Genomic DNA, 54,816 nt, shown 5'->3' on the forward strand with positions numbered 1-54,816 from the left:
GATTTTCCAGCAGGATGCCCAGCGACAGGAGCACCTGATGGCGTCGGGGCGCCAGGGCGCCGCTGGCGGCTTCCAGGCTGGCGGCCACCCGCAGCAGCTGTCCGGCCTTGAGGCAGACGCCCTTGGGGGTGCCGGTGGTGCCGGAGGTGTAGGTGAGCTTGGCGGTGCCCGCCGGCAACGGAGCGCGGGCCGAGGCCGGCCGCTGCCACCCGCTGGCGCCCGCGGTGAAGCCTGCCGCAGCCCATTCCTCGGTACGCTCGGGGCGCCCCAGCAGGAGATCGGCGCCGCAGTCGAGCAGGACATGGGCGCGCTGCGCGGGACTGAAGAAGTCCGGCAGGATCACGCAGGGCAGTCCGGCGCGCAGGGCGGCCAGGTCCCAGGCCAGCAGTTCGGGACCGTTGGGCAGGTCCAGCGCCAGGCGCCGGATCTCGTGCTCGCGCAGCCAGGCGGCGCGGGCGGTAACCTCCTGCAGCAGCCGGGCATAGCTCCAGGTCTCGTGACTGCCGGTCAGCGCCGGCCGGTCGCCGTGCCAGGCGTGGCGCTCCAGGGTGGTGAAGAAGTCGACGACAGGGCAGGTTTCAAGCGACATGGCAGTCTTCCTCGCCAAGGGTGGTGAGGCCCAGGCGGGCGAAGATGCCGGCCTGCAGCAACTGTTGATAGCCCTGGCGGATGTCACCGGCGCAGACCTGGGGAGCGTTGGCGTAGTAGGAGCCCCAGCTCTCGCGCTCGGCGCCCAGACAGGCCGGATCGGCGAGGCCCAGCACCTGGGGCGCCAGGCCGAGGCGATGAAAGCTGTTGATCAGGCGGGTGGCGCCGGTAAAGGTCACCCAGCGCCGGCCGCTGCGGGCCAGCAGCCAAGTGGTGACGATGATCAGCAGGCGCGCCTGGCCCGGACCCAGCGCCGCCAGATTGCCGACCTCCACCACCTCCGCGCGCTCGATCGGCCGACCGAGCGCCACCGCCACCTGGGTCTCCACCGGCTGGGGCAGATAACGTTCGAGAAACAGCGACTGGTCCAGCGCGGAGCGGATCCCCACCGCCGCCTGCAGCACACCCTCGGCATCGCGCAGGGCGAGCAGCAGCGGCAGGAAGTGGCTGATGCGGGCGCCGTGCTCCAGGGCGAAACGCGCGCCGATGAAGGCTTCGGTCGCCTGCCGGCCGGGTGTCTCGCGCGGCTCCAGGCGGGCCAGCAGCGAACCGCTGCGGTCGGCCAGGGTAAAGCTGTGCGGGGACTGCCAAGTCACGTCGAGCATCGCGACCTCTCCGGGGGAATACGAGGCGCAGTCTTGGCGGTCAAGCTGAAGGCAATCTGAAGCGCCGCTTCATCGCAGCTTCAGGTTGCCGGGCTAGGGTCGCCTTCCATATCCCCTGGTGGAGCCCTGCCATGTCCGAAGAAGAGCCCCTTGCTGCCGCTCCCGAGGAAGCCGCCGACAGCCACTGGCCGCTGGTGCGGATCCTGGCGGGCATCCTTGCCAGCGCCCTGATCGGTGGCGTCGGCCTGCCTCTGCTGGATGCCACCCGCGGGCCCTGGGATGCGGCGACCCTGCTGGTGACCGGAGTGCTCGGCTGGGGCTTTGCCCTGCTGGTGACGCTCTGCGTGCGTTAGCCGGCTGACTCCGGCGCCGCCGGCAGCCGCAGGGCAAAGACCGCGCCCTCGGCGCCGTTGCGGGCGGCCAGGCTGCCACCCTGGGCCTGGACGATGGCCGAGGACACCGCCAGGCCCAGTCCCAGGCCTTCGCCGACCGGCTTGGTGGTAAAGAAGGGATCGAACACCTGGTCCAGGTGCTCGGCGGCGATGCCGCCGCCGTTGTCGGCCACCTCCAGCAACCAGCTGTCCCCCTCCCGCGCGAGGCTGACCCGGACCTGCGGCCGGGGTCGCTCCGCCACGGCGTCGAGGGCGTTGCGCAGCAGATTGACCAGTACCTGCTCCAGGCGGATGGGATCGCCCAGCAACCAGGCCGGGCGCGGCAACTCCAGGATCAGCTCCACGGCCAGCTCGGCGCGGCGGGCCTCCAGCAACTCCAGCGCCTGATCCACCACCCGCGCCAGATCGACCCGCTCGCGCAGGCCGGCGGGGGTCTTGCGCGCATAGGTCTTGAGGTGGGCGGTGAGGCCGCTCATGCGGGTCAGCAGGCCGTCGAGGCGCTCCAGGGCGGCGCGGGCCTCGTCCAGCCGCCCGTGATCCAGCAGCAGGCGCAGACTCGCCAGGTGCATGCGCTGGGCGGTGAGCGGCTGGTTGAGTTCGTGCACCAGGGCCGCCGACATCTGCCCCAGGGCGGCCAGCTTGGCGGCCTGCACCAGGCCGTCCTGGGCGGTGCGCAATTCGGCGGTGCGGGCCTCCACCAGCTGCTCCAGTTCCAGGCGGCTGCGCTGGCGCAGGCGTTGCAGCCGGCGCCGTTGCGCCCAGAGGAGACCGGCGCAGACCAGCAGCAGCCAGACGCAGACGGCGGCCAGTGCCGCACCCGGACCACCGCCCTGCAGGTCCCGGGTGGGCCGGAGCAGGTGCAGGGTCCAACCTTCGCTGGGCAGCGGCAGGCTGTCCCAGAGGTAGTCGGCGCTGCCTTCGGGGGCCTGGATGTGGGCCACCTGGCGCTGCTCGCCGAGCACCCGCTCCTGGCGATAGGGCAGGGGTTGCAGGGTGCGCCGGTCGTACTGGCGGGTGGTGGCCAGTTCCGCGCGATCGGCCGGGGTCAGCTCGCGCAGCAGGCGATAGCGCCAGGCCGGGCGATTGGCGGCAAAGACCACGCCGCGGGCATCGCTGACCAGCAGTACCTCGGGGTGCTCGCCCCAGCGCGCCTCGATGGCGGGGAATTCCAGCTTGACCACCACCGCGCCGAGAAAGCGCCCCTGGGCGTCCAGCACGGCGTGGGAGAGGAAATAGCCGGGGATGCCGGTGGTGACCCCCACGGCATAGAAGCGGCCGCTGCCGCCGGCGAGGGTCTCGCGGAAATAGGGTCGGAAGCCATAGTTGTGGCCGACATAGCTGGTGGGCAGCCGCCAGTTGCTGGCGCCGATGGCCAGCCCCGTGCGATCCAGCTGTTCCAGGGTCGAGGACTGGGCGGCCGTGTTCAGGCGCTCCAGCTTGAGATTGAGACGCTCGGTGGCGGCGGCGTCGGGCGGGGTGGTGAGGACGGCGATCAGCTCGGGGTCCTGGGCCAGCACCGCCGGCAGGGCGCGAAAGCGGTCGATCAGGGTCTGCAGGCCGCTGGCGTGGAGGCGCAACTGCTCCTGGCCGAGCAGGCTGGCCTCGGCCAGGCTCGCCTGCTCGGCGCGGTGCCAGGCCTGGCTGCCCAGCAACAGACAGCCGATCAGGGCGAGCAGCAGGACCGGCAGCAGGCGCAGGGCTGGGGGCATGGCAGGAGACCGTGGCAGGGATGGCCGGACGATAGCACGGCGGGGAGGGGACGGCTCAGGCCGAGGCGGCGGTGCGCTGGGCGATCTGTTCGGGCTGGAAATCGCAGGTGAAGCAGCTGCCCTCGCCAGGCACGCTGTGGATGTCCAGGCCGCCGCGATGACGGATCAGCACGTGCTTGACGATGGCCAGGCCCAGGCCGGTGCCGCCGGTGCTGGAGGCGCGGCTGGCGTCGAGGCGATAGAAGCGTTCGGTCAGGCGCGGCAGGTGGCGGGCGTCGATACCGGGACCATTGTCCTGCACCGCGACATGGGCGCCTGCGGCGTCCTGCCAGGCACGCACCCGCACCTCGCCGCCTTCGGGGCTGTACTTGACCGCGTTGAACACCAGGTTGGAAAAGCAGCTGCGCAATTCGGTCTCGCTGCCCAGCAGGGCCAGACCCGGCTCGCATTCCAGGCTCAGGCGATGGCCCACGGCGCCGGACAGGGCACGACCGTCCTGCAGGATGGAGGCGAGCAGCGGCTCCAGGGCGACCGGGCGGTTGTCGGCGGGATAATCGGTGGCTTCCAGGCGGGCCAGCAGCAGCAGGTCGTCGATGGTGTGCTGCATGCGTCCGGCCTGCTGCTGCATCTGCCCCAGCGCCCGCCGCCAGCGCGGAGTGGCGTGGTCGGCGTTGTCCAGCAGGGTCTCCAGGTAGCCGGTGATCACCGTCAGCGGGGTGCGCAATTCGTGGGAGACGTTGGCGACGAAATCCTTGCGCATCTGTTCCAGCTGATGGACGCGGGTCACGTCGCGCACCAGCAGCAGCCGGTCGCCTTCGCCGAAGCGGGTCACCAGGATGTGCAGGTACTGGTCGTCGTTGAGCGGCGAGGCCAGCTCCAGCGGCTCGCCATAGTCGCCGCCGAGAAAGTAGTCGGAAAAGCGCGGATGGCGCACCAGGTTGGTGATGGGCTGACCGAGGTCCTGGGGCTGGCGCAGGCCCAGCAGGGTTTCCGCGGCGCGGTTCCACCATTCCAGGTTGCCATGGCGATCCACCAGGATGATGGCGTCGCGCAGGGCCTCGGTGGAGGCCTGGGCGCGACCGATCACGGCGAGCAATTCCTCGCGCTGGCGCTGTTCGTGGCGCTGGCGCCGATAGAGCCGGTCGAATACCTCGCCCCACAGGCCCTCGGCTTCCGGCGGCGCGCCCGGGGCCTCGCTCAGCAGCCAGGCCTGCAGGCGCAACAGGTGCCTCAGGGTGACCGCCAGATAGACCGCCAGTCCCAGGGCCACCGCCAGGCCGACATGGCCGAAGGGCCAGCCGGCCAGGGCGCAGCCGGCGACCACGGTCGACAGCTGGGTGGCCAGGCGGGAGCGCCAGTTGATGTTCACGGCGGCGGTGATCCCGCGTCAGAGTTTGGTGGAAAAGCGATACCCGGTGCCGCGCACCGTCTGTACCAGGTTCTCGTAGGTCTCGCCGAGGGCCTTGCGCAGGCGGCGGATGTGCACGTCCACGGTACGTTCCTCGACATAGACGTTGCCACCCCAGACCTGATCCAGCAGCTGGCCGCGGGTATAGGCACGCTCCTGGTGGGTCATGAAGAACTGCAGCAGACGGTATTCGGTGGGACCCATCTCGGCGGGCGCGCCGTCGATGGTCACCCGGTGGCTGATCGGATCGAGGATCAGGCCGTTGACCTCCAGCGGACCGTCGTTCTCCAGGTGCCCGGTGCGGCGCAGCACGGCCTTCAGGCGCGCCACCAGCTCGCGGGGCGAGAAGGGCTTGGTGATGTAGTCGTCGGCACCGGTCTCCAGGCCCTGGACCTTGTTGTCCTCGTCACCCTTGGCCGTGAGCATGATGATGGGGATGGCGTCGGTCAGCTCGTCGCGCTTGAGGCGGCGGGCCAGTTCCAGGCCGGAGGTGCCGGGCAGCATCCAGTCGAGCAGGATGAGATCGGGCTTGCGATCGACGATCAGGGCGTGGGCGTCCTTGCTGTTGTCCGCCTCCAGGCATTCATAGCCCGCCATTTCCAGGGCCACGGCGATCATCTCGCGAATGGGCGCCTCATCGTCGACGATCAGGATGGATTTACCCGTCATGGAGCGCTCTGCCTCTCGAGTCCTTGCAATGTGCCGTGCATTAGATAGCGCCAATATTGCAGCTATGTGACAAGGCTGTCATATCTAACTTATATCCCAACATATGGGATGACGTATCACATATTGAGATTTGCCGAAGAGGCTTCTAGAGTGAAGGCCATGAACGACAACAATTCCAACAAGGGCGAAGCGCCCAGCGGGGCCCAGGCCCTGTTCCGCGGCCTGGCCGTGCTCGAAGCCGTGGCCGCCGGGGCTGACAGCCTGGCCCAGGTCGGTGCCGCCATCGGCTGCACCCGCAGCACCACCCATCGGCTGGTTGCTGCCCTGACCCAGGCGGGTTATCTGCGCAGCGATGGCGGGCGGCTGATCCTCGGCAGCCATCTCATCGCCCTCGGCTACCAAGCCCGCGAGCAGCTGCCGCTGACCGGTGTGGCCCGGCCCCACCTACAACGCCTGGCCCAGCACTGTGGCGACACCGTGCACCTGGGCGTGCGCGAGGGCGGCGATGTCCTCTATCTCGACAAGCTGCCCGGCAGCCGTGGCCTGGAGATGAGATCCCGGGTCGGGCTGCGCATGCCGTTGGCGCTGACCGGGGTCGGCAAGGCGCTGATGCTGGATCTCGCCGAGGGCGAGTGGGAAGCCCTCTATGGCGAAGGTGTGGCCCGGCGCACCGGCCAGCCCGGGCTGCGCGAGGATTTCCTGCCCTGGGCGGACTACCGTGCGCGGCTGCGGCGCCACGCCGCCGAGGGCTATGCCCTGGATCTGGAAGAAAACGAACTGGGCATCCGCTGCGTGGCCGCGCCCATCCGCGGCGCCGACGGCGCCATCGTCGCGGCCCTCAGCGTGGCCAGTGCCATCCCCTACATGCCCGAGGCGCGGCTGCACGAGTTGCAGCCCGAGGTCACTGCCTGCGCCCGGGCCATTTCCCGCGAACTCGGCTGGAGCCCTGCATGACCGCCACCCCGCACCTCATCGGCCTCGACTGGGGCACCTCGTCCCTGCGGGCTCAGCTGTTCGACGCCCAGGGTGCCGTGCTGGAAACCCGCAGCCGGCCCTGGGGCATCATGCATGTGCCCGACGGCGACTTCGCCGCGGCCTATCGCGCCCTGGTGGGCGACTGGCGCGAGGCCCAGCCGGACCTGCCCGCCATCGCCTGCGGCATGGTCGGCAGTCGCGGCGGCTGGCGCGAGGTGCCCTATGCCGACTGCCCGGCCGATGTCCACAGCCTGGCCGCCGGCCTGCTGCGCCTGGACACGGGCTGCGGCGACCTCCACCTGGTTCCCGGAGTGATGCAGCGCGGCGCCTTGCCCAACGTCCTGCGTGGCGAGGAAACCCAGGTGTTCGGCGCCCTCGAACTGGAGCCGGACCTGGCCGCCGAAGCCCTGCTGGTCCTGCCCGGCACCCACAGCAAGTGGGTACGGGTGCGCGACGGTCGTCTCACCGACTTCGCCACCTACATGACCGGCGAGTTGTTCGCCGTCTTGCGCGAACACTCCATCCTGGGTCGTCCGGCCAGCGAAGCCGGTCCCGAGGCCAGTGCCGAGGCCTTCCGCCTGGGTCTCACCACCGCCCGCGACGCCGGCGCCGAGGGCCTGTTCGGCCGCCTCTTCACCGCCCGCAGCCGGGTCCTGGCCGGCGAACTGGGCGCGGCGCACAGCCTCGACTACCTCTCCGGCCTGCTGATCGGCGAAGAGTTGCGCAGCCAGGTCGCCGCCCTCGCGGGCGCCACCTGTCCACCCCTGGTGCTGATCGGCGACGCGGCGCTCTGCCAGCGCTATCGCGACGCCCTGGCGCTATTCGACATCCACCAGGTCCGCCTGCTGGAGCAGGCCACCCGGGCCGGGCTCTGGCGCCTGGCCCAGGCCGCCGACCTGCTCCCAACCTCTGGAGGCTCCCATGCTTGATACCTATCTCAAGGACCTGCCGCTGATCGCCATCCTGCGCGGCGTCACCCCGGACGAGATCGTCGCGGTCGGGCGCGCCCTGCATGACGCCGGCTTTCGCGTCATCGAGATCCCGCTCAATTCGCCGCAGCCCTACGAGAGCATCCGCCGGCTCACCGCCGAGCTGGGCGAGAGCTGCCTGATCGGCGCCGGCACGGTGCTCACCGAAGCCCAGGTGGCCGAGGTGGACGCTGCCGGCGGCCGCCTGATCGTCTCGCCCAACGCCAACCTGGCGGTGATCCGCGCCAGCAAGGCCGCCGGCCTGGTCAGCGCCCCGGGCGTAGCCACGCCCTCGGAGGGCTTCGCCGCCCTCGACGCCGGTGCCGACAGCCTCAAGCTGTTTCCCGCCGAGCAACTCGGCCCGGCGGTGGTCAAGGCCTGGCGCGCGGTCTTTCCCAAGGAGCTGGCGCTGCTGCCGGTGGGCGGCATCACCCCGGACAACATGGGCCCCTACGTGGCCGCCGGTGCCAACGGCTTCGGCCTCGGCTCGGCGCTGTACAAGCCGGGCCTGAGCGCGGCGCAGGTGAGCGCCAACGCCCAGGCGTTTGCGGCTGGGTGGCGCGCTCTTTCCTGATCTGATCGCGGTCATGGACCGCTCCTACTGTAGGAGCGGTCCATGACCGCGATCCCTCGATCCAACAATTAAAATCGAGACTCCACACCATGAAGATCACCAAACTCACCACCTATGTCGTCCCGCCGCGCTGGTGCTTTCTCAAGATCGAGACCGACGAAGGTATCCACGGCTGGGGCGAACCCGTGCTGGAAGGCCGCGCCCATAGCGTGGCGGCGGCGGTCGAGGAACTGGCCGACTACCTGATCGGCAAGGACCCGCGCAACATCGAAGACCACTGGACGGTGCTCTACCGCGGCGGCTTCTATCGCGGTGGTGGCATCCACATGAGCGCCTTGGCCGGCATCGACCAGGCGCTGTGGGACATCAAGGGCAAGGCCCTGGGCGTGCCGGTGCACGAGCTGCTCGGCGGCCAGGTGCGCGACAGCATCCGCGTCTATTCCTGGATCGGCGGCGACCGCCCGGCGGAGACCGCGGCCCAGGCGCTGGAGCGCCAGGCCAAGGGCTTCACCGCGATCAAGATGAACGCCAGCGAAGAGATGCAGTTCGTCGACACCTACGACAAGGTCGACCAGGTGATCGCCAACGTCGCCGCCATCCGCGACGCCTGCGGTCCGCACTTCGGCATCGGCGTGGACTTCCATGGCCGGGTGCACAAGCCCATGGCCAAGGTGCTGGTCAAGGAACTGGAACAGTTCCGCCTGATGTTCATCGAGGAGCCGGTGCTCAGCGAGCACCACGAGGCGCTCAAGGAGATCGCCCTGATGAGCAACACGCCCATCGCCCTGGGCGAGCGGCTGTACTCGCGCTGGGACTTCAAGCGCATCCTCCAGGAAGGCTACGTCGACATCCTGCAGCCCGATCCCTCCCATGCCGGCGGCATCACCGAGACGCGCAAGATCGCCAACATGGCCGAGGCCTACGACGTCGCCATCGCCCTGCATTGCCCGCTCGGTCCCATCGCCCTGGCGGTCAACCTGCAGCTGGACGCCAACTGCTACAACGCCTTCATCCAGGAGCAGAGCCTGGGCATCCACTACAACCAGGGCAACGACCTGCTGGACTACATCAAGAATCCCGAGGTGTTCGACTACGGCGACGGCCACGTGAAGATCCCCCAGGGACCAGGGCTGGGCGTGGAGGTCAACGAGGAATTCGTCAAGGAACGCGCGGCCATCGGCCATCGCTGGCGCAACCCGGTGTGGCGGCACAAGGATGGCAGTTTCGCCGAGTGGTGAGAGACGCCCTCACCCCAACCCTCTCCCCAAGGGAGAGGGGGCAAGAGCAGGAGCGCGGAGTTTCGCTCTCGTTCGGACCGTCCCCTCTCCCTCTGGGAGAGGGCCAGGGTGAGGGAAAGCCGGACCACCGCCGCTGACCCCTCACCCCAATCCTCTCCCAAAGAGAGAGGGAGCAAGAACAGGAGCGCGGGGCTCGACCTCCGTACCGACCATCCCCTCTCCCTCTGGGAGAGGGCCAGGGTGAGGGCCGCCCCAGCAGCCTGACCCCAGACATCGACAACGCTCGCCACAACGTCAATTACAGGACCCGAGCCATGCCCACTCCCACCCACGCCTCCCCGGCGGCGGCCGCGGCCGCGCCGACCCTGGCCAAGCCCAGTCGGGCCCGCTTCTTCATCATGATGCTGCTGTTCGTCACCGTGGTGATCAACTACCTCGACCGCAGCAACCTTTCCATCGCCGCGCCGCACCTGGCCCAGGACCTGGGCATCGAGCCGGTGCACATGGGGCTGATCCTCTCGGCCTTCGGCTGGACCTACGCCGCCATGCAGATCCCCGGTGGCTGGCTGGTGGACAAGGTCGCCCCGCGCATCCTCTATCCGGTGGCCATCGCGCTCTGGTCGCTGGCCACCATCGGCCTGGGCTTCGTCGGCAGCTTCATCGGCCTGATCATCCTGCGCCTTGCCGTGGGGGCCCTTGAGGCGCCGGCCTATCCGATCAACAACCGGGTGGTCACCACCTGGTTTCCCGAGCGCGAGCGGGCCACCGCCATCGGCTTCTACACCTCCGGCCAATTCGTCGGCCTGGCCTTTCTCACCCCGGTGCTGATCTACCTGCAGCAGACCTTCGGCTGGCACATGGTCTTTGTCGTCACCGGTGGCGTCGGCATCCTCTGGGCGGCCATCTGGTACCTGGTCTATCGCGAACCCAAGGACTTCCGCGGCGCCAATGCCGCCGAGGTCGCGCTGATCCAGGAGGGCGGTGGCCTGGTCGACCTGGAACAGAAGAACCGCAGCCGCGCCGCCTTCCAGTGGCGTGACCTCTGGAGCGTGCTCAACAAGCGCAAGCTCTGGGGCATCTACATCGGCCAGTTCTGCCTCAATTCCACCCTCTGGTTCTTCCTGACCTGGTTCCCCACCTACCTGGTGAAATACCGCGGCATGGACTTCATCAAGGCCGGCTTCCTCGCCTCGCTGCCGTTCCTGGCCGCCTTTCTCGGGGTGATCTGCTCGGGGCTGCTGTCGGACTGGCTGATCCGCCGCGGCGCTTCCGTAGGCCTGGCGCGCAAGCTGCCGATCATCGGCGGCCTCCTGATCTCCACCAGCATCGTCGGCGCCAACTTCGTCGACTCGCCCGCGCTGATCATCGCCTGCCTGGCACTGGCCTTCTTTGGCAACGGCCTGGCCTCCATCACCTGGTCGATGGTCTCGGCCATGGCGCCGGAGCGGCTGATCGGCCTTACCGGCGGGATGTTCAACTTCATCGGCAACCTCTCCGCCATCTGCGTGCCCATCGTCATCGGCTTCCTGGTCAAGGACGGCAGCTTCGCTCCGGCCATCGCCTTCATCGGCGTGACCGCGCTGATCGGCGCCCTCTGCTACGGCCTGGTGGTGGGCAAGGTGGAACGTCTGCCCGAATAAGGGCGACTAAAGGAGCGCCTTCCGCTCTGGTTGCGGAGGCGCTCTGCCACCGGCCGTGCCGGACCCATAACGACAACAAAGGAGTCTCCCCATGCCACTCGCCCGTCGCACCTTTCTTGGCGTGTCCCTGGCCGCCTCGGCCGGTCTGGTCGCCAGCCGCGCCCTGGCCGACGACAAGTTCGGTCTCACCCGCAACTGGGAGGGCAAGCCGCCCATCGTCATGCCCGATCCGGCCTGGGAGATCCACGACCCGGCCTTCAAGGGACGCCTGGGTAATGCCTTCGTCGAACGCCTCTGGTCCGGCGGTCTCTGGACTGAAGGCCCGGTGTGGATGGCCGACTGGCGCTGCTTGCTGTTCAGTGACATCCCCAATGCCCGGGTGATGCGCTGGAGCGTCGACGACGGCCACGTCAGCGTCTATGACAACCAGTCCCACAACGCCAACGGCCACACCCGTGATCGCGAGGGTCGGCTGATCAGTTGCGAGCACGACAGCCGCCGCGTCACCCGCCGCGAGTTGAATGGCAGCGTCACGGTGCTGCTCGACCGCTTCGACGGCAAGCCGCTGAACGCCCCCAACGACGTGGTGGTCGGGGCCGATGGCGCCATCTGGTTCACCGATCCGGGCTACGGCATCCTCGGCGCCTACGAGGGCCACAAGGCCGACTTCGAGCTGCCCACCAACGTCTATCGCATCGATCCCCAGGGCAAGGCCACGGTGGCGGTGGGCGACTTCGGCCGCCCCAATGGCCTGGCTTTCGCGCCCGACGGCAAGCGCCTCTACATCAGCGACACCGCTGGCGGCGGCAATCCCGGCAAGCCCAATCACCTCAGGGCGTTCACCGTGAAGGACGACGGCACCCTCGGCGGTGGCGAGGTGCTGATCGACGCCAAGGAGCAGGGCGTGATCGACGGCTTCCGCGTCGACAGCGACGGCAACCTCTGGTGCAGCTGGGCCGGCTCGGCCGAGCAGAACAGCGTGCGGGTCTTCACGCCAGGCGGCCAGCCGCTGGCCACCCTGCACCTGCCGGAAACCGTCTCCAACGTCGAATTCGGCGGCCTCAAGGGCAATCGCCTGTTCATCACCGGCGGTGGTTCGCTCTATGCCACCTATGTGAACGCCCAGCCCGCGCGGCTCTGGTAGGGGCTTCTCATCAGCCGAACCAAGGGTCGTTGGACAGGTCTGTAACAAACGGATACGGAACGACCCGCGACAACAAGATCGCCCACAAGGCGAGCGAGGAGCCTCAGTCATGAGCAACACCACCACCCACGCCGACGGTCACGTCACCGAAAAGGCGCAGCCCAAGGCGATCTTCGCCTGCCTGATGGCCGCCCTGGCCGGCCTCATGTTCGGCCTCGACATCGGCGTCATTTCCGGCGCCACCAAATTCATCCAGCAGGAATTCCAGATCTCCGATCAGGTGATCGAGTGGATCGTCTCCAGCATGATGGCCGGCGCCGCCCTGGGCGCGCTGGGCGCCGGTTCGCTGTCGGCCAAGCTGGGTCGCAAGAAGTCCCTGATGCTGGGCGCCATCCTGTTCGTCATCGGCTCGATCCTCTGTGGCCTGGCCACCTCGCCGACCATGCTGATCTTCGCCCGCTTCCTGCTCGGCCTCGCCATCGGCATCGCCTCCTTCACCGCGCCGCTGTACCTGGCCGAGGTCGCCCCGGAAAACATCCGCGGCTCGATGATCTCGCTGTACCAGCTGATGATCACCGCGGGCATCCTGATCGCCTTCCTGTCCAACACCGCCTTCAGCTACTACGAGGCCTGGCGCTGGATGCTCGGCATCATCGCCATCCCCGGGGTGCTGTTCCTGATCGGCGTCTTCGCCCTGCCGGACAGTCCGCGCTGGCTGATCATGGCCGGGCGCAAGCAGGAGGCCATCAAGGTCCTGCACAAGCTGCGCGGTGACGAAAAGGTCATCCAGCAGGAAGTCGCCGAGATCGAAGAGCAGCTCAAGGTGCCGCAGAAGGGCTGGTCGCTGTTCAAGGAGAACGCCAACTTCCGCCGCTCGGTGGGCCTGGGCGTGCTCTTGCAGGTGGTGCAGCAATTCACCGGCATGAACGTGGTGATGTACTACGCGCCGCGCATCTTCGAAGGCATGGGCTACGACACCGCTGCCCAGATGTGGTTTACCGCCGCGGTCGGTCTGACCAACGTGCTGGCCACCTTCATCGCCATCTTCCTGGTCGACAAGTGGGGCCGCAAACCCATCCTCTATACCGGCTTCGTGGTCATGGCCGTGGGCCTGGGCGTGGTCGGCACCATGCTCGGCATGGGCAACCTGAGCCACGGCCAGCAGACCTTTACCGTGGTCATGCTGCTGATCTTCATCGTCGGCTTCGCCATGTCGGCCGGTCCGCTGATCTGGACCCTGTGCTCGGAAGTCCAGCCGCTCAAGGGCCGCGACTTCGGCATCGGCTGCTCCACCTTCACCAACTGGATCGCCAACATGATCGTCGGCGCCACCTTCCTGACCATGCTGGGCACCCTGGGGCAGGGCACCACCTTCTGGATCTATGCCGGTCTGAACGTGGTGTTCATCTTCCTGGTGTTCCTGCTGGTACCGGAGACCAAGGGCGTCACCCTGGAGCGCATCGAACGCAACCTGATGCAGGGCAAGCGCCTGCGCGACCTCGGTCAGTAGGCTCGAGCGCACAGGAAAACGCCCGGCATAGCCGGGCGTTTTTCATTACCGATCCCAGTGCTTGTGTCGGTGCTTGGCGTGCTTCCAGCCCTTGCCGGGGTGGTCGCGATAGCCCCGATAGCCGCGGTCGTCGCGACCGCTGTCGCCGAGGTTGTTGCCCAGGGCACCGCCGGCACCGCCCCCCAGGGCCGCGCCGACCAGACCGCCGGTGCTACCACCGACTCTATTGCCGATCACGTTGCCGCCCGCCGCGCCCAGGCCACCGCCGATGGCGGCCTCGGTCCGATTGCGCCGGTCAGCGCCCAGTACACCACCTGCTGCACCGCCGACGCCGGCACCGATGGCCGCACCGGTGCTGCCGCCGACCTGCTGGCCGACCAGGGTACCGAGTACGCCACCCACGGCGCCGCCGAGTCCGGCTTCGGTATTGCCCGCATACGCCGGGGCAACGCCCGCCAGGGCAAGCAACAAGAACAGGGCTGAAGGTTTCATGGAGTCCACTCCGTGGTAGAGACGAGCCGATCCTCGGCAAAAATCGCTGCCCTGGCAAGTACCGAACGGTCGTTTGAATGGTAAAGGTTGTCTTTACCCATTCCTTTGATTTCCTTGAACAAACCTATACGGGAATCGCCGGTCTCGGCCGTTTTCCGGGTCTGGAACGAGGCCTGCAGCCGGGCGAAGGCTGGTCTAGACTCAAGGCGATCGCGCCGCCAAGGGGACTCCATGATTCATGCTCGTCTGCTGTCCGGCTGTCTCCTGTTCCTTGTCAGCGCCAGCGCCTCGGCCTGGGAATACACCCTCATCGCCCCCGACAAGCCGGTGCAGAACTGGAGCATCAGCAGCGATCGCCTGGGCCTGCGCGATGGCCTGGCCTTTGCCGTCGGCGTGCACCGCCTGAGTGGCGGGCGCCAGGAAGGCTCGGTGCTGATCGAGATCGACACCGGCGCCCTGCAGCTCACCGTGGTGGCGACCCGCGGCATGAACGTCCTGCGCGCCCAGGCCGGCACCCTGCGACTGGGCTGGGATTCGCCGGTGCGCGAGGTGGTCAATCCGGCCTTCGTCAACCTGGAGAGCCGCAATGGCCTGGGCTGGTTGGAAGGCTTCAACGAACTGGTGGCGCGCGCCGGCTTCGAGTGGGTCGGCCACCCCGGAATGGACCGGGGGCAACTGCTGACCCTGCACGGTCGGGCCAGCTACCTGCCGGCCAGCCAGGTGGTGCTGACCATCGACGAACAGCCGCCGCACCGCATCAGCCTCAAGGGCGTGCTGCACGAGGAGGCCTTCAAGCAGGCCAACTTTCGCATCGACACCGAACTGGTCACCCACGCCGGGGCCACCGGCTTCACCCTGCACGATCGCCTGACCAACCAGGGGGCGCACGCCGCCGAGTACCAGGTGCTCTATCACAGCAATTTCGGGCCGCCGCTGCTCGGTGAAGGCGCCCGGTTCGCCGCGCCGGTGCGGGAGGTGTCACCCTTCGATGCGCGGGCGCGCCAGGAGCTGGCGGAGTGGCAGACCTATCGCGCGCCCACGCCGGGCTATGGCGAGACGGTCTACAACCTCTATCCCTGGGGCGACGATCAGGGGCGCAGCCTCGCGGTACTGCACGATCGCAGTGCCCACCAGGGCGTGGCGCTGGCCTTCAATGTGCGGGAATTGCCGGTCTTCACCCTGTGGAAGAACACCGATGCCAAGGCCCAGGGCTATGTCACCGGCCTGGAGCCGGGCACCAGCTTTTCCTACAACCGCAGCCAGCAGCGGGCCCTGGGGCTGGTGCCGCGCATCGAGGCCGGCGGCACGCGCGACTTCACTCTCGACTATCGGCTGCTGGCCACCGCCGCCGAGGTCCGGCAGGCGCTGGAGCAGGTCGAAGGCATCCGCCACGGACGGCCGACCCAGGTGCGCGAGGCGCCGCTGGCCCGGGAGCCCTAGCGGCAAGGCCGGCGGGTGCTAGCGCCGCGCGGGCAGGGGGCGGGTGCGGCCGCTGCCATCGATGGCCACGAAGACGAATACCGCCTCGGTCACCTTGCTCCACTCGCTGGACAGCGGATCGTCGCTCCAGACCTCGATGAGGATCTGGATGGAGCTGCGGCCCACCTCCAGGGTGTTGGTATAGAAGGAGAGCTGTGCGCCCACGGGCACCGGCGTCATGAAGGCCATGCGGTCGATGGCCACGGTGGCCACGCGCCCGGCGGCCAGGCGACTGGCCATGGCGCTGCCGGCCAGGTCCATCTGGGCCACCAGCCAGCCGCCGTAGATGTCGCCGAAGCCATTGGTCTCGCGGGGCAGCGCAGTGATCTGCATGGCCAGGTCGCCCTGGGGGATGGGATCTTCTTGTTCGAGCTCTTCGATCATGACAGGGCCCTCGGGAGCCCGGATAGGTAGGTAACGTTCAGCATCTGCACGCAAGAATGCTGCCAATCTCTCGGCGGAGATCGTTAGGGGGCTACAGTATAACGCCTGGGGCAGGGCGGCTCGACCGCTTTTGCACCAGGATGGAACAGCCATAGCTCGGCAGATGAGCCCTGAATGGGCACTGAATGAATAGCGGAAATTCCTTGCAGATTTGCTATCGTGGAGACCGTGCACGGCCAGGCAATCCAGAGGGCCCTGCACGTCCGATGATCAGGTAATGATCGGTAGACCTGCTGCCGCCGTGCTCCACAAGAGCGCAGGCGGCGCGGTGCAGGTCCGGCGCCCATCCGGCGACCCGCCCGATCCCTGCCAGCCGCTCCAGGCGGACGGTCACTCGGGGCCGCGTCTTGTCCGCTACACCCGGAGGGATGCCAGAGGCCGAATTTCCTTTGCGCTCCTCTCTTGTCCGGGATCCTCGATGAAACTGCAATCCGCCTCTGCGCCGCTCACGTCGCGCCCTCTGGGCCGCAACGACTACAAGACCCTCTCGCTGTCCGCCCTGGGCGGCGCGCTGGAGTTCTACGACTTCGTCATCTTCGTCTTCTTCGCCGCGGTGGTGGGGAAGCTGTTCTTTCCCGCCGACATGCCCGACTGGCTGCGACAGATGCAGACCTTCGGCATCTTCGCCGCGGGCTATCTGGCACGTCCGCTGGGCGGCATCATCATGGCCCACTTCGGCGACCTGCTCGGGCGCAAGAAGATGTTCACCCTAAGCATCTTCATGATGGCCCTGCCGACCCTGGGCATGGGCCTGATGCCCACCTACGCGCAGATCGGCGTGGCCGCGCCGATCCTGCTGCTGGTGCTGCGCATCATCCAGGGCGCGGCCATCGGCGGCGAGGTGCCCGGCGCCTGGGTGTTCGTCTCCGAACACGTCCCCGGCAAGCACGTCGGCTATGCCTGCGGCACCCTGACCGCCGGTCTCACCTTCGGCATCCTGCTCGGCTCGCTGATGGCGACCCTGATCAACACCGTCTTCACCCCGGTGGAAGTGGCCGACTACGCCTGGCGCTTTCCCTTCCTGATCGGCGGCGTCTTCGGCCTGTTCTCGGTCTACCTGCGCCGCTGGCTGCACGAGACGCCGGTGTTCGCCGAACTGGCGATCCACAAGTCGCTGGCCGAGGAAGTGCCGCTCAAGGCCGTGCTGCGCGACCACCGCAGCAGCGTGATCCTGTCCATGCTGCTGACCTGGATGCTCACCGCCGGCATCGTGGTGGTCATCCTCATGACCCCGACCCTGCTGCAGACCCAGTACGGCTTCTCCGCCGCCCTGGCGCTCAAGGCCAACAGCCTGGCCATCGTCTTCCTGACCCTGGGCTGCATCGTCTCCGGCGCCTTGTCCGATCGCTTCGGCAGCGGCCCGGTGTTCATCGGCGGCGGTCTCATCCTGGCAGTGGCCAGCTGGGCGCTCTATGCCGGTCTCAAGGTCCATCCGGAATGGCTGTTCCCGCTCTATGCCCTGGCCGGCGCGGCGGTCGGCGTCATCGGCGGCGTGCCGCGGGTGATGGTGCTGGCCTTCCCGCCCAAGGTGCGCTTCTCGGGGCTGTCGTTCTCCTACAACGTGGCCTACGCCATCTTCGGCGGCCTGACCCCCATGGTCGTCACCCTGATGCTCAAGCAGCATCCGCTGGGCCCGGCCTGGTACGTCATGGGCCTGGCCCTGCTGGGCGTGGGCATCGGCTGCTACCTGCTCAGCCGCGAGCGCCGCGCCGCCGCCCTGGCACCCGCCTGATCCCGGCCGGTCATGCCGCCCGCCGTGGCGGCGTGACCGGGTTGGCCAGGCCGACCCGCAGGGGCGACCTCGGCATCGCCAAAAACGCCATCCCCACAGACGCCGCGCTTCGCGAGGACTAGGCTCGAACCGCTAGAGCCAGTCCAACAATAACAGCGAGGTGCAACATGTCCGGTAATCGTGGCGTCGTCTATCTGGGCGCGGGCAAGGTCGAGGTGCAGACCATTCCCTACCCGAAGATGGAAACCCCGCAGGGCAAGCGTATCGACCACGGCGTCATCCTGCGCGTGGTCTCCACCAACATCTGTGGTTCAGACCAGCACATGGTGCGCGGCCGGACCACTGCCCCCGAAGGCCTGGTGCTCGGCCACGAGATCACCGGCGAGGTCATCGAAGCGGGTCGTGACGTCGAGACCCTCAAGGTCGGCGATCTGGTCTCGGTGCCCTTCAACGTCGCCTGCGGTCGCTGCCGCACCTGCAAGGAGCAGGACACCGGCGTCTGCCTGACCGTCAATCCCTCGCGCGCCGGCGGTGCCTACGGCTACGTCGACATGGGCGGCTGGGTCGGTGGCCAGGCCGAATACGTGCTGGTCCCCTATGCCGACTTCAACCTGCTCAAGCTGCCGAATCGCGACGCGGCCATGGAAAAGATCCGTGACCTGACCTGCCTGTCCGACATCCTGCCCACCGGCTACCACGGCGCCGTCACCGCCGGCGTCGGTCCGGGCACCAGCGTCTATGTCGCCGGGGCCGGCCCGGTCGGTCTGGCCGCGGCCGCCTCGGCCCGCCTGCTGGGCGCCGCCGTGGTCATCGTCGGCGACGTCAACCCGGTACGCCTGGCCCACGCCAAGGCCCAGGGCTTCGAGATCGCCGACCTGTCCCAGGACACCCCGCTGCACGAGCAGATCGCCGCGCTGCTGGGCACGCCGGAGGTGGATTGTGCGGTCGACGCCGTCGGCTTCGAAGCCCGTGGCCATGGTCACGAAGGCGCCAAGAGCGAGGCCCCGGCCACCGTGCTGAACTCACTGATGGGCATCGTGCGGGTGGCCGGCAAGATCGGCATCCCCGGCCTCTACGTCACCGACGATCCGGGTGCCGTGGACGCCGCCGCCAAGCAGGGTGCTCTGAGCATCCGCTTCGGTCTGGGCTGGGCCAAGTCCCACAGCTTCCACACCGGCCAGACCCCAGTGATGAAGTACAACCGCCAGCTGATGCAGGCGATCATGTGGGATCGCATCAAGATCGCCGACATCGTCGGTGTACAGGTGATCACCCTGGACGAGGCCCCCCGCGGCTACAGCGAATTCGATTCGGGCGTCCCGAAGAAATTCGTCATCGATCCGCACAAGCTGTTCAGCGCGGCCTAGCTATTGCACTAAGGATTTTGCCCGAGACTGCTGGCCATTTGGCATTTCTCGGGCAAGCCGTGCAGTCGTTTGGCGCACCAGGGGGTCTATCCCGCAGCGTCCACTTCGGGCGCTGTTTTTTTGGTGCCACAGACGAGGCCAGCATGACCCCGAATGTCCGTTCGACCCTTCACCGTATCCTTCCCTCCCTGCTCATGGCGGCCCTGTTGCTGCTGGGCAGCAACCCGGCCCGTGCCGAGGGCGGTGTGTCCTTTCGCTTCGCCGAAGAAGGACAGGGCTGGATGCTGCGCGGCCCGGTCGATGTGCTCAAGTGGCCCTTCGTCTACGACCGCAGTCGTGAGCGCGCGCGCAACACCCTGACGCGGCTGGACGGCGACACCCAGGTGCGGGTGATCGAGACCCGTTCCTTCCAGCGCTGGAAGCGCATCGAGGTGCAGCAGGACGGTCGTACCCTGCTGGGTTGGGTCGAGAGCTACAGCGTCCCCGAAGCCGTGCGGCTCGACTGATCGGGAGCAAAAGGCCACTGCCGCCAGTCACACCTCTGACAGTCATCAATCTCAGAGGAGCGACGCATGTCCGCGATCACCCGTCTTCAGCTCAACGACGGTCACCACATTCCGCAATTCGGCCTGGGGGTCTGGCAGACCCCGGCCGAAGAGACCGCTCAGGTGGTCAAGACAGCCCTGGACCTCGGCTATCGACACATCGACACCGCTGCCATCTACGGCAACGAAGAGGGCGTCGGCCAGGCCATCGTCCAGGCCGGTCTGCCGCGTGACGAGCTGTTCGTCACCACCAAGCTGTGGAATGCCGACCAGGGCTACGACAGCGCCCTGCGCGCCTTCGACACCAGCCTGGCCAAGCTGGGTCTGGAGCATGTCGACCTCTACCTGATCCACTGGCCGCTGCCGGAAAAGGGCCTGTTCCTCGACAGCTGGAAGGCGCTGATCGAATTGCGCAACCAGGGTCGGGTGAAGTCCATCGGCGTGTCCAACTTCCGCCAGGCCGACATCGAGATCCTGCTGACCGAGACCGGGGTGGTGCCGGTGGTCAACCAGATCGAGTGTCATCCGCTGCTGCAGCAGCAGGAGCTGCGCGACTTCAACACCTACAAGGGCATCGCTACCGAAGCCTGGAGTCCGCTGGCCCAGGGTGGCGAGCTGCTGGGCAGCCCGGTGCTGCAGCAACTGGCGGCCAAGCACGGCAAGACGCCGGCCCAGGTGGTGCTGCGCTGGCACATCCAGCTCGGCAACATCATCTTCCCCAAATCCAAGACGCCCAAGCGCATCGAAGAGAACATGCAGATCTTCGACTTCGCCCTGGACGACGAGGACATGCGGCAGATCGCCGGGCTGAACCAGGACAAGCGTCTGGGTCCGGACCCCGCGACCTTCAACGGCTGACGTTCAGGGGGCGCCGCGATGAGCGGCGCCTCTGTATGCCTGGCGCGCAAGGCGCCAGTGCCTGTATGCTGCGCGGCCCTTTCGGGACACCTCATGCCGGATCGGCATAGGGCAGGCGACAGCGGCATTAGACATACCCCGTTACCCTCTGGCAAAAGTGTGACGCCTTGGTGCTCCCAGTCCTTTTCGAGCACCGTTTCCGCAGCCTGAACGCACCCTCTCGTTGGCGTTGCATGCGCTTCGCGCATCACGACCCGACACGGTGACGTTCGTCCCGAACTCCATCCAAATAGAACAAAGGTGTCGGTACATGACCAAGCCCAAGCTCAGCCTCGCGTGGCAGATCCTTATCGGCCTCGTGCTGGGGATCGCCGTCGGCGCACTGCTCAACCACTTCAGCGCCGAGAAAGCCTGGTGGATCTCGAACGTCCTCAAGCCGGCCGGCGACATCTTCATCCGGCTGATCAAGATGATCGTGGTGCCCATCGTCATCGCCACCCTGGTGGTCGGCATCGCCGGCGTCGGCGATTCCAAGAAGCTTGGTCGCATCGGTCTCAAGACCATCCTCTACTTCGAGATCGTCACCACCCTGGCCATCGTCGTCGGCCTGTTCTTCGCCGACAGCGTGCAGCCCGGTGCCGGCATCGACATGAGCACCCTGGGCACCACCGATATCTCCCAGTACCAGAAGACCACCGCGGAAGTGCAGCATGACCACGCCTTCATCGCGACCATCCTCAACCTGATCCCGTCCAACGTCTTCGCCGCCGTCGCCCGTGGCGAGATGCTGCCGATCATCTTCTTCGCGGTGATGTTCGGCCTGGGCCTGGGCGCCCTGCCGGAAGCCACCCGCGAGCCGGTGGTGCGGGTCTTCCAGGGCATCTCCGAGGCCATGTTCAAGGTCACCCACATGATCATGAACTACGCCCCCATCGGTGTCTTCGCGCTGATCGCGGTGACCGTGGCCAACTTCGGCTTCGCCTCCCTGCTGCCGCTGGCCAAGCTGGTGGTGCTGGTCTACGTCGCCATCGGCTTCTTCGCCCTCGGCGTGCTGGGCCTGGTGGCCAAGCTGTTCGGCTTCTCGATCTTCCGCATCATCCGCATCCTCAAGGACGAGCTGATCCTGGCCTATTCCACCGCCAGTTCGGAAACCGTGCTGCCGCGCATCATCGAGAAGATGGAGGCCTATGGCGCGCCCAAGTCCATCACCAGCTTCGTGGTGCCCACCGGCTATTCCTTCAACCTGGACGGCTCCACCCTCTACCAGAGCATCGCGGCGCTGTTCATCGCCCAGCTCTATGGCATCGATCTGTCGCTGAGCCAGCAGCTGCTGCTGGTGCTGACCCTGATGGTCACCTCCAAGGGCATCGCCGGCGTGCCGGGCGTGTCCTTCGTGGTGCTCCTGGCCACCCTGGGCAGCGTCGGCATTCCGCTGGAAGGCCTGGCCTTCATCGCCGGTGTGGATCGCATCATGGACATGGCGCGCACCGCCCTGAACGTGATCGGCAACGCCCTGGCCGCGCTGGTCATCGCCAAGTGGGAAGGTCTCTATGACGCCGAGAAGGGCGCCGCCTACTGGGCAGCCCTGCCGCACCTGAAGAGCACCGCCAAGGTCGAGGAGCGTCCTCAGGCCACCCGCGGTGAAGCCCTGCGCGACTGAGTGGCTGGCTAGCGGAGAACGGAGCCCGGCCCTGTGCCGGGCTCCGTCGTTTCAGCCGGCGAGAATGGCCGCGTAGCCCTCGCGATAGCTGGGGTAGCGGGGCGTCCAGCCCAGGGCCCGGGCGCGGGCGTTGCTGCATCTCTTGCTGCCGGCGCGACGCAACTGGGCCTCGTCGGACCAGAAGGTGATGCCCAGCCGTGCCCGCAGCCAGTCGACCACCTCGTCCAGCGGCGCCGGATCGTCGTCCACGCCCAGATAGAGATCATCCAGGGCGACCCCTTCGCGATCCCGCTGCAGCAGCAGCGCCAGCAGGCCGGCGGCGTCCTCGACATGGATGCGATTGCCATACAGCGGCGGCTCGCGGGTCACCCGGGAGCCCTCGCGCACCTGGCGCAGCAGCGCCTCGCGTCCCGGGCCGTAGATGCCGGTCAGGCGGACCACGCTGGCGGGCAGGCCGCTGCCCAGCGCCAGGTCTTCCGCCTCGCGCAGGATGCGCCCGGAAAAGCGCTCGGGTTCGGCAGGAGCGGTCTCGTCGACCCAGGCGCCGTCGCCCTGGGCATAGACGCCGCTGCTGGAGACGAACAGCAGGCGCTGCGGACGCTGCTTGCAGGCCGCCAGCCAGCCCAGCAGGTGGCGCAGGCCCTCGACATAGGCGGCGCGATAGCCGGCTTCGTCATGGTGGGTCGCGGCGGTGGCATAGACCACCTGGTCGAGGGGTTCGCGCGGCCAGGCGGCCGGCGGCGTGGCCTCGGCGAGATCGCCCGCGACCGGCAGCAACTCAGCGGGGAGGGCGGCGACAGTGCGCCTGAGGCCGAAGACCCGGTGGCCCTGGGCGACCAGTTGCAGGCCGAGACGGCTGCCGACATCGCCGCAACCGGCGATCAGGATGGTGCTCATCGGTGTTTCCTTCTGCAAAGGCCGGGACAGACGGCCAGGGTAGCCTGCGCCTGGCCGTGGTCCAACCTGGGAGCGCAGGCTGCTGCCCGTCGCGCTTGGCCGTTGATAGAGACAGCCGCTAAGATTGGCCGGCACCCCATGGAATTTGACTATGACCCTGACTGAACTGCGCTATATCGTCACGCTCGCCCAGGAACAGCACTTTGGCCGAGCTGCCGAGCGTTGCCACGTCAGCCAGCCGACGCTGTCGGTCGGCGTCAAGAAGCTCGAGGACGAGCTGGGCATTCTGATCTTCGAGCGCAGCAAGAGTGCCGTGCGCCTGACCCCCACCGGCGAGGGCATCGTTGCCCAGGCGCAAAAGGTGCTGGAGCAGGCCCAGGGCATCCGCGAACTGGCCCAGGCCGGCAAGAACCAGCTCACCGCGCCGCTGAAGATCGGTGCCATCTATACCATCGGGCCCTATCTCTTTCCGCACCTCATCCCGCAGCTCAACCGGGTGGCGCCGGAGATGCCGCTGTACATCGAGGAAAATTTCACCCACCTGCTGCGCGACAAGCTGCGCACCGGTGAGCTGGATGCCGTCATCCTCGCCCTGCCGTTCAACGAGCCGGACGTCCTGACCCTGCCGCTGTACGACGAACCCTTCTACGTGATGATGCCGGCGCGGCACCCCTGGACCAAGCTCAAGGCCATTCCGCAGAACCAGCTCAGCGACAAGAGCCTGCTGCTGCTGGGCGAAGGCCACTGCTTCCGCGACCAGGTCCTGGAAGCCTGTCCGACCGTGCGCAAGCACGAGGAAAACAAGAATTCCACGGTGGAATCCTCTTCGCTGGAAACCATCCGCCACATGGTGGCCTCCGGCCTGGGCGTCTCGGTGCTGCCGTTCTCGGCGGTGGAGAGTCACCACTATGCGCCGGGGATCATCGAGGTGCGCCCCTTCGAGCGGCCGGTGCCCTATCGCACCGTGGCCATCGCCTGGCGCGCCAGCTTTCCGCGGCCCAAGGCCATTGAGGTGCTGGCCGACTCGGTCCGCCTGTGCTCGGTGGCGCGGCCTGAAGCCAAGGGCGTCGTGCAGCCGGCATGAGTGAACTGGCCGCGACGCCGGTCACCGCCCTCAAGGGGGTCGGCGCCGCCCTGCAGGAGAAACTCGCGCGGGTCGGCCTGGAAACCCTGCAGGACGTGCTCTTCCACCTGCCGCTGCGCTATCAGGATCGCACCCGCATCGTGCCCATCGGCGCCCTGCGGCCCGGTCAGGACGCCGTGGTGGAGGGCATGGTCGCCTCCGCCGAGGTGCTCATGGGCCGGCGGCGCAGCCTGCTGGTGCGCCTGCAGGACGGCAGCGGCACCCTGTCGCTGAGATTCTTCCACTTCAGCCAGGCGCAAAAGGACGGCCTCAAGCGCGGCACCCTGCTGCGCTGCTATGGCGAGGTGCGCCCCGGCGCCTCGGGCCTGGAGATCTACCATCCCGAATACCGCGCCCAGGACGAGAACGCCCCGGCGCCGGTCGAGCAGACGCTGACGCCCATCTACCCGACCACCGAAGGCCTCACCCAGCTGCGCCTGCGCCAGCTCAGCGCCCAGACGTTGGAACGACTCGGGCCCGAATCCCTGCCCGACTGGCTGCCGCCGGAGATGGCCGCGCACTATCGCTTGGGTCCCCTGGCCGATGCCCTGCGCTACCTGCATCGACCGCCGCCAGACGCGGACCTGGAAGAGCTGGCCGAGGGCCGGCACTGGGCCCAGGAGCGGCTGGTCTTCGAAGAATTGCTCACCCACCAGTTGTCCCTGCAGCGGCTGCGCGAGACCCTGCGCGCCCAGCGTGCGGTGCCCCTGCCGGCCGCCCGCCGGCTGCCACAGTTGTATCTGGACAACCTCGGCTTCACCCCCACCGGCGCCCAGCAGCGCGTCGGGCGCGAGATCGCCCATGACCTGGCCCAGCCCGAGCCCATGCTGCGGCTGGTGCAGGGCGACGTCGGCGCCGGCAAGACGGTGGTCGCGGCCCTGGCCGCCCTGCAGGCCATCGAGGCCGGCTACCAGGTGGCGCTGATGGCGCCCACTGAGATCCTCGCCGAGCAGCACTTCCTCAACTTCCAGCGCTGGTTCGCCGCTCTGGACATCGAGGTGGCCTGGCTGGCCGGCAAGCTCAAGGGCAAGGCCCGCGCCAGCTCCCTGGAGCGCATCGCCGCCGGGGCGCCCATGGTGGTGGGCACCCATGCGCTGTTCCAGGACGAGGTGCGTTTCGCCCGCCTGGCGCTGGTGGTGATCGACGAACAGCACCGCTTCGGCGTGCAGCAACGCCTGGCGCTGCGCCAGAAGGGCGTCGACGGTCGCCTGGCGCCGCACCAGCTGATCATGACCGCCACCCCCATCCCGCGCACCCTGGCCATGAGCGCCTATGCCGATCTGGACACCTCGGTGCTCGACGAACTGCCGCCGGGACGGACGCCGGTCAATACCGTGAGCGTCACCGACAGCCGCCGCGAGGAAGTCGTGGAGCGGGTGCGTGCCGCCTGCCACGAAGGGCGCCAGGCCTACTGGGTCTGCACCCTGATCGAGGAATCCGAGGAACTCACCTGCCAGGCGGCCGAGACCACCTACGAGGAATTGCAGCTGGCCCTGGCCGAATTGCACGTCGGGCTGATCCATGGACGCATGAAGCCGGCGGAAAAGGCCGCGGTGATGGCCGAGTTCAAGGCCGGCAACCTGCAATTGCTGGTGGCCACCACGGTGATCGAGGTGGGGGTGGACGTGCCCAACGCCAGTCTGATGATCATCGAGAATCCCGAGCGCCTGGGTCTGGCCCAGTTGCACCAGCTGCGCGGCCGGGTCGGGCGGGGCAGCGCCGTCAGCCACTGCGTGCTGCTGTTCCATCCGCCGCTGTCGCAGATCGGTCGTGAGCGGCTGGCTATCATGCGCGAGACCAACGACGGCTTCATCATCGCCGAGAAGGACCTGGAGTTGCGCGGCCCGGGCGAGATGCTGGGGACCCGTCAGACCGGCCTGCTGCAATTCAAGGTGGCCGATCTGATGCGCGACGCCCATTGGCTGCCGGCGGTGCGCGATGCCGCCCAGGAGTTGCTGGCCCGCTGGCCCAGTCATGCCGGTCCGCTGCTGGAGCGCTGGTTGCGCCATGGCCAGCAATACGGCCAGGTTTGACAAAGCTTATACAGACGACGCTACCTACGGAGCCGAATGGTTATACTCCAGGGCGTACGTGAGGAAGAAAATGCCATGACCGATGTAGCGCTCGCTTCGCCCCTCCCTGAGGTTCCCCCTTCGATCCAGCAGTTGCTCGCCCAGTTGAACCTGGCCTATCGGCCAATCCCGGCGACGACGCGCCTGCCGCAGGCGAATCGGGTACACACGGTGCTTCTGAGCGACAGCGTCGGCATGCTGCTGGTGCTCTTGCCCGAGGATCAGCTGCTGGACCTGCGCCGGCTGGTGGAATTCACCGGGCGGCAGCTGGCAGTGGTGGCGCCGGAGCGGCTGATGCGCACCCTGGAGCGCTACGAACTGGATGTCCTGCCGGGGCTGCCGTCGCTGACCAATTCCCCCTGCCTGTATGACGAGCGACTGCTGGAAGCGCCGCGCCTGCTGCTGGAATCCGGTGAACGCTCGCTGCTGCTGGAAGTGGAAACGTCTGACTATAGGCGCCTGCTGAGTCAGGCCACCGCGGGCAGCTTCGGCATCCCGGCAGCCGGTATCCAGCCCAATCTGCGGCAACCGGAACGCGACGAGGCGGAGATCCTGCATGCCGCCACCGCCTTTACCGCGCGGCGCATCCGCCAACGCCTGGAGGAGACGCTGGAGATCCCGCCGCTGTCCAAGACGGCGGAAAAGGTCATCAAGCTGCGGGTCGATCCCGAGGCCACGGTGGACGATCTGGCCAACGTGGTGGAGACCGATCCGGCCCTGGCGGCCCAGGTGATCAGTTGGGCCGCCTCGCCCTACTATGCCGCGCCCGGCAAGATCCGCTCGGTGGAAGACGCCATCGTGCGGGTGCTGGGTTTCGACCTGGTGATCAACCTGGCCCTCGGCCTGGCCCTGGGCAAGACCCTGAGCCTGCCCAGCGACCAGGCCCAGCAGGAAACCCCCTACTGGAAGCAGGCCATCTACACCGCCGCCCTGATCGAGGGCCTGGCGCGCTCCATGCCGCGCGCGGAGCGGCCGGAGATGGGCCTGGCCTATCTCGGCGGCCTGCTGCACAACTTCGGCTATCTGGTGCTGGCCCACGTCTTTCCGCCGCACTTCTCGCTGATCTGCCGCCACCTGGAAGCCAACCGCCAGCTCGATCACCAGGTCATCGAGCACCACCTGCTGGGCATCACCCGCGAGCAGATCGGTGCGGCCCTGATGCGCTGCTGGGAAATGCCCGAAGAGGTGGTGACGGCGCTGCGCTTCCAGGGCGATCCGGGCTACCAGGGCGAGCAGGCGGTCTATCCCAACCTGATCTTCCTGGCCGTGCAGCTGCTGCGCGCCGAGGGCATCGGCAACGGCCCGGCCCAGCCGATTCCCGACGAGCTCTATGCGCGGCTGAGCATCGATCCGGCCAAGGCGCGGGAGTGCATGCAGAAGATCCTTGGCGCAGAAGCCGCCCTGCGCGAGCTGACCGGTCAGTTCAAGTAGCGGGCCGAGCGGCCTCCGGCGCCCCGGGCGCCGGAGCTGCCGGGCCGGACGCCAGACAACAAAAAACCCGCCGAGGCGGGTTTCTTGTTCAAGGGGGCGATCAATTACTTGATCTTGCCTTCCTTGTACATGACATGCTTGCGCACGACCGGATCGAATTTCTTGATTTCGATCTTTTCGGGCTTGGTGCGCTTGTTCTTGTCAGTGGTGTAGAAGTGGCCGGTGCCGGCACTGGAAATCAAACGGATCAATTCACGCATGACGAATCCCCTTAGAATTTTTCGCCGCGGCTACGCAGCTCGGACAGTACGGTTTCGATACCGCGCTTGTCGATGATACGCATGCCCTTGGCAGAAACGCGCAGACGCACGAAGCGCTTCTCGGATTCTACCCAGAAACGGTGGTGCTGCAGATTCGGCAGGAAACGACGACGGGTTTTGTTGTTAGCGTGGGAAACGTTGTTCCCAGTAATCGGACCCTTACCGGTTACTTGGCAAACTCTCGACATGGCTCAGCCCTCATAAACCTCATGCCAAACCCGGCATGGGTTGGCCGCTTGTAACTGTATTGATTCCTGTTTTGACGGGGAGAGCCGGCAAACGCCGGGGACCTGAAGCGGCCATACCCCGAAAAAAGAGCGCTGTTTTATACCAGAAGTACTCGGGCATAACAAGGTAGGGCGACGGATGAAATGCCCGCGCACCGGGCGCTGTGCGGGCCCGGCCGGAATGCCAACCGTTCGTCGGTCGGAAGCATTGTGACGGACGGACGGGTGGTCTAGTTTAGAGCGACTGCCAAACTCAATCCACGTCCGCCAGACGACCGCCCTGTCCGCCGTTGCCAGTCATCCGTGCGCCGTCTGCCCACTTCGGCTCTACAAGGAATCGTTCTATGCGTTTCGCCGCCTTGCCACTGCTCTTCGCGCCCCTGCTGGCGCAGGCCGCCACGCTCAGTGTCTGTACCGAAGCCAGTCCGGATGGATTCGACGTGGTGCAGTACAACTCCCTGACCACCACCAACGCCTCGGCCGACGTGCTGATGAATCGCCTGGTGGAATACGATGCCAGCGAAGCCAAGCTGGTACCGAGCCTGGCGCAGAGCTGGACGATCTCCAACGACGGCCTGACCTACGACTTCGCCCTGCGTCCGGACGTGAAGTTTCACCAGACCGACTACTTCACCCCCAGCCGTACCCTGACGGCCGACGACGTGGTGTTCAGCTTCCAGCGCATGCTGGACAAGGACCATCCCTGGCACGGGGTGGCCAAGAGCGGCTATCCCCATGCCCAGTCGATGCAGTGGCCCAAGCTGATCAAGAGCGTGGAAAAGACCAGCGACCTCGGTGTGCGTATCGTGCTCAACAGCCCGGACGCCACCTTCCTGCCGACCCTGAGCATGGGCTTCGCCTCCATCTACTCGGCCGAGTACGCCGAGCAGCTGCTCAAGGCCGGCAAGACCGAGCAGCTCAACGACGAGCCCATAGGCACCGGTCCCTTCGTCTTCAAGCGCTACCAGAAGGATGCCGTGGTGCGTTACGCCGCCAATCCGGACTACTTCGGCGGCAAGCCCAAGCTGGACGGGCTGATCTATGCCATCACCCCGGATTCGGCGGTGCGCCTGCAGCGACTCAAGCGCGGCGAGTGCCAGATCGCCCTGTCGCCCAAGCCCCAGGATCTGCAGAGCGCCCATGAGGACAAGAGTCTGCAGGTGCTGCAGACGCCGGCCTTCATGACCGCCTTCGTCGGCATCAACACCAGCCATCCGCCGCTGGACAACATCAAGGTGCGCCAGGCCATCAACCTGGCGTTCGACAAGCAGAGCTATCTCAAGGCGGTGTTCCAGGACACCGCGGTGGCCGCCGACAACGTCTATCCGCCCACCACCTGGGGCTATGCCAAGGACGTGCCGGCCTATCCCTATGACCCGGCCAAGGCCAAGGCGCTACTGGCCCAGGCGGGCCTCAAGGACGGCTTCAAGACCACCATCTGGACGAGACCCAGCGGCAGCCTGCTCAATCCCAATCCGCAGCTGGGCGCGCAGATGCTGCAGGCCGACCTGAAGAAGATCGGCGTCGATGCGCAGATCCAGGTGATCGAGTGGGGTGAACTGATCCGCCGCGCCAAGACCGGCGAGCACGACCTGCTGTTCATGGGCTGGGCCGGCGACAACGGCGATCCGGACAACTACCTGACGCCGCAATTCTCCTGCGCCTCGGTGCAGTCGGGCCTGAACTTCGCCCGCTATTGCGACAAGACCCTGGATGGCGCCATCAGCAAGGGCAAGACCCTGTCCGACCAGATGGCGCGGGCCACGGTGTACCACCAGGCGCAGCGCATCATCCACGACCAGGCGCTGTGGCTGCCGCTGGCGCACCCGACGGTGACGGTGCTGGCCAAGAATGGTGTCGAGGGCTACCAGCCCAATCCCTTCGGCCGCCAGGACTTCAGCAAGGTCAGCGGCGGTCGCTAGCAGCGCGTGCGGCGCGGCCAGCCCTAACGCCAGGGTTGGCCGTCGGTGCGCTCCACCTGCTTGACCTTCTGCTGGATGGCGGCGCGCGCCAGCATATGGGCGCTGACCGGCGCGGTGATGAAGATGAACAGGGCGATCAGCAGCTCGTGCAGGCTGAGGCCCTCGCCCTGGACACTGAAGAACAGCATCGAGGCGATGATGGTGCTGCCCACGCCCAGGGTGGTGGCCTTGGTCGGACCGTGCAGGCGCATGAAGAAGTCCGGCAGCCGGTACAGGCCGATGGCGCCGATGAGGGCGAAGCTGCTGCCGATGAGCAGCAGGGCGCAGATCAGGAGTTCGAGCCAGAAGGGCATGGGATAGCGCTCCGTTAATCGATGATTTCGCCGTGCAGCATGTGCTTGCCCAGCGCCACGGTGCCGACGAAGCCGGTCACGGCAATGAGCAGCGAGGCTTCGAAGAAGACGTCGGTGGCCAGCCAGATGCCGAACAGGATGATGATCGCCAGGACGTTGATATAGAGGGTGTCCAGGGCCAGCACCCGATCCGGGATGTCCGGTCCCTTCACCAGGCGATAGACGTTGAGCACGGCGGCCACGCCCATCATCCCCATGCACAGCAGGGTCACGTAGGTGAGCATTCGAAGATCTCCTTGAGCGGGGCCTCATAGCGCGTCTTGACCTGGCGGATCACCTCGTCCTTGTCGGCGACATCGAGACCGTGCAGCAGCAGGGTCTTGCGATCGCCGCTGAGGCCGGACGACACGGTGCCGGGGGTGAGGGACACCACGCAGGCGAGCAGGGTGAGCAGGAATTCGTCCTCGATGTCGATGGGGACCTCGATGAAGGCGGGCTTAAGCGCCTCGGTCCGCCCCAGCACCAGCCGTGCGACGTGCAGGTTGGCGACGATGATGTCGTACAGCACCACCAGCATGTAGCGCAGCAGGAGCAGGGGGCGGCGCAAGCGGGGGGCGTGCAGCAGAAAATCCTGGCAGAGCAGCGGGATGCCCCAGCCGAGCAGCAGGCCCAGGAGCAACTGGCCCAGGCTCAGGCTGTTGTTGAGCAGCAGCCAGGTCAGGGTCAGCAGGACGGTGAGCAGTGGGTGCGGTAGCCAGCGCTTCATGGGCCAACTCCCCGGACGATGTCGAAGTAGGGTGCGACGTCCAGCAGTTGCCGGGCGGTCTCCAGGGCGTAGCCATGCAGCGGCGCCGCCAGCGCCATCAGCAGCGGGCTACCCAGCAGCAGGCCGAGGGTGGCGGTGAGCTGGATGGGATCGAGGCGGACGTCCAGGGCCGCGCCTCGGCCGCGCCAGAACAGCGTGGTCCCGGCGCGGGACAGGGCGATGATCATGCCCAGCCCGCCGAGCAGTACCACCGGCCAGATGATCAGCGCCGGCCAGGCGGTACCGGTGGCCTGCAGCAGCATCACCTTGCCGAGAAAGCCGGGGAAGGGTGGCAGGCCGGCGACGGAGACCGCGCCCAGAAAGAACAGCCCGCCGAGCAGCCGCGGGTGCGCCAGCGGCGGACCGCTGCCGAGCGTATCGCCCTGGGCACCGCGCTGCTGGGCGATGAGATCCGCCAGCAGGAACAGGGCGCCGGCGATCCAGGTGCTGTGCACCAGATAGAAGAGACTGGCGGCGAGTCCGGCGACGCTGCCCAGGGCCACGCCGGTCAGCAGCATCCCCACCGAGATGACCACCAGATAGCCGAGCAGGGTCTTGAGGTGATGGGCCGCCAGGGCGCCGAACACCCCGGCGGCCAGGGTGACCGCCGCCAGCGGCCAGAGCCAGGGCAGCACGTAGTGGGCGAGGGGACCGGCGGCGGCGCCGAACACCAGCAGAAAGACCCGGACGATGGCATAGAGCCCGACCTTGGTCATGATGGCGAACAGGGCGGCGACCGGCGCACTGGCCGCCGAATAGGCACTGGGCAGCCAGAAATACAGCGGCAGCAGGGCGCCCTTGAGGCCGAACACCACCAGCAGCAGGAAGCCGGCGGCGGCCAGCAGCGGCGCCTGCGCGGGATCGGCGTTGGCCACCCTCAGGCCCAGATCGGCCATGTTCAGGGTGCCGAGCAGGCCATAGAGCAGGCCGATGCCGATCAGGAACAGCGCCGAGCCCACCAGGTTGAGCACCACATAGTGCAGGCCGGCGCGCACTCGGGCCGGTCCCGCGCCGTGCACCAGCAGGGCATAGGAGGCGATCAGCAGGATCTCGAAGAAGACGAAGAGGTTGAACAGGTCGCCGGTGAGAAAGGCGCCGTTGATGCCCAGCAGCTGGAATTGGAACAGCGCATGGAAATCCGGACCGCGGTTGTCGTCGCCGCGGCAGGCGTAGAGCGCCGCGCCGGCGGCCAGTACCGCCACGGTCGCCAGCATCAGCGCGGCCAGGCGATCCAGCAGCAGGACGATGCCGAAGGGCGCCGGCCAGTCGCCCAGGGCATAGACCTCCAGCTGGCCGCCGTTGGCCCGCTGCAGGAGCAGCAGCGCCAGCGGCAACAGGGTCGCGGTGGCGAGCAGCGACAGCCCGCGCGCGGTACGGGCGGACAGCCGCGGCCGCATGAGCAGGAAGGCACCCATGAACAGCGGCACGAGGATCGGCAGGATGATCAGGTGCTTCATCGGCGCGGCTCCTCGCCATCCACGTGGTCGGTGCGCAACTCGCCCAGGGCGCGCAGCGACAAGGCGACCACGAAGGCGGTCATGGCGAAGCCGATGACGATGGCGGTGAGCACCAGCGCCTGGGGCACCGGGTCGGCCTGCTCGGCGGCCTGGCCGATCACCGCCGGCACGCCGGTGCGCAGGCGACCCATGGCGAACAGGAAGAGATTGACCGCATAGGAGAGCAGGGTGAGGCCGAGCACCACCGGATAGAGACGCGCCCGCAGCAGCAGGTAGACGCCGCTGGCGGTGAGCACCCCGAGGGCCGTGCAGAACAGGATTTCCATGCTAGAGCACCTCCTGGCTGGAGCCGTCCGTGTCCTTCTCGTCCCGGCTGACGTGGCCCAGGTTGGAGAGGATCAGCAGGGTGGCGCCGACGACGGCGAGGTAGACCCCGAGATCGAAGATCAGCGCGGTGGCCAGTTCGGTCTTGCCGATCAGGGGGATGGCGAAGTAGTCGAAGGCGGTGGTCAGGAAGGGCCGGCCGAACGCCAGCGAGCCCAGCCCGGTGAGGGCGGCGATCAGCACCCCGAGGCCGCAGAGCGCGTGGTAGCTGATCGGCAGGCGCCGCTGGGTCCAGGTCACGCCATGGGCCACGTACTGCAGGATCAGGGCGATGGCGGTGATCAGCCCGGCGATGAAGCCGCCACCGGGCAGGTTGTGGCCGCGCACGAAGATGAAGGCCGACACCAGCAGCGCCAGCGGCAAGAGCACCCTCGCCACGTTGTTGAGGATCATCGGGTGGCTGTCGCGCGACCAGGGCGTGCCCTTGGGATCGACCAGCGGATGCGGCAGGTGCAGGTGCTTGAGCAGGCCGTAGACGCCCGCCGCGGCGATGGCCAGCACGGTGATCTCGCCCAGGGTGTCGAAGCCGCGGAAGTCCACCAGGATGACGTTGACCACGTTGTAGCCGCCGCCCCCGGACACCGAATTGGCCAGGAAGAAGTCGCCGATGCCCTCATAGGGGCGGGTCAGCACGGCATAGGCCAGCAGCGCCACCAGCAGCCCCAGGCCGCCGGCCAGCAGCACATCGCGCAGGCCGCGCAGGCTGCTGGATTCGATGGGGGTGCGATCGGGCATGAAGAACAGCGCCAGCACCAGCAGGATGATGGTCACCACCTCCACCGACAGCTGGGTCAGCGCCAGGTCCGGCGCCGAATAGCGGGCGAACAGCAGGGACACGATCAGGCCCACGGTGCTCAGGGTCATCAGCGCCTTGAGGCGGTTGCGGTGGAAGAACACCGTCAGCACCGCGGTCAGCATGAGGATGCCCAGGCCCAGGGCGGTGAGCGGATCGAAGGGCGACAGGGCGACCGGGCCGTGGAGGCTGTCCAGGCCGGACAGCGCCGCCACCAGCAGCACCAGGGTGGCCGTCAGCATCAGGGCGATATAACCCTGCAGGGAGCCGCTCTCCAGGCGCCCGGTGAGGCGCTGGGCGAAGCCGATCAGCCGATTCAGGCCCTGTTCGAAGACCAGCCGCGCATCGACGTCGGGCAGGCCTTCCTGCCAGCGGAACAGCGGCTGACGGAAGGCATAGACCAGCACCCCGCCGACCATGGCCAGGATGCTCATCACCAGGGCGGTGTTGAAGCCGTGCCAGATGGCCAGGCTGTAGTCGGGTAGGCTGCCGCCGAGGGCGGCGCTGGCGCCGGCGGCCAGCAGCGGCGCCACGGTGTAGCCGGGCACCACGCCCACCAGCAGGCAGAGCAGCACCAGGATCTCCACCGGGATCTTCATGTAGCGCGGCGGTTCGTGGGGCGGATAGTGGGGCAGGTCGCGTGGCTCGCCGTTGAAGAAGACGTCATGGATGAAGCGCAGCGAATAGGCCACCGAGAAGACCCCGTAGAGCACCGCCACCGCCGGTACGATCCAGCTGAAGCTGCCGAACAGGCCGTGGTTGAGGGTCTCGTTGAAGAACATCTCCTTGCTCAGGAAGCCGTTGAGCAGGGGCACCCCGCCCATGGCCGCGGCGGCGACCATGGCCAGCACCGCGGTGTGCGGCATGTAGCGCCAGAGGCCGGCCAGGCGGCGCATGTCGCGGCTGCCGGTCTCGTGGTCGATGATGCCGGCGGCCATGAACAGCGAGGCCTTGAAGGTGGCGTGGTTGAGGATGTGAAACACCGCCGCCACGGTGGACAGCTGGGTATCGAGGCCGAACAGCAGGGTGATCAGCCCCAGGTGGCTGATGGTGGAATAGGCCAGCAGGCCTTTGAGGTCGTGCTGGAACAGCGCCAGGATGGCGCCCACCACCAGGGTGGTGAGGCCGGTGAGGGTGACGATGTAGAACCACCACTCGGAATCGGCCAGCGCCGGATAGAGTCGCGCCAGCAGGAAGACCCCGGCCTTGACCATGGTCGCCGAGTGCAGATAGGCCGAGACCGGCGTCGGCGCGGCCATGGCCTGGGGCAGCCAGAAGTGGAAGGGGAATTGCGCGGACTTGGTGAAGACGCCCAGCAGCACCAGGATCAGCGCCAGTGGATAGAGCGCATGGCCGGTGATCAGCGGGCCGGCGGCGAGGACGTCGCTCAGCTCGAAACTGCCGACGATATGGCCGAGCAACAGGATGCCGGCGAGCAGGGCCAGGCCACCGCCGCCGGTGACGGTCAGCGCCATGCGCGCACCCTGGCGGGCTTCCTTGCTGTGGCTCCAGAAGCCGATCAGCAGGAAGGACGACAGGCTGGTCAGCTCCCAGAACACCATCAGCAGCAGCAGGTTTTCCGCCAGCACCACGCCCAGCATGGCGCCCATGAACAGCAGCAGGTAGGCGAAGAAGCGCCCGACCGGCTCGTCCTTGCTCAGGTAGTAGGTGGCATAGAGGATCACCAGCAAGCCGATGACCAGGATCATCAGGGCGAACATCAGCCCCAGGCCGTCCAGACGCAGGCTGAGATTCAGCCCCAGCGCCGGCAGCCAGTCGACCCGGTGCAGCAGCACGCTGCCGTCGAGAACCGCGGGCAGTTGCGTGGCCAGCAGGGCCAGGGCCAGGGCGGGGGCCACGGCGGTGCCCAGGGCGCAGGCGCGCCGGCCGAAGCGATCGGTCGCCAGCGACAGCAGTGTTCCCAGGAAGGGCAACGCGATGATCAGCGCCAATACCATGCCTGCATCCTTTAGCTGAGCCGCCTCACGGCGGTTGGTAGATGGGGCTCCCTAGAGGCCTCGAGCGGCATTCGATCCCCGCGCCGGGACGCTTGCCGGGACGGCAAGGGGCGCGCGAAGCGATCTCTGAGTTTCGTACAAGAACCGGCGGTTTAATAACCTAAGGTGATAATAAAAGAGAGACCACAGATTCCTAGGCCTGTCTCCCTTACAAAATATTAGGAAACAGCCGCAAGGCGTCCAGCCTGGGAGGCAGACACCGGCGGGCAGAGGCCCGGACCTCTTTGAGACCTCTGCAACGGGCTTTTGCTCGCGTCGCCGGGCAGGGGGTGCCCCGCTACGGTGCCAGGGGCGTCGCAGCGGGGCGGGGGGAAGAAAAAAACCGACACGCCAAAGGAGCAGGGGAACACGCGTGCCGGGGGTAAGCGCCGGCGTCAGAGCGCCGGCGCGGGGGAAGCGTTGCCCTGGGCGAGACGCGCGGGTTGCACGTCCCAGCCGCCACCCAGGGCCTTGTAGAGGGCGACGATGCCGCGATAGAGCTCGATCTCGCCCTGGGCCTGCTGGTCTTCGGCGGCCAGGCGTTCGCGCTGGGCATCGAGCAGCACCAGGAAGTCGGTGCCGCCTTCGCGGTAGCGGATCTCGGCCTGGTCGGCGGCGGCGCGGCTGGCCACCGACTGGCGGATCAGCGCCTGCAGGCGCTCCTGGCGACGGCCGTAGTCGCTGAAGGCGTTGGCGCTCTCTTCCAGGGCGGTCAGCACCTGCTGCTCGTAGTTGGCCAGGGCTTCTTCGGAGCCGGCGCGGGCGCCGCGCAGGCGGGCACGGACGCTGCCCAGGTCGAAGGCCGGCCAGGTGATGCTCGGGCCGAGTCCCCAGGCCCGGGCGGCGCTGCTGCCGATCTGCGAACCGCGCCCGGCGGTGAAGCCGAGAAAGCCCGAGAGGCTGACCCGCGGGAAGAGATCGGCGGTGGCCACGCCCACGTCGGCGGTGGCGGCGGCCAGCCGGCGTTCGGCGGCGGCCACGTCCGGACGGCGGCGCAGCAATTCGCCGGGATCGCCGATGGGCAGGCGCTTGGCGATGGCCGGCAGGGCCTTGGGTGAGAGATCCACGCTGAGGGCATCCGGGCGCTGGCCGAGCAGGGTGGCGATGCGATTGCGCGCGCGGGTGGCCTGGGCCTGGAATTCCGGCAGGCTGGCTTCGGTGGCCGCCAGCCGCGCTTCGCTGCGCTGCACGTCCAGGTCGCTGCCCATGCCTTCGTCCCTCAGGGTCACGGTCAGGCGGCGCGCTTCGCGCTGGTTGCCGAGGTTGTCGCGGGCGATGCGTTCGCGCAGCTGGGCGCCGCGCAGATCGCCATAGGCATCCACCAGCTCGGCGATCAGGCTGACCTGCAGCGCGGCGAGATCCGACGCCGCGGCCTCGGCGCGGGCATCGCTGGCTTCCAGGGCATGGCGGACGCGCCCGAACAGGTCCAGCTCCCAGGCCATGTCCAGACCCAGGTCGTAGCGGTCGCTGTTGACCCGTTCCTCGGTGAAACCGGGTTGCTGGGCCTTGCCGAGCTGGCTGCTGGCACGGCTGGTGACCGTCGGATAGAGGTCGTTGGCGTCGTCGTCGCGCAGGGCGCGGGCGGCGCGCAGCCGGGCGAAGGCGGCGCGCAATTCGCGGTTGCCGTCCAGGCTGCTGGCCACCAGGGCGTTGAGGGTCGGGTCCTCGAACTGGCGCCACCAGAGCGCCTCGAAGCGGCCCTGGTCGTAGGCGCTGGGCTGCTGGCTGGCCTTGAGCTGGACGGGTGCCTGCTCAGGCGCCTGGTAGTGCGGGCCGACGGCGCAGGCGGAGACCGCCAGCGCCAGCAGCAGGGGAGCGAAAGCCTTCATGCCTGGGCCTCCTGGGCAACGGCGGAGCGAGCCTGGCGACGCTCCACGAAGGCGCGTACCAGCACATAGAAGAGCGGCGTGAGCAGCAGACCGAAGAAGGTCACCCCGAGCATCCCGGAAAACACCGCGACGCCCATGGCGTGGCGCATCTCGGCGCCGGCGCCGGTGGAGGTCACCAGGGGCACCACGCCCATGATGAAGGCGAAGCTGGTCATCAGGATGGGTCGCAGGCGCAGGCGGCAGGCCTCCAGCACCGCGGCGACGCGGTCCTTGCCGGTGGCCTGCTGGTCCTTGGCGAACTCGACGATGAGGATGGCGTTCTTGCACGCCAGGCCCACCAGCACGATCAGGCCGATCTGGGTGAAGATGTTGTTGTCGCTGCCGGCCAGGATCACCCCGGTGATGGCCGAGAGCAGGGTCATGGGCACGATCAGGATCACCGCCAGCGGCAGGCTCCAGCTCTCGTACTGGGCGGCCAGCACCAGGAAGGCCAGGAGCACGCAGAGCGGGAAGACCAGCAGGGCGGTATTGCCGGAGAGGATCTGCTGGTAGGTCAGCTCGGTCCATTCGAAGGTCATGCCGTTGGGCAATTCCTGCTTGAGCAGCCCCTCGATGGCCGCCTGGGCCTGGCCGGAGCTGTAGCCTGGCGCCGGCGCGCCGTTGATCTCGGCGGTGAGGAAGCCGTTGTAGTGCATCACCCGGTCGGGACCGGCGGTATCGCTCACCTTGACGAAGGTGGACAGGGGCACCATCTCGCCGCGGTCGTTGCGCACCTTGAGCTGGCCGATCTGCTCGGGTTCCAGGCGGAAGCGCTGGTCGGCCTGGACGTTGACCTGGAAGGTACGGCCGAAGCGGTTGAAGTCGTTGGCGTAGACCGAGCCCAGGTAGGCCTGCAGGGTGTCGAAGATGGCGTCGATGGGCACCCCGTGGGTCTTGGCCTTCTCGCGGTCGATGTGGGCATCGATCTGCGGCACGTTGACCTGGTAGCTAGTGAACAGCGACTCGGGCGCCAGTTCCGGCAGCTGCCGGGCCTTGGCCAGCACGCTCTGGGTCTGGGCGTAGAGTTCTTCGTAACCCAGGTTGCCGCGGTCCTCCACCTGCAGGCGGAAGCCGCCGATGCTGCCCAGTCCCTGCACCGGCGGCGGCGGGAAGATGGCGATGATGGATTCCTGGATGGCGGCGAATTCGCCGTTCAGCTGGGCGGCGATGGCACCGGCGGACAACGAGGGATCACGGCGCTCCTCGAAGGGCTTCAGGGTCACGAAGACGATGCCGCTGTTGGGGCTGTTGGTGAAGCCGTTGATGGACAGACCGGGGAAGGCCACGGTGCTTTCCACGCCCGGATGCTTGAGGGCGATGGCCGACATGCGGCGGATGACCTCTTCGCTGCGATCCAGGGTGGCGGCATCGGGCAACTGGGCGAAGGCCACCAGGTACTGCTTGTCCTGGGGCGGCACGAAGCCGGTCGGCGTCTTCACCAGGCCCAGGCCGGTCAGGCCGAGCAGCACCACATAGAGCACCAGTACGATGGAACCGCCGCGCAGCACCCGGCGCACGGCGCCGACGTAGCCGTGGCTGGCTTTCTCGAAAAAGCGGTTGAAGGGGGCGAACAGCCAGCCGCCGAACAGCCGGTCGAGCAGCCGCGAGAAACGGTCCTTGGGTGCGTCGTGGCCCTTGAGCAGCACCGCGGCCAGGGCCGGCGACAGGGTCAGGGAGTTGAAGGCCGAGATCACCGTGGAGATGGCGATGGTCAGGGCGAACTGGCGATAGAACTGCCCGGTGAGACCGGAGATGAAGGCGGTCGGCACGAACACCGCGCAGAGCACCAGGGCGGTGGCGATGATGGGCCCGGTCACCTCGCCCATGGCACGGCGGGTGGCGGCCACCGGATCGAGGCCGAGGCCGATGTTGCGCTCGACGTTTTCCACCACCACGATGGCGTCGTCCACCACGATGCCGATGGCCAGCACCAGGCCGAACAAGGACAGCGCATTGAGCGAGAAGCCGAAGGCGTGCATCACCGCGAAGGTGCCGATCAGCGACACCGGCACCGCCGCCAAGGGAATGATGGAGGCGCGCCAGGTCTGCAGGAACAGGATCACCACCAGCACCACCAGGATGATGGCTTCGAACAGGGTGTGCACCACGGCTTCGATGGAGCCGCGCACGAAGATGGTCGGGTCGTAGACGATCTCGTAGTCCATGCCCTGGGGAAAGCTCTGCTTGAGCTCGGCCATCTTGGCGCGTACCTGGTTGGACAGGTCGATGGCGTTGCTGCCGGGGCGCTGGAAGATCGGGATGGCCACCGCCGGCTGGTTGTTCAGCAGGGACCTCAGGGCGTACTGGTTGGAGCCCAGTTCGATGCGGGCGATGTCGCGCAGCCGGGTGATCTGGCCGTCGCTGCCGGCGCGCACGATGATGTTGGCGAATTCTTCCTCGTCCACCAGGCGGCCCTGGGTGTTGATGGCCAGCTGGAAGCTGGTGCTGCCCGGGGCCGGCGGCGCGCCGAGGGCACCGGCGGCGACCTGGCGATTCTGCTCGCGGATGGCGGTGACCACGTCGCTGGCAGTCAGGCCGCGCGAGGCCACCTTGTCCGGATCGAGCCAGACGCGCAGGGAATAGTCGCCCATGCCGAACAGCTGGACGTCGCCCACGCCGTCCAGTCGCGCCAGCTCGTCCTTGACGTTGATCAGGGCGTAGTTGGACAGATAGAGCATGTCGTAGCGCTGATCCGGCGAGGTCAGGTGCACCACCATCGCCAGGTCCGGCGAAGCCTTGTCGGCGGTCACGCCGAGGCGCTGCACCTCTTCCGGCAGCTTGGGCAGGGTGCGGGTGACGCGATTCTGCACCTGCACCTGGGCGGTATCCAGATTGGTCCCCAGGGCGAAGGTGATGGTCAGGGTCAGCTTGCCGTCGGCGGTGGACTGGGACGACAGGTAGAGCATGTGCTCCACGCCGTTCATGGCCTGCTCCAGGGGCGCGGCGACGGTCTCGCCGATCACCTTGGGGTTGGCGCCGGGGAAGGTGGCGCGCACCACCACGGTGGGCGGGACGACCTCGGGGTATTCGCTGATCGGCAGCTGGAACAGCGAGATGGCCCCGCCGATCAGGATGATCAGCGAGAGCACGGCGGCGAAGATCGGCCGGCGGATGAAGAACTGGGAGAAGTTCATCGGGCTTTCCTTGGGCAACAGGCGGCCGTCGCGTCCATCGCGGCCATGGGCCGCTCCTACGGTAGGAGCGGTCCATGACCGCGATAGACGCGATGCCTGGACGGTGAAAGTCTGAAATGGGAAGAAGGTTGAGCCTGGGGTCTAGCGACTACCCACCTTGAGCGGCTGGGTGGGCGCCGGCAGGCTGGCGAGGACCGCGTCGCGCTGGCGCTTGAGGGCGGCCAGGGTGGTGGCATCGGCCATGGGCACCGACTGGGCGTCGACGGTCATGCCCGGACGCACTCGCTGCAGGCCGTTGACCACGATGCGATCGCCGGCTTCCAACCCCTTGCGCACGATGCGCAGACCTTCCAGGCGTGGGCCCAGATCGACGTTGCGATAGGCGGCCTTGTTCTGGCCGTCCACCACCAGCACGAATTTCTTGCCCAGGTCGGTGCCTACGGCGGCGTCCTGGATCAGGGTGCCTTCGTAGGTGCCGCTGCCCACCAGCCGTAGCCGGGCATAGAGTCCCGGGGTGAAGCGGCCGTCGGCATTGTCGAACACGGCGCGACCGTGGATGGTGCCGGTGCGCGGATCGAGCTGGTTGTCCATGAAGTCCATGTGGCCTTCGTGGGAGAAGTCGTCTTCGTTGGACAGCGCCAGGTAGACCGGGCTGGCCGCGCCGCGCTGGCCCTGGCGGGCGAGGGCCTGCTGCTTGAGGAAGACGCGCTCGTCGGCGTCGAAATAGGCATAGACCTTGTCGGTGGAGACCAGGGTAGTGAGGCGGGTGTCTCCGGCGTTGACCAGGTTGCCGGCAGTGACCTCGGCACGGCCGACGCGCCCGTCGATGGCGGCGCGGACCTCGGTGAAGCCCAGGTTCAGGCGCGCGGCGTCCAGTTGCGCCTGGGCGGCAGCGACGCTGGCCTTGGCTTCCTGGGCGGCGCTGCGGCGGGCCTCGACGATTTCCGCAGAGATGGCGTTGCTGCTGCGCAGGCGTTCGCCACGGGCGGCTTCGTCGGCGGTGCGACTGGCGTTGGCGCGGGCCTGTTGCAGCTCAGCTTCGAGGCGCTTGACCTCGGCCTGGAAGGGGCGCGGATCGATCTGCAGCAGCAGGTCGCCGCGCTTGACCCGGGCACCCTCGTGGAAGAGCACGCGGTCGACATAGCCGGAGACGCGGGGACGTACCACCACGGACTCGGGCGCTTCCAGGCGGCCGGTCACCTCGTCCCATTCCACCACCGGCTGGCGCAGCACCTCGGCGGCGCTCACCTTGGGCACGGGCGGTGCCGCACTGGCCTGGGGATGGGAATCGCCGCAGGCGGCAAGGAACAGCGTGGAGGTCAGGGCCAGGGGGCCGAGGGTTTTCGCGAAGAGATCCATGTTCGAGTCCGCCCGAGGTGGAAAGAGGTCAGGGAGGCGAGTCTGCCGCCGGGGAAGGGCGCCGACGAATCGAAGGGCTCGAACTCATTTATCGATGACGGTGATGGTTTTGCTGTAGGTATCGCTGGCGGTGATGGCGCTGAGCGTAGAGCGGCGATCTAGAGCCCTTCAGCTCGGCGTCCGCCCTGGGCTAGAGTGGTGGGGCTGCAGACCCTGTCCTTGCCCAAGCGCGCCGCGGTGGTCGCCAGGCCCCGGTCGAGACCCCCGCTGCAGGAGGATGACGATGTCGCTATCCCGCCACCTGGTACTGATCACCGCGCTGCTGGCCAGCGCGGCAACGGCCGCCCAGCCGGTCTTGCCGACGCCCGCGCACGCCCATTCCGACTACCTGCTCCTGGCCGGCAACGGAGGAGCCGGCGGTGCGGGTGGCGCAGGCGGTAGCGGCGCGCTACCGGGCAAGGGCGGCAGCGGAGGCCAGGGCGGTGCCGCCGGGCCTGGCGGCGTTCCCGGCGCCAAGGGTGCGGACGGTACCGAGGGCGCCGTCATCCCTGAGCGTCGGACGCCTCGCGGCGATCAGGTGCCCGACGCTGGCAAGCGCTAAAGACTGTCCGGATCGCCAATGAACATCTGGATGCGCGACCTCAGCCAGCGCTCGCCGGGGTCGTGGTCCTGGGCGCCGCTCCAGGCCATGGGCAATTCATGGCTGCCGTCGCGCAGTTCTTCTGGCGGGTCCTCGTACCTCAGGCCACCGGTGCTGGCCAGCAGGCGCGCGGTGTAGTCCGGCACCATCACCAGCAGATCGGTTTCCGCCAGCAGCGACCCCAGGCCGTTGAACTGGGGTACCGCCAGCACCACCCGGCGCTGGCGGCCGAGCTTGTCGAGGAGTTCGTCGATATAGCCGGTGAGATCGCCGGCATAGGACACCAGGGCATGGGGCCGCGCGCAGTATTCGTCCAGGGTCAGGCGACCGGGTTTGCTGTCGGCGCGCAGCACCTTGAAGCCGAAGCGGCGCACCGGTCGGCGCTTGGCGTTGGCCGGCAGCTCCTCGGTATAGCCCACCGCCACGGTGATCTCGCCGGAGGCCAGCATGCCGGCGGCGGTCAGGTAGTTCATCCGGCGCACCACCAGGGTAGTGCCCGGCGCCTCGATGCGGATGCGCCTGAGCAGCGGTGGCAGCAGGGCGAATTCGACGTCGTCGGAGAGGCCGACGCGGAATACCCGGTCGGCGCTGGCCGGCTCGAAACTCTGGGTCCGGCTCACCGCGCTGGAGATCTGGTCCAGTGCCGGCGACAGCAGGGCGGCGATCTCCTGGGCCCGCGGCGTGGGCTCCATGCTGCGCCCGGTGCGGACGAACAGCGGATCGTCGAACAGGGTGCGCAGCCGTGCCAGGGCCGCGCTGATCGCCGGCTGGCCGAGAAACAGCTTTTCCGCGGCACGGGTGACGCTGCGCTCGAGCATCAGGGTCTCGAACACGATGAGCAGGTTGAGGTCGACGCGACGCAGATCGGTACGGTTCATTCAGGCCCCGGCAGGGAGTGGATCGATACCCCCGATGTCCATTATCGATGGGGATGCATAGAATCCTAAGGGAAGGCTGGTTAGAGTCCTAGTCATAGCAGTCCGCCTCGGCACACGTCCCGGGGTTGGCATCAACGCGAGGTAATGCCATGTCCCGCCTGATCCAGTTCACCGAATTCGGCCCGCCGGAGGTGCTCGCCTGCATCGACCGGCCCACGCCCATGGCGGGGCCAGGCGAGGTGCTGGTGCGGGTCCAGGCCATTGGCGTGAGCTGGTACGACGTGCTCTGGCGGCAGAATCTGGCCCCCGAGCAGGCCGTGCCGCCGGCCGGTCTCGGCTGCGAGCTGGCCGGGGTGGTCACCGCCCTGGGCGAAGGCGTGGCCGACCTGGCGGTGGGCGATCGCGTGGCCAGCTTCCTGGGTCACGACATCAATCGCTATCCGGCCTATGGTGACGAGCTGGTCTATCCGGCCACCTCCCTGGTGCGCTACCCGGACGTGCTCACCCCGGTGGAAGCCGCGGTGCACTACAACCCGCTGCTCACCGTCTATACCGCGCTGATGCACCAGGCCCGGTTGCAACCGGGCGAATGGGTGCTGATCACCGATGCCAGTCGCTGCTGCGGTCCGGCCTCCATCCAGTTGGCCAAGGCCCTGGGGGCCCGGGTCATCGCCAGCACCCATGACGCCGGCGACCGTGACTACCTGCGCGAACTGGGCGCGGAAAGGGTCATCGCCGCCGAGGAAGAGGATCTGGTCAGCCGCATCGCCAGCATCACCGACGGTGTCGGCGTGCACGTGGCCCTGGATGCCCTGGGCGGTCCGCAACTGGCGCTGCTCGGCGAGGCCATGGCGCCCCGCGGCCGGCTGCTGCTCTACGGCCTCAATGGCGGCAATCAGACCCCGCTGCCGGCCTGCGCGGCCTTCAAGAAGAAATTCAAGCTCTACATCCACTGCGTCCAGGACTTCACCGGCCAGCCGGAGATGGGGCTGGAGGCGGATTGCGCCGCGGTGCGCGAGGCCCTGCAGCACATCGACCAGTTGACTCGAGATCGCCTGCTCAAGGCGCAGATCAAGCAGGTCTTTCCCTTCGAGCAATTCGTCGAGGCCCACCGCTGCATGGAGCAGTGCCCCACCCGGGGTCGGGTCGTGCTCAGCGTCGACTGATCCGCCAGACAATGAAAAAACCCACGCCAAGGCGTGGGTTTTTTATGGCGGGTCGTCCGAGCCGGGCGCCTAGGCGGTGGCTTTCTTCTGCAGCGGCGGCGTAGCCCGATTGACCCGGGTCTTGGCGCCAAAGAAGGCCACGCTGAGGAAGTGCAGCGGACTGATCCGTTCCAGCACCAGCTTGAGCGCCACCGGCAGGAACAGGCCCATGACCATGCTGACGGTAAAGACCACCCAGACGTCGTGAACCTGCAGCTTGTTCAGCACGATGCGGGCACCGGCGGTGCCGAAGACGTGGAACAGGTAGATCTCGAAGGAGAAATAACCCAGCCAGGCCAGCGGCTTGAAGTAGAAGCGGCGGGCGATCAGCAGGCTGATGGCGGCCAGGCCCAGGGCGGTGCCGACCACGGCCATGTCGTTCTCGTCGAGATCCACCAGTTCGAACAGATACGCCTGGTCGATGATCACCAGGATCGCCAGGGCCACGGCCATGGTGGTGACGTTGCGCCGGGTGATGAGTTGCGCGCCGAAGCGGTAGAGACCCAGGCCCAGGAGGAAGAAGGGGAACAGCTGCACCGCCTTGTAGAGGCTGAACAGGTCCGGGAAGCTCTCCCAGGCGAAGGACGCCGCCAGCGCCACGGCGAACACCAGGCCGAAGTTGCGCAAGGTCAGCAGCAGGCCGGCCTTCTCCAGCAGGGCGATCACCACGAAGATGCAGAAGATCGACTGCAGGAACCAGAAGTGCGCATAGCTGAAGAAGTAGATGCTGAAGATGTCGGTCAGCTGCGGCTTGTAGTTGGTGTTGGGCACGGCCATCTGCAGGGCGAAGAACAGCGTCGACACCACCAGCAGGGGAATCCCGATGCGTTTGAACTTGCCTTGGTAGAAGCGCGACAGGTCGCTGCCGGTATTCACCGGGCGCAAGGCATAGACGTAGCCGGAGATGGCGGTGAACAGCGGCATCCGGACATAGACGAGCGAATCGTAGAGATAGCGCAGCACGGAGTCGTCGGGCACCTTCATGCCCAGGGTCGACGAACTGCCGATGACATGGCCCGCTACCATCAGAAACAGCGCCAGTCCGCGAATCGTCTCGATGCGCAGATCCTTTTCAGGCGTGGTCTTGGTCATGCTGAGTCCTCTGTACTAGCTAAGCGAGACAGCGTTTCCACAGGAGTGGGAAAGGATGTCGGCGCATCAGATCATCTGAGCCCGGTGAGCTTAGGCTAGTTCGTTAGCTTCCTTGCGGTAGCGCCGGGAAAACTCGGGCTTTTCTTGCGCTGCATCACTTTTCTGTGAAGCGATTCCTAGAAGTGTGAACTTGCAACGGCTGCGAACGGCGTTGATTAAGGTGGCATTTTGCCAGGCTTAAGGGATTCTTAAGCCAATTCGCGGTAGGGCGGAGGCGGCCGGTCAGGCCGCCCTGGAGAGCACCTAGACGAACGCCTTGCCGTCCAGAATCGCCTTGCGCCAGCGGGTGATGCGCACCTCGCCCGGCAGTCCGGCGCTGGTGAAGGGATCCCGGGCGATGAAGGCTTCGGCTTCGGCGCGGGTTTCCACATCGACGATGTAGACGCTGCCGCTGGCGGTCTCGCCGTCGTCGCTGAGCTTGGCGCCGCAGGCCAGCAGCGCGGCGGCGTTCTCGCGCAGGAAGTCCAGGTGGGCCGGGCGATGCTGCTGGCGCAGGGCCAGGCTGTCCGGCTTGTCGAAGGTCTCGATCAGAAAAGGCATGGCAGGCTCCGATAGGATCGGCGACCCCGGTGGTCGCCGCTGGCGCAGGGTGGCGCGATCCTGGGGCCAGCGTCAATCGGACCTTGGCCGACCCTCGCTGCCTGGCTGGGCATAGCCTTAGCAGAGAAACGTATTAAACATTCGGGTCTAGATCCGCCAGGCTGACCTTTCCAAATGGAATATAAGGAAGGTCGCCATGTTTCGCTCCTCTCTTCGATGCTGGCTGGCGCGGGGCGCCGTTCTGTTGCTGGCGCTCGGGATGCTCGCCCCGGTTCAGGCCGCCGACCAGGCGCTGCGCATCGGCTATCAGAAAGGCGGAGGTCTGCTGGCCGTGCTCAAGGCCCAGGGTACCCTGGAGCAGGCCCTGGGCGCCCAGGGCTACCAGGTGAGCTGGCGCGAATTCCAGGCCGGGCCGCAACTGCTGGAGGCGCTCAATGCCGGCAGCATCGACGTCGGCTATACCGGCTCGCCACCGCCGATCTTCGCCCAGGCGGCCGGGATCGACCTGGTCTACCTGGGCGCCGAACCGGCCAGCGAGGCGGTGGAGGCCATCCTAGTGCCAACCGCCTCGCCGATCCGCGACGTCGCCGGCCTCAGGGGCAGGAAGGTGGCGGTGCAGAAGGGATCGAGCGCCAACTTCCTGCTGGTCGCCGCCCTGGAAAAAGCCGGGCTGAGCTTCAAGGACATCCAGCCGGTGTATCTGCCGCCTGCGGATGCCCGCGCCGCCTTCGTCAATGGGTCGGTGGACGCCTGGGTGGTCTGGGACCCCTATCTTGCGGCCATCCAGCAGAGCCAGCCGGTGCGCGTGCTCGCCGACTACAAAGGGCTGCTGCACGCCAACAGCTTCTATGAGGGCTCCCGCCGCTTCGCCGACGCCCATCCCGAGGCGATCCGCCTGCTGCTGGCGGAACTGGCCAAGGCTGGTGCCTGGGCCAATACCCACAAGCCGGAGGTGACACGCATCCTGGCCGAGCAGATCGGACTGCCGGAAGCGGTGATCGCCACTTGGCAGGCGCGTACCGGTTATGGTGCGACGGCGCTGACGCCGGCGATCATCGCCACCCAGCAGCAGACCGCCGACATCTTCAAGGCCCAGGGGCTGATCCCCCGGGCGGTGGACGTCAGCCAGGCGGTCTGGCAGGCGCCGCGCTAGAGCGCCTAGGCGCGGCGGGGCAACAGGTAGCCCAGCAGGAACATCCCGGCGGCGGCCACCACCACCGAGGGGCCGGCCGGGGTGTCCTGGTACCAGGACAGCGTCAGCCCCAGGCACACCGCGGCCATGCCCAGCAGGCTTGCGCCACAGGCCATCTGCTCGGGGCTGCGGGCGTGGCGCTGGGCGGTGGCGGCGGGAATGATCAGCAGCGAGGTGATCAGCAGCACCCCGACGATCTTCATGGCCACGGCGATGACGATGGCCACCAGCAGCATCAGCGCCAGGCGGATCCAGGTCACCGGCAGGCCTTCGACCTGGGCCAGTTCCTCGTGCACGGTGATGGCCAGCAGCGGCCGCCACAGGCAGGCCAGGGCGACCAGCACCAGGGCGCTGCCGCCAAGGATCCAGCGCAGATCGCCGGGACCCACCGCCAGCAGATCGCCGAACAGGTAGCTCATCAGGTCGATGCGCACCTCGTGCATGAACGACAGCGCCACCAGCCCCAGCGACAGGGTGCTGTGGGCGAGGATGCCGAGCAGGGTGTCGGCGGCCAGCCCCCGACGACGCTGCAGCACCACCAGCACCACGGCCAGCGCCAGGCAGCCGACGGTGACGGTCAGGGTCGGGCTGACATCCAGCAAGAAGCCCACGGCGACCCCGAGCAGGGCGGCATGGGACAGGGTGTCGCCGAAATAGGCCATGCGCCGCCAGACCACGAAGGAGCCGAGGGGACCGGCGACAAGGGCGAGGGCGAGACCGGCGAGCAGGGCATACAGCAGAAAATCAGCCATGCTTGCAGTGGGCTCCATGGACATGCGGGGTCTTGACCACGCCGCCATGCAGGTCGTGGGCGTGATCGTGGTGGTGGTGATAGACGGCCAGGTTGCGCGCGCTCTGGCCGAACAGCGCCTGATAGGCCGGATCGCCGCTGACCTGCTCGGGATGGCCCGAGCAGCAGATGTGCCGATTCAGGCAGATCACCTGGTCGGTGGCGCCCATCACCAGGTGCAGGTCGTGGGACACCATCAGCACGCCGCAGCCATGGCGTTCGCGCAACTGGCCGATCAGCCGGTACAGCTCGCTCTGGCCGTTGATGTCGACGCCTTGCACGGGTTCGTCGAGCACCAGCAGCTCGGGCTGGCGGAGCAGGGCGCGGGCCAGCAGCACTCGCTGCAACTCGCCGCCGGAAATGCTCTGCAGAGGGCTGTCGATGACGCCTTCGGCGCCCACTTCGCCCAGGGCGGCCAGGGCACTGGCGCGATTCACGCCTGGCACCAGGCGCAGGAAGCGCAGCACCGACAGCGGCAGGGTGGCATCCACCTGCAGCTTCTGCGGCATGTAGCCGATGCGCAGCCGCGGGCGACGCCAGACGCTGCCGCGATCGGGCGTCAGCAGCCCGAGCACGCTGCGCACCAGGGTGGTCTTGCCGGCGCCATTGGGGCCGATGAGGGTGACGATGCGGCCGGGATCCAGGGTCAGGCTGACCTGCTCGAGCACCGGCTGGCCGGCAAAGGTCACGCCGACCTCCTGCAGCCGGATCAGCGCCTCGCTCATGCCTGCTTCCGGCAGGCGGCGCACTGACCGACCACTTCCACGGTCTGGCCTTCGACCTGGAAGCCCACGGCGCTGGCGCCGTCGAGGATCGCCTGGTGCACGGCCGGCTGTTCCAGCTCGATGCTCACCTGGCAGCTGCGGCAGATCAGGAACTGGCCCTGGTGGGCCTCGCCGGGATGGTTGCAACCGACGAAGGCGTTGAGGGAGGCGATGCGGTGCACCAGGCCGTTCTCGACCAGGAAATCCAGCGCCCGGTAGACGGTGGGCGGGGCAGCGCGGCGGCCGTCCTGCTCGCTGAGCACGGCCAGGATGTCGTAGGCGCCGAGCGGCTTGTGGCTTTGCCAGACCAGCTCCAGCACCCGCTTGCGCAGCTCGGTGAGGCGCACGCCGGCGCGGCTGCAGAGGGCGTCGGCCTCGGCCAGCGCGTGGGCGACGCAGCGCGAATGATCGTGAGGCCGAAAGGCCAGGGGGGCGTCGGTCATGAAACAGTACCTTGGGAGCCAGGACGTTATTATATTGCACCTCTCTTAAGAATCGGGATTTTCACGTGCCGCGCCTCCTACCCCTCGTCGCCTCCCTGCTGCTCGCCTGCACCCTGCTGCCCGCCCAGGCCGAGGTGAAGGTGCTCACCAGCATCAAACCCCTGCAACTGATCGCCGCGGCCATCCAGGACGGCGCCGGCCAGCCCGCCGTGCTGCTGCCGCCGGGTGCCTCGCCGCACCACTACGCCCTGCGGCCCTCGGACCTGCGCCAGGTGCGCGAGGCCCGGCTGGTCTACTGGATCGGCCCGGATCTGGAGGCCTTCCTGCCGGCGGTGCTCAAGGAGCGCCAGGGCCCCAGCCTGGCCGTCCAGGAGCTGCCCGGCCTGCACCTGCGCCGCTTCGGTGCCGAGCATGCGGACGCCCATGACGACGATCACGGCGACGAGCACGAGCACGAGCACGAGCACGCGCACGGCGAGGAGCAGGGCGGCGAGCCCGAATACGCCCACGACCACGATCATCGTCCGGGCAGCCTGGATGCCCATCTCTGGCTGAGTCCGGCCAACGCCCGGGTGATCGCCGCCCGCGTGGCCGCCGACCTGAGCCAGGCCGATCCGGCCAATGCCAGTCGCTACGCCAGCAACCTCAAGGCCTTCGAAAGCGGACTGGCCGCCAAGGACCAGGCCCTGCGCGCCCAGCTGGCGCCGCTGGCCGGCAAGCCCTATTTCGTCTTCCACGAAGCCTTCGACTACTTCGAGGAAGCCTATGGCCTGAGCCATCGCGGCGTCTTCGCCCTGGGCGCCGACGTTCAGCCCGGCGCGCGCCACGTAGCCGCCATGCGCGACGAACTCAAGGCCGTCGGGCCGACCTGCGTCTTCACCGAGCCGCCGCTGCAGCCAAAGATCGCCACTACCCTGAGCAGCGGCCTGCCGGTGACCCTGGTGGAACTCGATCCCCTCGGCGCCCGCATCCCGGCCAACGCCGGCGGCTATGCCCAGCTGCTGCAGAACGTGGCCGACACCCTGGGCGGCTGCCTGGGCAAGCTGCCCTGAGGCCTCGTCCGGCGGCGGATCGGCCGAGGCCACCGTCCGTCGCTCTCGGGCCACTTCGCGGCCGTTCAGCTAGCGTTCAGGACGAGTTCAGGCAGCGTTCAGGGCCATTGGCCTAATCTGCAACTGTCAGATCAGCAACGCCGAGGTCGCCCGGATATGTTCACCCTAGCGCAGCTCCCGCTACGGCAGATCGTCCGGACACTTCGACCCGACCTGGCGATGTTCATCCTTGTAACTCCACTACAGGGTCACCAAGTCAGCTCTGGTCCCCTGTAGCCGTCTCGCGACGGAGCCGTCCCCCAACGGCAGTTTCCGATCCCCATGAAGTGCTCCTTACCTCTCCAACTGGAGAGGTTTTTTTTGCCCGGAACAAAGTCAGTGATCCCAGCCATTCCCTTCCCGCTCTCGCCGCCGGCCGGCTCCAGGCGCCATAATCGGCACCAGGGCGCCGCTGCGCGAAGCACGCGACAGGCGCAGTCGCGGCCAGAGAACGTCTCGTTAGCTGTTCAGGAGTCTGCATGAAGATCCTCGTCGTCGAAGACGAAAACCTGCTGCGCCACCACCTCAAGGTGCGTCTGGGTGAAGCCGGTCATGTCGTCAATGCCGTGGCCGATGCGGAAGAAGCGCTCTACAGCGCCCGCGAATTCCATCACGATCTCGCCATCATCGACCTGGGCCTGCCCGGCATGAGCGGTCTCGATCTGATCCGCCAGCTGCGCAACCAGGGCGCCACCCTGCCGATCCTCATCCTCACCGCCCGCGGCAGCTGGCAGGACAAGGTCGAGGGGCTCGGCGCCGGGGCGGACGACTATGTGGTCAAGCCTTTCCAGTTCGAAGAGCTGGAGGCGCGCCTCAACGTGCTGTTGCGCCGTTCGGCGGGTTTCGTCCAGCCGAGCATCCGCGCCGGTTCGCTCAAGCTCGACCTGGGCCGCCAGCAGGCCTTCAACGAAGAGCAGCCGCTGCAGCTGACCGCCTACGAATACCGCCTGCTGGAATACCTGATGCGCAACCACCAGCAGGTGATCACCAAGGAGCGGCTCATGGAGCAGCTCTACGACGATGACGGCGAGCACGACAGCAACGTCATCGAGGTGCTGGTGGGCCGCCTGCGGCGCAAGCTGGAGGCCAGCTGCCAGATGCAACCCATCGAAACGGTCCGGGGCCGCGGCTACCTGTTCACCGAGCGCTGCCAGTGATCCGTTCCTTTCGCGTGCGGCTGCTGCTCAGCGCGGCCCTGCTGGTCAGCGTCTGCCTGGCGCTGATCGTGCCGGCGATCCGCAACGCCTTCGACCGCACGGTGGAAAACTTCGTCGCCGCGCGGCTGGAGGCCAACGCCAACACCCTGATCGGTGCGGCGCGCGCCATCGACGGCCGGCTGGCGATGCCGGAGATGATCGCCGAAGAGGTTTTCGACCGACCCGGCTCGCCGATCCTCGGCTATGTCTACGACCAGAACGGCCGCCTGCTGTGGCGCTCGCGCTCGGCGATCAAGGAGCGGCCCAACTACAAGCCGACCTTCGACGGCGGCGGGGTCAAGCTGGTCAAGGCCACCGACGACCAGGGGCAGGGCTTCTTCGTCTTCGATCGCGAGGTGCTGCTGGGCAATCCGCCGGTGGCGGGCTTCAGCGTGGTCACCATGCAGCCGGCCGAGGAATACGAGCGGCTGCGCGCCACCTTCCTGCACCAGGTGATTCTCTGGCTGGTGGGGGTGCTGGGCGCCCTGCTGCTGCTGCTGGCGCTGGTCATGCAGTGGAGCCTGCGTCCGCTGCGCCGCCTCAGCCAGCAACTCGATGCGGTGGAGACCGATCAGCGCGAGCTGCTCGACGAAAACAACGTGCCCAGCGAGATCAGCCGGCTGATCCGCTCGCTCAACCGCCTGCTCGATCATGAACGGCTGCAGCGCGAGCGCTATCGCGACACCCTCGGCGATCTCGCCCATAGCCTCAAGACGCCGCTGGCGGTGCTGCAGGGGGTGACCGAGGAATTGCGCCGCCGACCGCAGCTGGACCAGGAGGTCGGCACCCTGCAGACCCAGATCGAGCGCATGAACCAGCAGGTGATGTACCAGCTGCAGCGGGCCACGCGCCAGGGTGGCGCGGTGCTCAGCCGGCCGCTGGAGCTGGCGCCGCTGCTGGAGTCGCTGTTCAGTACCCTGGACAAGGTCTATGCCGAGAAACGCGTCCAGGCGGAAATGGACCTGCCGCCGAATCTGCGGGTGCAGGCCGAGGAAGCCGCCATGCTGGAGGTGTTCGGCAACCTGCTGGAAAACGCCTATCGGCTCTGCCTGACCCAGGTACGGGTCAGCGCCCGCCGGCACACCGAGCACTGGATCCTCGACATCGAGGACGACGGCCCGGGGATTCCCGCCGAGCGCCGCGAGAGCGTGCTGCGCCGCGGCATGCGCATGGACAGCCGGCACCCCGGGCAGGGCATCGGCCTGGCCGTGGTGCAGGACATCCTCGAAGGCTATCGCAGCAGCCTGACCATCGACGAATCGAGTCTGGGCGGCGCCCGCTTCCGCTTCCGCCTGCCAGCGGCCATTTCCCCGGAGCGGCCTTCCTTGGTGCACAATGGCGCCAGGACGTGACCCATGGGTCATGGCTTGCGTCTGCTCCTGATAGTGAAATTCTGTCTGTAAGGACCCCGGCATGAGCCGCGACTGCCGTCATCTCGAATCCCTGTTGCACCACGATATTCCCATCACCAAGGCCCTGGGCCTGGAAGTCCGCGACTGGAGCGAGCAGCGCCTGCAGCTGCATGCCCCGCTGGACGCCAACATCAACCACGCCAGCACCATGTTCGGCGGCAGCCTCTATTGCGTGGCCGTGCTGGCCGGCTGGGGCTGGCTGTACCTGCGCCTGCGCGAAGCCGGCATCGAGGAAGGCCATATCCTCATCCAGGAAGGCCAGATCAGCTATCCGCGACCCATCACCACCGATGCCCTGGCCTATGGCGAGCCGCCCGAGGCGCGCGCCTGGGAACGCTTCGAGACCACCTTCCGCCGCCGCGGTCGTGCGCGTATCACCCTGCAGTCGCGCATCGTCAGCGAGAGTGGCGAGGACGGGGTACGCTTTACCGGTCAGTACGTGCTGCACCGCTGAGAGCGGACGCGGCATAGAAAAAGGGCGACCCTGGGGTCGCCCTTTTTCGTTTCCGTTGCCCGCTCAACCGTGGGAATGCGGTTCGGTCTTGGCCTGCTGGGCGGTATTGGTGTCGGGCAGGTTGTCCGGCGGCACGGCCAGGGCGCGCAGGGCGCCGGACATGATCTCGCTGAAGGTCGGCGCCGAGACCAGGCCACCGAAGTAGCCTTCCTTGGTCGGGGTATCCAGCATCACCGCCAGCACCAGCTTGGGATCGGCCGCCGGCGCCATGCCGACGAACAGCGATCGATAGGCGTGCTCGGTGTAGCTGCCGGAGCCGGCCTTGCGCGCGGTCCCCGACTTGCCAGCCACGTGATAGCCGGGCACCCGGGCGCGGATCACGCCGCCTTCGTCTTCCACCACGTGGTTGAGCATGGCGCGCAGGCGCCGGGCGATGGTTGGGTCCATGGCCTGGACGCTCTGCTGCTTCTGGTCCTTGAGCAGGGTCAGGGGGGTCAGCAGGCCGTCGTTGGCGATCACCGAATAGGCCTGGGCCAATTCGGCGACGTTGACCGCCAGGCTGTAGCCAAAGGACATACTGGCCGTGGCGATCTGCGACCACTTGGTGTGGCCGGGCAGGTAGCCGGCGTTCTCGCCGGGAAAGCCCAGCGCCATGGGATTGCCGAAACCGACCCGGCTGAGCTGTTCGTAGATGGGCAGCGGGCCGATCTGCAGGGCCACCTTGCTCATGCCGATGTTGGACGAGTTGAGCAGCACCCCGGTCATGGTCAGCACGCCGCGCTTGGCCACGTCGTGGATGGTGTGACCGTCGATGGTCATCCAGCCCGGCGCTACGTCCACGGTGCTGTTCTCGTTGAACT

Annotated in this window: 51 protein-coding genes (2 of these 51 only partly in view); 25 read left to right on the top strand and 26 right to left on the bottom strand. The window is 67.5% G+C overall.

Annotation, left to right across the window (positions count from 1 at the left end):
- Both PSK12I2_RS0103870 and PSK12I2_RS0103875 read right to left on the bottom strand, forming a co-directional pair.
- A protein-coding gene (locus PSK12I2_RS0103870) for an AMP-binding protein (RefSeq protein ID WP_027597377.1) crosses the window boundary here: on the bottom strand, window positions 1–589 show its beginning. The gene continues 890 nt to the left of window position 1, outside the view; 589 of the gene's 1,479 nt are visible here — the first part of the coding sequence; the start codon lies at window positions 587–589; its stop codon lies beyond the left edge, outside the window.
- Window positions 579–1,253 (bottom strand): thermostable hemolysin, encoded by a 675-nt coding sequence (locus PSK12I2_RS0103875; RefSeq protein ID WP_027597378.1) that lies wholly within the window; start codon window positions 1,251–1,253, stop codon window positions 579–581. Before PSK12I2_RS0103875 ends, PSK12I2_RS0103870 begins: the two co-directional genes overlap by 11 nt.
- A 131-nt stretch (window positions 1,254–1,384) precedes the next feature.
- On the opposite strand from PSK12I2_RS0103875, the gene PSK12I2_RS0103880 reads away from it, so the two are divergent.
- Window positions 1,385–1,606 (top strand): hypothetical protein, encoded by a 222-nt coding sequence (locus PSK12I2_RS0103880; protein WP_027597379.1) that lies wholly within the window; start codon window positions 1,385–1,387, stop codon window positions 1,604–1,606.
- Here PSK12I2_RS0103880 and PSK12I2_RS0103885 read toward each other — a convergent pair.
- From PSK12I2_RS0103885 to phoB, 3 genes are read right to left on the bottom strand one after another with little or no spacing between them, the layout of a single operon-like run.
- A complete protein-coding gene (locus PSK12I2_RS0103885) occupies window positions 1,603–3,354 on the bottom strand; it encodes an ATP-binding protein (RefSeq protein ID WP_027597380.1) in 1,752 nt (583 codons plus the stop codon). The two genes, PSK12I2_RS0103880 and PSK12I2_RS0103885, sit on opposite strands and share 4 nt — an antisense overlap.
- A gap of 55 nt (window positions 3,355–3,409) precedes the next feature.
- Window positions 3,410–4,723 (bottom strand): phosphate regulon sensor histidine kinase PhoR, encoded by a 1,314-nt coding sequence (phoR, locus tag PSK12I2_RS0103890; RefSeq protein ID WP_027597381.1) that lies wholly within the window; start codon window positions 4,721–4,723, stop codon window positions 3,410–3,412.
- A gap of 18 nt (window positions 4,724–4,741) precedes the next feature.
- Window positions 4,742–5,431 (bottom strand): phosphate regulon transcriptional regulator PhoB, encoded by a 690-nt coding sequence (gene phoB / locus PSK12I2_RS0103895; RefSeq protein ID WP_007159925.1) that lies wholly within the window; start codon window positions 5,429–5,431, stop codon window positions 4,742–4,744.
- Between the two features lie 159 nt (window positions 5,432–5,590).
- On the opposite strand from phoB, the gene PSK12I2_RS0103900 reads away from it, so the two are divergent.
- The 7 genes from PSK12I2_RS0103900 (at window position 5,591) to PSK12I2_RS0103930 (ending at window position 13,480) form a co-directional block, all read left to right on the top strand.
- Window positions 5,591–6,385 (top strand): IclR family transcriptional regulator, encoded by a 795-nt coding sequence (locus PSK12I2_RS0103900; protein WP_027597382.1) that lies wholly within the window; start codon window positions 5,591–5,593, stop codon window positions 6,383–6,385.
- The gene (locus tag PSK12I2_RS0103905; protein ID WP_027597383.1) at window positions 6,382–7,335 is read left to right on the top strand and encodes a 2-dehydro-3-deoxygalactonokinase; all 954 of its coding nucleotides are present in this window, start codon (window positions 6,382–6,384) and stop codon (window positions 7,333–7,335) included. Before PSK12I2_RS0103900 ends, PSK12I2_RS0103905 begins: the two co-directional genes overlap by 4 nt.
- Complete coding sequence (locus tag PSK12I2_RS0103910) at window positions 7,328–7,948, top strand: 2-dehydro-3-deoxy-6-phosphogalactonate aldolase (protein WP_027597384.1); 621 nt, start codon at window positions 7,328–7,330, stop codon at window positions 7,946–7,948. Before PSK12I2_RS0103905 ends, PSK12I2_RS0103910 begins: the two co-directional genes overlap by 8 nt.
- Window positions 7,949–8,037: 89 nt before the next feature.
- Window positions 8,038–9,186 (top strand): galactonate dehydratase, encoded by a 1,149-nt coding sequence (gene dgoD / locus PSK12I2_RS0103915; protein WP_007159921.1) that lies wholly within the window; start codon window positions 8,038–8,040, stop codon window positions 9,184–9,186.
- Window positions 9,187–9,500: 314 nt separating this feature from the next.
- Entirely contained in the window at window positions 9,501–10,826 is a 1,326-nt protein-coding gene (locus tag PSK12I2_RS0103920; protein ID WP_037006612.1) for an MFS transporter, read from the top strand.
- A gap of 91 nt (window positions 10,827–10,917) precedes the next feature.
- Window positions 10,918–11,970, top strand: coding sequence for an SMP-30/gluconolactonase/LRE family protein (locus PSK12I2_RS0103925; RefSeq protein WP_027597386.1), 1,053 nt, complete (start codon window positions 10,918–10,920; stop codon window positions 11,968–11,970).
- A gap of 109 nt (window positions 11,971–12,079) precedes the next feature.
- Window positions 12,080–13,480 (top strand): sugar porter family MFS transporter, encoded by a 1,401-nt coding sequence (locus tag PSK12I2_RS0103930; RefSeq protein WP_027597387.1) that lies wholly within the window; start codon window positions 12,080–12,082, stop codon window positions 13,478–13,480.
- 45 nt (window positions 13,481–13,525) lie between these two features.
- Here PSK12I2_RS0103930 and PSK12I2_RS0103935 read toward each other — a convergent pair whose 3' ends face one another.
- Window positions 13,526–13,972 carry a hypothetical protein gene (locus PSK12I2_RS0103935; RefSeq protein WP_007159917.1) on the bottom strand — a complete coding sequence of 149 codons (447 nt, stop codon included), beginning with the start codon at window positions 13,970–13,972 and terminating at the stop codon, window positions 13,526–13,528.
- Window positions 13,973–14,203: 231 nt separating this feature from the next.
- Between PSK12I2_RS0103935 and PSK12I2_RS0103945 the strand changes: the two genes are divergently transcribed.
- Window positions 14,204–15,412: an aldose 1-epimerase family protein gene (locus PSK12I2_RS0103945; protein ID WP_037007502.1), complete on the top strand. Its 1,209-nt coding sequence runs from the start codon at window positions 14,204–14,206 to the stop codon at window positions 15,410–15,412.
- 18 nt (window positions 15,413–15,430) lie between these two features.
- Here the strand turns inward: PSK12I2_RS0103945 and PSK12I2_RS0103950 are convergent, their stop codons facing one another.
- The gene (locus PSK12I2_RS0103950) at window positions 15,431–15,832 is read right to left on the bottom strand and encodes an acyl-CoA thioesterase (RefSeq protein WP_026083995.1); all 402 of its coding nucleotides are present in this window, start codon (window positions 15,830–15,832) and stop codon (window positions 15,431–15,433) included.
- Window positions 15,833–16,319: 487 nt separating this feature from the next.
- Here PSK12I2_RS0103950 and PSK12I2_RS0103955 point away from each other — a divergent pair, with 487 nt between their 5' ends.
- From PSK12I2_RS0103955 to gltP, 5 genes are all read left to right on the top strand, one after another.
- Complete coding sequence (locus PSK12I2_RS0103955; protein WP_169742418.1) at window positions 16,320–17,627, top strand: MFS transporter; 1,308 nt, start codon at window positions 16,320–16,322, stop codon at window positions 17,625–17,627.
- A 167-nt stretch (window positions 17,628–17,794) separates the two neighbouring features.
- Window positions 17,795–18,994: a formaldehyde dehydrogenase, glutathione-independent gene (fdhA, locus tag PSK12I2_RS0103960; protein ID WP_027597391.1), complete on the top strand. Its 1,200-nt coding sequence runs from the start codon at window positions 17,795–17,797 to the stop codon at window positions 18,992–18,994.
- Window positions 18,995–19,137: 143 nt separating this feature from the next.
- Window positions 19,138–19,500 carry a hypothetical protein gene (locus PSK12I2_RS0103965; protein WP_256203946.1) on the top strand — a complete coding sequence of 121 codons (363 nt, stop codon included), beginning with the start codon at window positions 19,138–19,140 and terminating at the stop codon, window positions 19,498–19,500.
- 66 nt (window positions 19,501–19,566) lie between these two features.
- The gene (locus tag PSK12I2_RS0103970; RefSeq protein ID WP_027597393.1) at window positions 19,567–20,397 is read left to right on the top strand and encodes an aldo/keto reductase; all 831 of its coding nucleotides are present in this window, start codon (window positions 19,567–19,569) and stop codon (window positions 20,395–20,397) included.
- A gap of 310 nt (window positions 20,398–20,707) precedes the next feature.
- Window positions 20,708–22,057 carry a glutamate/aspartate:proton symporter GltP gene (gene gltP / locus PSK12I2_RS0103975; RefSeq protein ID WP_007159910.1) on the top strand — a complete coding sequence of 450 codons (1,350 nt, stop codon included), beginning with the start codon at window positions 20,708–20,710 and terminating at the stop codon, window positions 22,055–22,057.
- Between the two features lie 51 nt (window positions 22,058–22,108).
- Here the strand turns inward: gltP and PSK12I2_RS0103980 are convergent, their stop codons facing one another.
- Window positions 22,109–22,954: an NAD-dependent epimerase/dehydratase family protein gene (locus PSK12I2_RS0103980; protein WP_027597394.1), complete on the bottom strand. Its 846-nt coding sequence runs from the start codon at window positions 22,952–22,954 to the stop codon at window positions 22,109–22,111.
- A gap of 151 nt (window positions 22,955–23,105) precedes the next feature.
- Here PSK12I2_RS0103980 and PSK12I2_RS0103985 point away from each other — a divergent pair, with 151 nt between their 5' ends.
- The 3 genes from PSK12I2_RS0103985 (at window position 23,106) to PSK12I2_RS0103995 (ending at window position 27,580) form a co-directional block, all read left to right on the top strand.
- Window positions 23,106–24,038, top strand: a complete 933-nt coding sequence (locus PSK12I2_RS0103985; protein WP_007159908.1) for a hydrogen peroxide-inducible genes activator — start codon at window positions 23,106–23,108, stop codon at window positions 24,036–24,038.
- Entirely contained in the window at window positions 24,035–26,110 is a 2,076-nt protein-coding gene (gene recG, locus PSK12I2_RS0103990; RefSeq protein ID WP_027597395.1) for an ATP-dependent DNA helicase RecG, read from the top strand. Before PSK12I2_RS0103985 ends, recG begins: the two co-directional genes overlap by 4 nt.
- Before the next feature lie 75 nt (window positions 26,111–26,185).
- A complete protein-coding gene (locus PSK12I2_RS0103995; protein ID WP_027597396.1) occupies window positions 26,186–27,580 on the top strand; it encodes an aminoacyl-tRNA deacylase and HDOD domain-containing protein in 1,395 nt (464 codons plus the stop codon).
- 104 nt (window positions 27,581–27,684) lie between these two features.
- On the opposite strand, the gene rpmG is transcribed toward PSK12I2_RS0103995, so the two are convergent.
- Together rpmG and rpmB are read right to left on the bottom strand one after the other, a co-directional pair.
- The gene (rpmG, locus tag PSK12I2_RS0104000; RefSeq protein WP_007159904.1) at window positions 27,685–27,840 is read right to left on the bottom strand and encodes a 50S ribosomal protein L33; all 156 of its coding nucleotides are present in this window, start codon (window positions 27,838–27,840) and stop codon (window positions 27,685–27,687) included.
- 11 nt (window positions 27,841–27,851) lie between these two features.
- Window positions 27,852–28,088: a 50S ribosomal protein L28 gene (gene rpmB / locus PSK12I2_RS0104005; protein ID WP_007159903.1), complete on the bottom strand. Its 237-nt coding sequence runs from the start codon at window positions 28,086–28,088 to the stop codon at window positions 27,852–27,854.
- Window positions 28,089–28,471: 383 nt separating this feature from the next.
- Here rpmB and PSK12I2_RS0104010 point away from each other — a divergent pair, with 383 nt between their 5' ends.
- Window positions 28,472–30,049: an ABC transporter substrate-binding protein gene (locus PSK12I2_RS0104010; protein WP_027597397.1), complete on the top strand. Its 1,578-nt coding sequence runs from the start codon at window positions 28,472–28,474 to the stop codon at window positions 30,047–30,049.
- A gap of 23 nt (window positions 30,050–30,072) precedes the next feature.
- Here the strand turns inward: PSK12I2_RS0104010 and PSK12I2_RS0104015 are convergent, their stop codons facing one another.
- The 9 genes from PSK12I2_RS0104015 to PSK12I2_RS0104055 form a co-directional block, all read right to left on the bottom strand.
- A complete protein-coding gene (locus PSK12I2_RS0104015; RefSeq protein ID WP_017642340.1) occupies window positions 30,073–30,402 on the bottom strand; it encodes a Na+/H+ antiporter subunit G in 330 nt (109 codons plus the stop codon).
- A gap of 14 nt (window positions 30,403–30,416) precedes the next feature.
- On the bottom strand, window positions 30,417–30,686 hold the full coding sequence (locus tag PSK12I2_RS0104020) for a K+/H+ antiporter subunit F (protein WP_007159900.1): 270 nt from the start codon (window positions 30,684–30,686) through the stop codon (window positions 30,417–30,419).
- Entirely contained in the window at window positions 30,671–31,168 is a 498-nt protein-coding gene (locus PSK12I2_RS0104025; protein ID WP_027597398.1) for a Na+/H+ antiporter subunit E, read from the bottom strand. Before PSK12I2_RS0104025 ends, PSK12I2_RS0104020 begins: the two co-directional genes overlap by 16 nt.
- Window positions 31,165–32,664 carry a monovalent cation/H+ antiporter subunit D gene (locus PSK12I2_RS0104030; RefSeq protein ID WP_027597399.1) on the bottom strand — a complete coding sequence of 500 codons (1,500 nt, stop codon included), beginning with the start codon at window positions 32,662–32,664 and terminating at the stop codon, window positions 31,165–31,167. The genes PSK12I2_RS0104025 and PSK12I2_RS0104030 overlap by 4 nt, the downstream gene beginning before the upstream one ends.
- Window positions 32,661–32,990, bottom strand: a complete 330-nt coding sequence (locus PSK12I2_RS0104035) for a Na+/H+ antiporter subunit C (protein WP_027597400.1) — start codon at window positions 32,988–32,990, stop codon at window positions 32,661–32,663. Before PSK12I2_RS0104035 ends, PSK12I2_RS0104030 begins: the two co-directional genes overlap by 4 nt.
- 1 nt (window position 32,991) lies before the next feature.
- A complete protein-coding gene (locus PSK12I2_RS0104040) occupies window positions 32,992–35,799 on the bottom strand; it encodes a monovalent cation/H+ antiporter subunit A (protein WP_027597401.1) in 2,808 nt (935 codons plus the stop codon).
- A 434-nt stretch (window positions 35,800–36,233) separates the two neighbouring features.
- Window positions 36,234–37,667 carry an efflux transporter outer membrane subunit gene (locus PSK12I2_RS0104045; RefSeq protein WP_027597402.1) on the bottom strand — a complete coding sequence of 478 codons (1,434 nt, stop codon included), beginning with the start codon at window positions 37,665–37,667 and terminating at the stop codon, window positions 36,234–36,236.
- Window positions 37,664–40,840 (bottom strand): efflux RND transporter permease subunit, encoded by a 3,177-nt coding sequence (locus tag PSK12I2_RS0104050; RefSeq protein WP_027597403.1) that lies wholly within the window; start codon window positions 40,838–40,840, stop codon window positions 37,664–37,666. Before PSK12I2_RS0104050 ends, PSK12I2_RS0104045 begins: the two co-directional genes overlap by 4 nt.
- A 141-nt stretch (window positions 40,841–40,981) precedes the next feature.
- On the bottom strand, window positions 40,982–42,199 hold the full coding sequence (locus tag PSK12I2_RS0104055) for an efflux RND transporter periplasmic adaptor subunit (RefSeq protein ID WP_027597404.1): 1,218 nt from the start codon (window positions 42,197–42,199) through the stop codon (window positions 40,982–40,984).
- 283 nt (window positions 42,200–42,482) lie between these two features.
- Between PSK12I2_RS0104055 and PSK12I2_RS25020 the strand changes: the two genes are divergently transcribed.
- Window positions 42,483–42,800, top strand: a complete 318-nt coding sequence (locus tag PSK12I2_RS25020) for a hypothetical protein (protein ID WP_037007503.1) — start codon at window positions 42,483–42,485, stop codon at window positions 42,798–42,800.
- Here PSK12I2_RS25020 and PSK12I2_RS0104065 read toward each other — a convergent pair.
- Window positions 42,797–43,717, bottom strand: a complete 921-nt coding sequence (locus PSK12I2_RS0104065) for a LysR family transcriptional regulator (protein WP_027597405.1) — start codon at window positions 43,715–43,717, stop codon at window positions 42,797–42,799. The two genes, PSK12I2_RS25020 and PSK12I2_RS0104065, sit on opposite strands and share 4 nt — an antisense overlap.
- A 149-nt stretch (window positions 43,718–43,866) precedes the next feature.
- On the opposite strand from PSK12I2_RS0104065, the gene PSK12I2_RS0104070 reads away from it, so the two are divergent.
- Complete coding sequence (locus PSK12I2_RS0104070) at window positions 43,867–44,883, top strand: zinc-dependent alcohol dehydrogenase family protein (RefSeq protein WP_027597406.1); 1,017 nt, start codon at window positions 43,867–43,869, stop codon at window positions 44,881–44,883.
- A gap of 69 nt (window positions 44,884–44,952) precedes the next feature.
- Here the strand turns inward: PSK12I2_RS0104070 and PSK12I2_RS0104075 are convergent, their stop codons facing one another.
- On the bottom strand, window positions 44,953–46,014 hold the full coding sequence (locus tag PSK12I2_RS0104075) for an acyltransferase family protein (protein ID WP_027597407.1): 1,062 nt from the start codon (window positions 46,012–46,014) through the stop codon (window positions 44,953–44,955).
- A gap of 303 nt (window positions 46,015–46,317) precedes the next feature.
- Window positions 46,318–46,614, bottom strand: coding sequence for a YciI family protein (locus PSK12I2_RS0104080; protein WP_007159888.1), 297 nt, complete (start codon window positions 46,612–46,614; stop codon window positions 46,318–46,320).
- 196 nt (window positions 46,615–46,810) lie between these two features.
- Here PSK12I2_RS0104080 and PSK12I2_RS0104085 point away from each other — a divergent pair, with 196 nt between their 5' ends.
- Window positions 46,811–47,767: a sulfonate ABC transporter substrate-binding protein gene (locus PSK12I2_RS0104085; RefSeq protein ID WP_027597408.1), complete on the top strand. Its 957-nt coding sequence runs from the start codon at window positions 46,811–46,813 to the stop codon at window positions 47,765–47,767.
- 5 nt (window positions 47,768–47,772) lie between these two features.
- On the opposite strand, the gene znuB is transcribed toward PSK12I2_RS0104085, so the two are convergent.
- The 3 genes from znuB to PSK12I2_RS0104100 are packed head-to-tail and all read right to left on the bottom strand — an operon-like array spanning window position 47,773 to window position 49,803.
- Window positions 47,773–48,558, bottom strand: a complete 786-nt coding sequence (gene znuB, locus PSK12I2_RS0104090) for a zinc ABC transporter permease subunit ZnuB (RefSeq protein WP_017642327.1) — start codon at window positions 48,556–48,558, stop codon at window positions 47,773–47,775.
- A complete protein-coding gene (znuC, locus tag PSK12I2_RS0104095) occupies window positions 48,551–49,321 on the bottom strand; it encodes a zinc ABC transporter ATP-binding protein ZnuC (RefSeq protein ID WP_027597409.1) in 771 nt (256 codons plus the stop codon). The genes znuB and znuC overlap by 8 nt, the downstream gene beginning before the upstream one ends.
- A complete protein-coding gene (locus PSK12I2_RS0104100; RefSeq protein ID WP_027597410.1) occupies window positions 49,318–49,803 on the bottom strand; it encodes a Fur family transcriptional regulator in 486 nt (161 codons plus the stop codon). Before PSK12I2_RS0104100 ends, znuC begins: the two co-directional genes overlap by 4 nt.
- A 65-nt stretch (window positions 49,804–49,868) precedes the next feature.
- On the opposite strand from PSK12I2_RS0104100, the gene znuA reads away from it, so the two are divergent.
- The 4 genes from znuA to PSK12I2_RS0104120 all read left to right on the top strand — a co-directional run bounded on the left by znuA (window position 49,869) and on the right by PSK12I2_RS0104120 (window position 53,956).
- Entirely contained in the window at window positions 49,869–50,855 is a 987-nt protein-coding gene (gene znuA / locus PSK12I2_RS0104105) for a zinc ABC transporter substrate-binding protein ZnuA (RefSeq protein WP_027597411.1), read from the top strand.
- A 518-nt stretch (window positions 50,856–51,373) separates the two neighbouring features.
- Window positions 51,374–52,051, top strand: a complete 678-nt coding sequence (locus tag PSK12I2_RS0104110; protein ID WP_007159882.1) for a response regulator transcription factor — start codon at window positions 51,374–51,376, stop codon at window positions 52,049–52,051.
- Complete coding sequence (locus PSK12I2_RS23660) at window positions 52,048–53,442, top strand: ATP-binding protein (protein WP_028700289.1); 1,395 nt, start codon at window positions 52,048–52,050, stop codon at window positions 53,440–53,442. Before PSK12I2_RS0104110 ends, PSK12I2_RS23660 begins: the two co-directional genes overlap by 4 nt.
- A gap of 61 nt (window positions 53,443–53,503) precedes the next feature.
- On the top strand, window positions 53,504–53,956 hold the full coding sequence (locus tag PSK12I2_RS0104120; RefSeq protein ID WP_007159880.1) for a thioesterase domain-containing protein: 453 nt from the start codon (window positions 53,504–53,506) through the stop codon (window positions 53,954–53,956).
- 63 nt (window positions 53,957–54,019) lie between these two features.
- Here the strand turns inward: PSK12I2_RS0104120 and PSK12I2_RS0104125 are convergent, their stop codons facing one another.
- On the bottom strand, window positions 54,020–54,816 hold the 3' end of the coding sequence (locus tag PSK12I2_RS0104125; protein WP_027597412.1) for a penicillin-binding protein 2. 907 nt of this gene lie beyond the right edge of the window; only the last 797 of its 1,704 coding nucleotides appear in the window; the start codon falls outside the window, past its right edge; it ends in the stop codon at window positions 54,020–54,022.

It is taken from the genome of Pseudomonas sp. MOIL14HWK12:I2 (assembly GCF_000510745.1).
Lineage (GTDB): Bacteria > Pseudomonadota > Gammaproteobacteria > Pseudomonadales > Pseudomonadaceae > Chryseomonas > Chryseomonas oryzihabitans.

Excerpts from the sequence above, each read along its gene's own strand:
- PSK12I2_RS0103985 (WP_007159908.1), top strand. The coding sequence starts at position 23,106 with ATGACCCTGACTGAACTGCGCTATATCGTCACGCTCGCCCAGGAACAG.
- PSK12I2_RS0104100 (WP_027597410.1), bottom strand. The coding sequence starts at position 49,803 with ATGACCGACGCCCCCCTGGCCTTTCGGCCTCACGATCATTCGCGCTGC.
- PSK12I2_RS0104050 (WP_027597403.1), bottom strand. The coding sequence starts at position 40,840 with ATGAACTTCTCCCAGTTCTTCATCCGCCGGCCGATCTTCGCCGCCGTG.
- PSK12I2_RS0103880 (WP_027597379.1), top strand. The coding sequence starts at position 1,385 with ATGTCCGAAGAAGAGCCCCTTGCTGCCGCTCCCGAGGAAGCCGCCGAC.
- PSK12I2_RS0103920 (WP_037006612.1), top strand. The coding sequence starts at position 9,501 with ATGCCCACTCCCACCCACGCCTCCCCGGCGGCGGCCGCGGCCGCGCCG.
- rpmB (WP_007159903.1), bottom strand. The coding sequence starts at position 28,088 with ATGTCGAGAGTTTGCCAAGTAACCGGTAAGGGTCCGATTACTGGGAAC.
- gltP (WP_007159910.1), top strand. The coding sequence starts at position 20,708 with ATGACCAAGCCCAAGCTCAGCCTCGCGTGGCAGATCCTTATCGGCCTC.
- PSK12I2_RS0104015 (WP_017642340.1), bottom strand. The coding sequence starts at position 30,402 with ATGCCCTTCTGGCTCGAACTCCTGATCTGCGCCCTGCTGCTCATCGGC.
- PSK12I2_RS0103910 (WP_027597384.1), top strand. The coding sequence starts at position 7,328 with ATGCTTGATACCTATCTCAAGGACCTGCCGCTGATCGCCATCCTGCGC.
- PSK12I2_RS0104070 (WP_027597406.1), top strand. The coding sequence starts at position 43,867 with ATGTCCCGCCTGATCCAGTTCACCGAATTCGGCCCGCCGGAGGTGCTC.
- PSK12I2_RS0104030 (WP_027597399.1), bottom strand. The coding sequence starts at position 32,664 with ATGAAGCACCTGATCATCCTGCCGATCCTCGTGCCGCTGTTCATGGGT.
- dgoD (WP_007159921.1), top strand. The coding sequence starts at position 8,038 with ATGAAGATCACCAAACTCACCACCTATGTCGTCCCGCCGCGCTGGTGC.
- PSK12I2_RS0103980 (WP_027597394.1), bottom strand. The coding sequence starts at position 22,954 with ATGAGCACCATCCTGATCGCCGGTTGCGGCGATGTCGGCAGCCGTCTC.
- PSK12I2_RS0104025 (WP_027597398.1), bottom strand. The coding sequence starts at position 31,168 with ATGAAGCGCTGGCTACCGCACCCACTGCTCACCGTCCTGCTGACCCTG.
- PSK12I2_RS0103900 (WP_027597382.1), top strand. The coding sequence starts at position 5,591 with ATGAACGACAACAATTCCAACAAGGGCGAAGCGCCCAGCGGGGCCCAG.
- PSK12I2_RS0104045 (WP_027597402.1), bottom strand. The coding sequence starts at position 37,667 with ATGAAGGCTTTCGCTCCCCTGCTGCTGGCGCTGGCGGTCTCCGCCTGC.
- PSK12I2_RS0103925 (WP_027597386.1), top strand. The coding sequence starts at position 10,918 with ATGCCACTCGCCCGTCGCACCTTTCTTGGCGTGTCCCTGGCCGCCTCG.
- fdhA (WP_027597391.1), top strand. The coding sequence starts at position 17,795 with ATGTCCGGTAATCGTGGCGTCGTCTATCTGGGCGCGGGCAAGGTCGAG.
- PSK12I2_RS0104035 (WP_027597400.1), bottom strand. The coding sequence starts at position 32,990 with ATGGAAATCCTGTTCTGCACGGCCCTCGGGGTGCTCACCGCCAGCGGC.
- PSK12I2_RS0103935 (WP_007159917.1), bottom strand. The coding sequence starts at position 13,972 with ATGAAACCTTCAGCCCTGTTCTTGTTGCTTGCCCTGGCGGGCGTTGCC.
- PSK12I2_RS0103995 (WP_027597396.1), top strand. The coding sequence starts at position 26,186 with ATGACCGATGTAGCGCTCGCTTCGCCCCTCCCTGAGGTTCCCCCTTCG.
- PSK12I2_RS0103945 (WP_037007502.1), top strand. The coding sequence starts at position 14,204 with ATGATTCATGCTCGTCTGCTGTCCGGCTGTCTCCTGTTCCTTGTCAGC.
- PSK12I2_RS0103875 (WP_027597378.1), bottom strand. The coding sequence starts at position 1,253 with ATGCTCGACGTGACTTGGCAGTCCCCGCACAGCTTTACCCTGGCCGAC.
- recG (WP_027597395.1), top strand. The coding sequence starts at position 24,035 with ATGAGTGAACTGGCCGCGACGCCGGTCACCGCCCTCAAGGGGGTCGGC.
- PSK12I2_RS0104040 (WP_027597401.1), bottom strand. The coding sequence starts at position 35,799 with ATGGTATTGGCGCTGATCATCGCGTTGCCCTTCCTGGGAACACTGCTG.
- phoB (WP_007159925.1), bottom strand. The coding sequence starts at position 5,431 with ATGACGGGTAAATCCATCCTGATCGTCGACGATGAGGCGCCCATTCGC.
- PSK12I2_RS0104080 (WP_007159888.1), bottom strand. The coding sequence starts at position 46,614 with ATGCCTTTTCTGATCGAGACCTTCGACAAGCCGGACAGCCTGGCCCTG.
- rpmG (WP_007159904.1), bottom strand. The coding sequence starts at position 27,840 with ATGCGTGAATTGATCCGTTTGATTTCCAGTGCCGGCACCGGCCACTTC.
- PSK12I2_RS0103965 (WP_256203946.1), top strand. The coding sequence starts at position 19,138 with ATGACCCCGAATGTCCGTTCGACCCTTCACCGTATCCTTCCCTCCCTG.
- PSK12I2_RS0104020 (WP_007159900.1), bottom strand. The coding sequence starts at position 30,686 with ATGCTCACCTACGTGACCCTGCTGTGCATGGGGATGATGGGCGTGGCC.
- PSK12I2_RS0103970 (WP_027597393.1), top strand. The coding sequence starts at position 19,567 with ATGTCCGCGATCACCCGTCTTCAGCTCAACGACGGTCACCACATTCCG.
- PSK12I2_RS0104085 (WP_027597408.1), top strand. The coding sequence starts at position 46,811 with ATGTTTCGCTCCTCTCTTCGATGCTGGCTGGCGCGGGGCGCCGTTCTG.
- PSK12I2_RS0104110 (WP_007159882.1), top strand. The coding sequence starts at position 51,374 with ATGAAGATCCTCGTCGTCGAAGACGAAAACCTGCTGCGCCACCACCTC.
- znuB (WP_017642327.1), bottom strand. The coding sequence starts at position 48,558 with ATGGCTGATTTTCTGCTGTATGCCCTGCTCGCCGGTCTCGCCCTCGCC.
- PSK12I2_RS25020 (WP_037007503.1), top strand. The coding sequence starts at position 42,483 with ATGTCGCTATCCCGCCACCTGGTACTGATCACCGCGCTGCTGGCCAGC.
- znuC (WP_027597409.1), bottom strand. The coding sequence starts at position 49,321 with ATGAGCGAGGCGCTGATCCGGCTGCAGGAGGTCGGCGTGACCTTTGCC.
- PSK12I2_RS0103905 (WP_027597383.1), top strand. The coding sequence starts at position 6,382 with ATGACCGCCACCCCGCACCTCATCGGCCTCGACTGGGGCACCTCGTCC.
- PSK12I2_RS0104075 (WP_027597407.1), bottom strand. The coding sequence starts at position 46,014 with ATGACCAAGACCACGCCTGAAAAGGATCTGCGCATCGAGACGATTCGC.
- PSK12I2_RS0104055 (WP_027597404.1), bottom strand. The coding sequence starts at position 42,199 with ATGGATCTCTTCGCGAAAACCCTCGGCCCCCTGGCCCTGACCTCCACG.
- PSK12I2_RS0104010 (WP_027597397.1), top strand. The coding sequence starts at position 28,472 with ATGCGTTTCGCCGCCTTGCCACTGCTCTTCGCGCCCCTGCTGGCGCAG.
- PSK12I2_RS0103930 (WP_027597387.1), top strand. The coding sequence starts at position 12,080 with ATGAGCAACACCACCACCCACGCCGACGGTCACGTCACCGAAAAGGCG.
- PSK12I2_RS0103885 (WP_027597380.1), bottom strand. The coding sequence starts at position 3,354 with ATGCCCCCAGCCCTGCGCCTGCTGCCGGTCCTGCTGCTCGCCCTGATC.
- PSK12I2_RS0104065 (WP_027597405.1), bottom strand. The coding sequence starts at position 43,717 with ATGAACCGTACCGATCTGCGTCGCGTCGACCTCAACCTGCTCATCGTG.
- PSK12I2_RS0104120 (WP_007159880.1), top strand. The coding sequence starts at position 53,504 with ATGAGCCGCGACTGCCGTCATCTCGAATCCCTGTTGCACCACGATATT.